This window comes from Bradyrhizobium sp. F1.13.3, from assembly GCF_040548265.1.
Lineage (GTDB): Bacteria > Pseudomonadota > Alphaproteobacteria > Rhizobiales > Xanthobacteraceae > Bradyrhizobium.
In genome coordinates, this window is the sequence record NZ_JBEPRI010000024.1 from 57,086 (window position 1) to 114,756 (window position 57,671).

Consider the following 57,671-nt stretch of genomic DNA (forward strand, 5'->3'; position numbering starts at 1 on the left):
GCCCGTTGTCGTACTTATCTCCAAGACCCTGCCGCCAGCGACTGCAGAGCGCAGCTCCTGTAGAGTCATCGATCTGACATTATCCACTTCCGCGCTCCTCGTTGGGAATAAGAATCTTGAGGGTGACCGTCGAGCTATATCCCTCAAGCCAGTTCGCTCATGCATCATTTCGTTCGTCGCCCATCAGCGCGACATGGCACCGTTGCAAGCGCGACCGCGAAAGATGAAGAAGGCGCCACGGCTCTCTCCGCCTAGTCCAGCAGGATCGGGCAGCTCCCGAGTGCGCTTGCATCGATGGGCTTGGCCTAGCGTCTCGTTTACTTCAACAAGCATCGCTCATGCCAGGCGATACTGTGCATAAGTCGAACACGTTCGCGATACATCTCGTCGTAATTGCGGCAACCGAGGCGCAGCTCTACGCGATCGATAGCGTACAATATGACCTTACGTACGATTCAAGCTCTTTCAGAACTGAGTTGAATTGCGGGTTTCTCTGAACATTCGGCGCCGTTGCCGCTGCCCCAAGCACCACGTCATCGTGATCGTGGTGGTCGGAATCCGCCGCGCGACGTTGGGATCGCGATTGCGAGTGCCCTCGGCCGCAGTCGACATCCGAAAATCTCCATCGTGCCTTCATGCGGCAAGTCGAGAATTTGAACGGTCGAGAACGCTAGTTTAATATAGGTGTGAGCTGGCGCTATTTGCGCGACTTGGGCTAAATAGCCGACTTGGATCCCGACTGTGCTCAAGCGAAAAGATGGTCGCTATGGCCCGTGAATTGCCGCATTCAGATTGCGCACTTGAAATCGATGGGCGACTCGAGACTGAATTAGCGACGAGAGACGGGGCCAAAACCGGCGCGCGAGCTGAAGAAGCGGTTTCCTATGCTTCGAGTCAGAATCCATGACGCGCAAACCAAGGCTCGAGAGGACGTCTAGCTAGGGCGAACGATCGCAGCCACCGACGTGCTGGCTTCTTACTGACAAATTGGTGTTTGAGATCTACATCGAGGCCACCACGGCGAACCAGGCCGGCGGCGGTATTGGTACAAGCTTGCTCACCCGAAAGAAGAACAACGCATTGGACGTATCTGCTCCGCATCTGTCGCGAGCCATCGGTCGATTTGCGATCGATTGGTTTGACGAGCCGGGAAGCGTTCTTGCATTCATCATCGACACTTGCCGGGTATGTGTGTGATCAACGCGGCGTGCGCAAGGCTTGGGCCAAATGGTGGGGCCGTTACCTTCGAACACACATCGGCATCGAAGACCGAAACCTCGTCTATCATAGTTTTCGGCATGGGTTTCAGGACGCGCTTCGCCGCGCTACACCCGATGAGGAATTGCGAGACGCCTTGGCAGGCCGCAGCGCCGCAGGGAAATCCGTCAGCCGGACCTACGGGGCCAGGCAGATGCTTCAGCGCTGGGGCATTCAGAGGCTGCAGGAGACGGTTTCCAATGTCAATTTTCCGGGTCTGGACTTGTCGGGTCCGCACGTCAGGACCTGTTAAGCGCACGCGCGGTGCCAAGGTAACCCGATGACCGGCAGGTAAGTCTACCTAGCACCTGAGTAATTAGCTGATGGACGAGAATCGCACGGGCTCGCCTTGTCAGGCTGTTCGGCGTTTGACCACACCTGAAGTGGCCGCTGCTGACTCTCTATGTTGCGGTCTGCTGAGCTTCATATCAGCTGGTCCCACTCTTTCAGCCTCCTCCTCACTCACTTGTTCGGCTTCTTCGAAGTTCTTTGATCTGGTCATTCCTTGTCGCATGGATCGGTCGACTTCCACTCTATATCTCGAGATTTCGTTATCGATCTCGTCAGCGCGTTTTAGAGCTGCCGTGTCTGCCTTGTTGCTTCGCAGTGCGACCTGCTCTTGGCGGAGTCCTTTAATTGTCTTACTTAACGTAGTGAGTGAATCGAAATTTTGATGGAGGACACTGCTGATTAGTTCGCCGGCCTCCTTGTCCCCCCGGGGCGCAGGCTGAATCCACGCATCGCCGTCCGTTCCACTAAACTCCAACCCCAAGGCACTGTTGAGCATTCCTCGCTTTTGCCACCCTACATACATCTGGCCGTCACACTCAAACAGTAAAGGGACTTCACTCGACTCTCGATCGAAACTCGTAATTGTGAAGGGTCGAATATCGTACAAGCAATTCCACGCATCGTGCTCAAATTGGTGCCGAAGTCGGTCAGGCGTCCGTAGCACAGCTGTGGAAATGATGTTTGAAAAAACGACATGAACTGGGACCAACAACTCTCTGATGCGACGAAGCTCTGTTATCTCCTCTGCTCGCGACTGGAATGCAACGTTGTGCGATAAGGGAGAATACAGGATACCGTCTCCCAGTTTCACCAGCTGCCGATGATTTCGCTCCAGCAAATCGACGATCCGATCAAGGGAGCGGCCAGTCGCAACGCCCGAAATGGCACTGTAGGTGGAGCCCACATTGCCCGCAGCCCCTAGCACCGCGAGTAGTGTCTCAATCATCGGATGATCCTCCCGTGTTCTAGCTTGATCGCTCGCTCCACCTCAATTTTTCGATGAGTCAACGAAGGAAATTGCGCCTGGAATTTACATCGACAGTCAGGATACGCCTTCCATCAACCGACACAAGCCTTTCACAGAGCATCAAAGGCTTCGCTGCGGTCACTCTTATTGTTGAAAGGGACGAGCGCGGGAATCGACTCGCATAGCTCAAACAAAATGACCGCACCTCAGGCTGCGAATGGAAAGCCTTGGTGCGGCCCTGTTGCTGTTACGCGACTTTCACCAGGAAGCCTTTGGTGGCTCGGTCTCGTCCTTCGACCTTGTAAAGAACGCCCAGCTCATGCAGCGCCGTCGCAACGTTGCTGGCGGCCTTCGCGAGGTCCTCCTTGAGTCTGGCGAATTGCCGTTGCGTCAGTGACAGTTGCGGGCGGACGTAGGAGAACGGCGTCTCTCCGGGCTCCCGTGTTCGCATCAGTTCAATCACAGCCTGAGCCACTGAGTTGTTGCGCGGCGCGTACACCTTGGGGCCATCCGGCTCGAAGTCCCACGCAGCCTCCTTGAGCCCCGGCATGTTGGTGTGAATGTCCTGCAGGATGGCATCACCGCGCAGTCCTTACGGAGCACAATGTGCACGTCAGCCTCCGCGCATCGCCTCTCAAGGTCGTTCACGCGCCTGATGCAAATGCGGTTGATGGCTTGGATCACCGATGCCGAAACGTCCTTCTGGGAGATGACCGCCAAGATGTTCTCGTATGTGCCGTGGCGCGGAGCCTTGAGCCACGAGAAATCCTTGGGGCCGTCGATGGCGAAAACGTTGTTGATCGGCCGGGTGGGATCTTGCCAGTAGAGCCCGAAGATCACGGCGACGTTGCAATCCTGCCAGTCGTTCTTGCCATCCACCGCGCCCCAATATTCCAGCATTGCCTCGACTAATGCATCTGCGACGGGGGACGGCATGCCTTCATAGCCAGATCAACGCTCTACGCTTCATGGCGGAACTGGTGTGAGAGGCGCGGCGTCGCGAAGGGCAGCTCTCAGCCTCTAGCAGGTGCACTTGCGGACGGCTTCACCAGCAGTGACCGTTCAGGGTAGTGGCAAATTTGCGAGGTCTTGGGCTGGTATGGCGGGGGCCGAAGAACGGGTACAATTCCCGTGACGGGCCGTTAGAAGGAGGAAAACATGGACAGCAAGTTATTGGCCGAGATCACAAAATATGCATTCGCATTTGACTTGCTCTTTCTTTTCGCGGCGCTGCTCTGGTGTTTCGTGATCCTTGCACTCATGGCGGCTTTGTACATGTTTGCCAGCGCAGGGGTGTTAATAACAAGCCGGCCGCACGATGTCGCGTTGGCGATATTCCTGGTGGCTATCGGAATCACAGCCACGGGACTTTGGGCAGGGTACTACTTCTGGCCTAACACCTCCATCGCATTGTTCCTGCTAAGCGCAGGCGGTGCCGTGGGCCTGTTAGCATACAGGATCAGAGCATGGTCTATAAAAGGAGGACTACCCGCTGGACATCGCTACACTTTCCGAAGCCCACTGCCCGCGTCACCCGAGGAAACGAAGCGCCAAGAAGACAGGGTGCTAAAGGTGACTCTCTTCATCTTCGGGCCATTCATCTGGCTGTTCGGAGTACAAGTTGCCATTCTCGGGCCGCTGTGGGTAGCTCATGCTCTGTGGGGCAACCCTTCGTGAGGCTCACTCACATATGCGGCTGGCTTCCTCCGCTGCGGCCATGCAACGCGGGTTCGGCGCTGAGAATGCGCTTGAGCCGCTCCAGCTAGTATATCCGCTGGGCCACTCCTGCATCTCTATGGCACGCCGGCTTCGGCAGGAAGCGAACGATAGCTTTGCCTGCGAGAGCCGTGACTCGCCAACGTCGCAGTTGGGTCAAAATCGGTCGTGAGGGACCCGCCTTCGAGTTCCGGTGTTGCGCTAGAAGCCGACGTGACCTCCCTAATCGGTGCGGGGTCGCGAGTAGCCGCGACCCTGCTTCTCGTCCACGCGGATGTTGCCCCGGTACTTCCAACCTAAGACGGCTTCCATGACCGTGCGAATCTTCTGCGCTTGCTCCTTCGTCCGCGCGGCCGTTGCGATGCTGAGCGCATCGAACAACTCGGTGGTATGCACGCGATCCGGCGGTAGCGGCTCGCTTTTGCAAGGAGATGAGTGAGGAGGACGTGTTGCGTGCGGCCCTAAACTTTGTCCTTGTCCCGAAATCGTTGGCAGAAAAAAAGGAGCTCTCAAAACGTTTCAATGTGATGAGACACCTTCTTGAGCACCTGAAAGTGGAAGTGGAGGACATTGCGACAGCGATCCGGAAACGTGGAGGGATCGAAAAGCTGGCCAGTATGGCTGCCAAACATCGCCAAGGCCAGAATGGTCAAACCAAGATGATGAAGGTGAACAAGATCGGGACGAGCCAGAGATCGCGGAAGAAAAGCGCAAGGCCGATGCCAAGTTTTGGCAGGCTCATTAGCGTCGGTCTTTCACCCAAACTGACCGAAAAGCTCGATCAATTTGCCGATCAAACTTGGATCAAAATGATCGGTTAATCATGAGCACAACAGCAGGCCAAGCCCCTACGGCTAGGCGCGGTTTGCCTTCTGCGGATTCGCGTTTTGGAATGTCTTCAGCGGCGTATAGCGGAACGACCTCCTTATTCGCGAGTCTGTTCCGGCACGCCCGGGAACTGTAGCGCGGTATCGACCTGCTCAAGCTGGCGTCGGATATCGCTTCGCTGATCGGCGTCTTCGGTAGCTCCAAGTAGTTCGAGGAGCTTTTCCTTTCGAGCAAGCAGGTTCCTGGTAACTGTCGTCACTCTCCGCCCTCCGCTGCTAAGATTGCCATCAAGCAGAAGCGCGCCGGCAAACCCATCACTGCGAACAGCGACCGCGTGGCGAGAAAGTCGTCGGTTTGATGGACGCGCTGCGCAAGAGCATTGGCAGCGAAAAACTCCAAGCCGGGCAAGAAGCCACGCAAGGTCGCGAGCGGTCAGAAGGAAATGCTCATGCCAACCGCCGGCAAGAAACCGGCCAAGGAAGCTGCCGCAAAGAAGCCGGCGGCCAAAGCAAGCGGAAGTCGGCCTGAGGCGAGGTCCTTGGACCCCTGGCCGATGCTCGACCGCTGCCATAACCATTTGAATGTAAAGTAATTGACTGCCTCGATTGCTGCCGATACCAACAGGAATACCAACAAAGATCACGCGCGGTATAGCTGACAAAAATAGAATAGCAGGCTCCCCAGCGTGTAGGCGCGCGCCATGCCGTTCCGATCCACCTCGCCTCGGCTGGAATCGAACCCTGCTCTGACTCGAGATCTCGGCCGAGATCGACCTAGCGTAATGTCGCGAGGTCAAGGGAGGGTCTTGTCATGCGAATCGGCGAACGATCCGAACCTCGTAAGGACGCCCGATTACTTGCTTCTTGAGCGTGCCGGCACATTCAACCTGGTGGCACATCTGAGCCCACGGCGTGGGTCCAACTCGCAATAGATCTGTCCCACTCAGTCGGCCGAGCAATAAGTCGGTGGATGCGGCGGGCGAACGATTTCGGGCGACGTCACATTCTCAACCGCGTCCTTGTCGCGATCGGAAGGTGCGCTTGCCAAAAAGGTGTTGGCCAGCGGTGTGCGGCTGCTTGGTAAATCGAAAAAAGCTGCCGCACAGAATGGTGCCATGTTTCAGCAGTTCGTACGGCGAAGGCCTCCATAGCGACGCAATCGCCGAGGAGTTGACGGCCGATTGCCTCTGCACCGTCCACCGCCGATGCTAAGGCGTTCGCAAGGCCTTGGGATGCGATCGGATCAAAGCTTGCGGCGGCGTCGCCGATTGCTAGCCAACCTTCACCGGTCGGATGATCGAGGAACGACGGCGAGGCGTCGACGCTCTGCACATGGCCGATACGAACCAGTTCCTTGGTCCAACGAGGAAGTGTGTTTGTGTTGTCGATCGCAGCGAGAAGGGCTGACCGCGCGGCGCCGCTTCGGGCGCGGGCGGGATCACCGGTGAACAGGGCGCACGTAAGCGTCTGCCCCGGGCCGCATACCGCGTACCACCATCCGACCGCAGTGGCTTCGACGGTCAGTGACGCCGGTTCGCTCTGCCTTTCTGTGTCGGGCGCGGACTGGATATGAACGGCGAGCAGGCGAAAGAGACACTTTCGTTTCGCGCCGAGCCGGCGAGCTAATGTCGACGTGGGCCCGCTTGCATCGACCACGAACGCCGCACGCAGGGAGGCCAGACCATTCCTCGAACGGCTCTGCACAGACCAATATCTATTGCAGCGGCTTAGACCGCGAACGTGATGGCCGGGAAAGACACGGACGCCGGCCCTCATGGCTCGGCTCACGAGCAACTGCTCGAGGGCGACGCGGTCGATCACCCAAGCGCGCCCACCCGGGTGACGGAGAAAATGCTCGCGGTCCGGCCGAGCCATCGACCATGCGCGATCGATGCATGCGAGGGGACATGCCAGATTGCCATTCGCTTCGATAACGTCGAGGAGACCGAGATGAGACAGAATAGGAATGGCGTTCGGCGTCAGTACCTCACCGGGCTTGCCCTTAGGCTGCAGGTCTTTCTCCAGGAGTGCGACGAGCAGACCCCGCTCCGCGAGAGCCGCGGCGGCGACCGCTCCCGCCGGGCCCGCGCCGACCACGAGAACGTCCCAGACGCGGTCGTCGTCCACGCCGTTCACACCTCGCCCTGACGGAACTGATGGCGCGGCGGCGTGGTCGCTTCGGGCGGCGCGTCGAGGCCCGCTTGGAACGGAGTCGGCTCCGGTGTCCGCTCCCGCAGCGCCTCGATCCGGGTAATCAAGGCAATTTTTTCGTCGGAGCCGGCATTCGCGCGATCGCGGCCAGTCTCCACGTGGACCGTTTCCGGGAAGCCAACCTCGCGCAGCGCCTGCGGCGTTTGGCGTGGTTCGACAATGCCGAGCGTTGCCCACAGCTGAACCATCTTGTCAATGCGCTCGTAATAGGTGCGGCCGCGCACGTCGCGCAGCCAGTCCTCCCGCAGCAACGCGTGCTTGAGACGCTGCAGCTTTGCCTCATCAAACGGATCGGTGAGGTTAGCGCTCGCTCGCTCGAAAGCGGCAGAGCTCAGCACTTGGTCGGGCACGCGCGCGCCCCAGAAGCTCGGGAACGACAAATATGTGCTAGGGGAGTAATCGGCGCTGGAGTTGCACGATGCTTCGTCGGTCTGCCAGGGCAGGCCGAGCCAGCGCGTGAGCGCACCGGGGCCCGCAGCTGTGATCGGGCCTGCGGGTCCGAGGCATGTGTCCCGCGTCAGTTGTGAACCGAAATCCTGGCGCACGGCCTCGCCCTCAGGGACAAGGTTCAATCTGTACAGCAGGCGATCGTCGTGTTGGGCCGCGTGATGCAGCGCCCACAGCTCAGGCCGCCGCATCGGCCATGTAAGCTCGATGCCTGGGTGGAACGGGCCGCCGAGGCACTCGGTCAGGCCCGCGCGCATCAGCTGAGATACTTGCGCATCGGCGGAGAGGGCCGCGAAGTCCGGTAGCGACGGTGGTCCCTGCCAATCGGACACAAACGTGCCCGCGGCCCACCGATCGAGGTGTACGAACATCGTAGGCGTGACCGACAGAAAGGTCAGATCGACGTCGCGGGCCTCACCAAAGAGGTCCCCGTATATGTAGGGTATCTGCCGTTGCGAGCCGGGGCCGGGAGATACCGGGCGGAACAAGGCACATACCTGTTGGCGCCATGACTTGTTCCCGGGACTGGCGTCGGCCAGGCGTGAGATCACCGAGACGGCCTGCGCATCGAGCGGCGACCCCACGCCGTGCGCGACAAGGAATCCGTGATTGATCCACTGCAGTGCGGTTAGACGGTCGAAGATCGGCCAAACGTCGTGCGAGAAACTTGTCGTCATCGGTCGGGCGAGCCAGCCGGCTGCCATGAACGCCTCCCGGACGGTGTCGTCCATCGTCACGAGACCGTTAAGGCCGGGCGCGAAATTGGGCGGCGTGACGACCACATAACCGGGATCAGCTTCGAATTCCGTGGTGCCCACGGTTACGCGCGCGCGCACCGGCCCGTCGCATGTGTCGTCATACCAACGATCGTTGTTGGCGAAGGTGACGGGGCGCATACTGGTGTAGAACGGCGCCGACTTGCCAAAACCGCCCAGGAAAATGAGCCGCCCGGCGTCGTCGGTTCGTAGCTCGCCAAGCGTGACGAAGAAATTGAGAATCTGCCCATCGTCGAAACGGAATTCGGGCCCGGACAGGTTCAGACCGCCGATCTGCCGCGCTGCCGGGCGAATGTCGAGCTCACGCCGCCGAGCATAGTCCACGTTGCGCCGCGCCGCTGGAACCACGAACTGCGCCGGCAGGTCCATGGCCTGGTTGAACTGGTACCAGCCGGCTTTGAGATTGGCGACTTCAACGCGCCAGGAGATCTTCACGTCCGGGCCCTGGACGAGTTCGATGGTCTCTCCTGACTTCAGCCGCGCATAGACGTGGAAGCGCACCCCTTGGCGTTTAATCTCGCCGGCCGCAGTCTGAAACCCGCCGCGCGCATCGGGCGTTCCGCCGATCACCTCGGGCGCCAGCGTGTAGTCGTCCTGCCCCTGCGCGTTGCCCAGGCGCGCAATGCCGATCGGCGGATAGACGCCTATCCAGGCAATCTCGGATGCACTCACGCCCGCCATGTCGTCCCCCCGGTATGCTGCCGCCTATTCCTTGAATCTAAGGTCCATCTCGTCTTCAGCGATGATGCTGTCGTCAAAGCCGGTCGAGCGCAGCACACGAACCGTGGCACGCTCCGCGGTAGGAAACTGGTTGCGGTCAAGCACGACCTTCGGGCTCTTCTGGCCAACGGCGATCGTTTGCCATGTTTTCTCGCCGTCAGGCCGCACCTGGATCGTGTAACTGACGCCCGGCTCATCGGGGGCGGCCATGGACATCGATCGCTTTTCGGGATGTCCAGGCGGCCCCGCGCCCATTTCCAATCCTTGAGACCGGGCTGCCACGGTGGGTTCCGAAGAACCTGCCTCGAACGTGTTTACAACCTTGCCATCGTGCAGCAGCACGAGACGGGCCATGCCCTGCGCATACGATACGTTCTGGTCGATCAGCCCGGCCTTCGATGCATGGTCGTCGCTGGGAAGGAGAATGGTTGGCCGCACGCGGCTCAGCTCCTTCCCATCCGCCGCTTCCACGACGAGTTCGAACCCGGTGCCTTGCGGCGCCTGGTTGGCGGGTGGAGCCGCGCCTGCCGTTGCTGATTGGCTTGCGGCCGCGGTGGCCGGATTGACATAAAGGAATTCGCCCGTACCTGATCCGATGTCGACGGATCCGACGACGTGAATAACTTTGTTCTCGTATGACATCATTCGCCTCCTGATCGTCCGCCGGTATCACGCGTTCGGCGGAGCGAGCGCCGTATCCTCATGGACCAGGCGATCGTGAATGGCCTCATAAGTATACGCCGAGAGCCACTGGCTGTCGGCATAGGTCATCACATCGTGATGGATGTTCCCCGGCAGCGCCCGCATCTGCAGCCCGAGGGCGGGGTCGCCGAGATCGAAGCCCACGAATTCCTGCGCTGGTGAGCTAATCAAGCCACCGGCATAGGGAAAGGTCGTTTCGAGGTTGTCTCGGGGCTGGCCCGTCCCCTGAACAGGATCAAAGGTCGGGAAGCCCGGGTGCCGGCGCTGGAACGTGTGGCCAAGTTCGTGCGCGCCGTACCAGTCCGCGAAACTCGCGTCGCTGTCGCCGGTCCAGCCGTTAGGCACGCCGCAGGGGCCGCATGCCACCGCCCCGAAGATGGTGGTCGCCTCATCGTAAAGGGCGCTGCCGCGCATGAAGCTTTTGCCCGCCTCATTGTCAACCAGGCCATAATAATGGGTCCGTGGATCCATTCCGGATGAAATCTCTCGCATGCGCAGGGCCGATAGTTGGGCGTTGACCAGGATCGACTGATTGCCCCCGAATGGCGGCCTAAGGCGGTCGCCATCGATGACAATCTGTGACCATTCGAGCGCGGCGACCGGGTAGGCCCGCGTCAGATAGGACCGAAGGTAATCGAAATGGATTGCGCCCGGTGTGATCGTCGCCGTCGGGGCGTTCGTGCTGCGATAGCGAAGCCCGATCGCCCGGATGCGCAACACCGGCGCTGCGACGAAATTGGCGCTCATCGCCGGTTGCGCCGCGAGTGGCAGCTTCTCTCCTCCCGGCACATTGAGGTGGTCGAGACGGAGTTCGATCGATCCGGCGCCGAGCGCGTCGGCCGGAAGAACAAAATTCAGGCTTTCGGCGACATCGAAGCGTTGTCCCATGAGATCGGGCGTGCTCGCCGGATCCAGCTTCACGCGGTTCATCGCCGCGAGATAGAAAGCGCCGCCGTTGGCGCGTCGCCACGTAATCTCGCCAGTCACCAGCGTCGAGGCAGCGACCGTGGCGGGGTCGAGGTAGACGCGCACGATTGTGGGTTTGCCGGCAATGAGCCGCACACGGTTGTCGAGCGCCTGGATGACCTGCACGATCTCGACGCCACGCACGCCGACATTGGCCGCCGAGCCCGTCCCCGCTGGAGCCAAGGCCGCTGCCGCCATTCGTGCCCGGCGCGGCCTCCTGATGGTTGGCTGTTCGTAGGGCGAGGACCCCACCGGATCATATTTCGGCGCCGCCCTGCCGCTGGAGCTCGGCGCATCCGCCGCTGACTTTCTTGGCCGTCGCGCACGTGGTTTTGTGGTCAAGGCGCCCTCCCTTCTCTTCTACACCAGTCACGCTTGGTGTTGCGCATGGCTACCGCGCGATGTTCCCTCAACTTTGGTCAGCGCGCTCGATGACGAAATGATCACGCGTTATACGTTGCGCTAAAGTGTCAATCGCTTCACAGGCTTGATGCCACTCGGCGAATATTTCGGCACTGAGCGGCAGCGGATGCTCGTCGGGCTGAAACGTCGTCCCGAGCGGATAAAGCTCGCCGGGCGTCCTTGTCATCTCAATATGATTTCCGAGCACGAGTGAAACCGGGTGCTCGGATGCGAACGCCGCAAGGCGCGCCGCGCTGCGTCGATAAGCCGCCCAGTCGGCAACAGTCAGCAGGCCAGGGTAGAGCGTGTCCCCGGTCAGCAGAGCCTGCATGCGAGGGTCATAGACGGCGATGTGATCGGAAACGTGGCCTGGAAGGGGCAACACGACCAGCGCACGGCTGCCGAGATCGAGCGTGGCTTGCCCTTCCGGCCAAGCGGGGAGATTGAACGCGTGCTGAACCGCGCCTACGCCGCGGCCGATAACCCTTGTCTGGGGCCGCCCGGCAAACTGCCTGTCCCAGAGGACATGATCGCCGTGGCCATGTGTGTGCGCTATAATAAGCTCGCTGATGGCGCGACCTTCTTCGGCACGCGGTGACAGCAGCATATCGACGGCCTCGCGGATCGGCAGGATTTTCCGTGGGTCGCCGTCGTCGGGACCGGCCCCCGTATCGAACAGCACGGCCTTCTCGCTGCCCATCAGCAGGTACATGAACGGTGCTTCGAAACTGAAGCACTTGCTCTGCCGGAGCACATGGGTGTCGTCATCGACCGACACCACTTGCAGCGGCGGATCGGTGCTCGCCGCGCAATCAGCGGAGCCGTGGATCCAACTGACCTCGTCAATACGGAGCGGCACGGCTTGCCCCTAGAGCCGTCCGCGCGTGTCGCCGGCCGAAAGCACCGCGCCCACCGAAAGCGGCCCGCCAGGACCGCCGGCGGCACCCGCGCCGTCGCCGACGCAGCCGCGAACCGGCTGCGCCGTACTCTGGCCGATGCGCGTTGCGAGCGCCCGGATCGTCATTTGAATCCGGTCTGCGATCTGGCCACCGAACTGGATCGCTCTTCCGTCGATTAGTACATCGCCCAGCACGTAATTGCGGTCGCTCGGCACTTCGATGACGGCTCGGACCGGACGTTCTGGACTTCCGCGCGTATACTTCCAGAAAGCGGCAGGATCGCTGCCGTCGGGGGTTTCCCATTCCTGCGTGTCCAGGCCGCCGAAATAGATGCCGACAGGGTTGGCGACAGTGACGTCTGCCTTGCTACGCGCATGAAAGTTCACGCGCGCGCCGATGAACGGGTCGCTGTGTCGCTGTTCGGCGCCGTATCGGCCACACCGGATCAATTCCAGGGTATCGACCATTGGCGAACCATCGGCGCGCAGCCGCGTAACCGTTGCCGCGCCCGCGATCTCGATCTCGGCGCCCAGTGTGTTGTTCCTCTGCACGAGGTGCATGGCCCCGTTGGAGGTTGAATTGTTGAAGCGGTTGCGCAGGATGTAGGCGCCCGATGGGGTGAAGAGGTCTGCCTGCGTTGCCGAGGCGTCGACATGTTGCTTGTAGAGTGCGAGCGTTTGGGTCGGGTCGGTTGCGGCGAGAAAGCGCCAGTACTCCGGCCCTTCGCAGGTAAACGTGACCCGCGTGATCTTGTTCGTGCCGGATTGCCGGGTCACGCTCCACTCACAGTACTCGTCCTGAACGTCGCGTGAGGCATCGGCGTTGCGCCAGCGTTCCATGTCGGAGCCGCTGCTAATCTGGACGATGCGGGGGAACGCCGTCCATTTAACGTCCTCGACTGCCGTGTCGGATCCCGGCTCGACCTTGGCGGCATTGAAGAACTGTGCCCGGGGCGAGTCGAACGGATCGCCGCTACCCTCTTGAGCGGAGTTCAGCGCGTCGGAAATGAACTGATGCCAGGCATCGCGTTGGGCCGGTCCGAAATCGTCCAGAAAACCCGGTGGGTCAAATCGTTGCAACGCCATGTTCACCTCCCTGATGACTGCGCGACAGGACCGGAAATCTCATCGTTCGACCACCTCGGCATCCCTGGTTACTGCCAGGGGCGGCGCGTTCTCGTCGATGTTGCTGAACGGTAGCGTCAGGCCGAATTCAGCTATCTTGCGCTTGCGGAAAGCGCGCCTGCGCCAATCGGCGACACGCATGAAATCGAGAACGCCTTGCGACGTCGCGAGACGCGCGCGCACTTTGACAACGAACGCGTCAAGCTCCGCGGCGGCCCGTGTGCGCATCGCTGCCTCGTCCAGCGTCAGGTAGTCGGCTGCGATGCGTTCCGGTGCCTCCGGAGGCAGGCCGGCCGCGGCGATGTTGATGTTCCTGCGCGTTTCGGCCTCGATCTGGCCTGCTGGCGTTGTCCCCGCCGGGACGTACTGCAGCAGACTTTCACGCGCGGCCGAGTCAGTCGGATTCCAGGCGTCCACCATCAGGAGCCCAAGCGCAAAGCCGGGAGAAAGGATGCCTCGTCGCGTGAGCTCGCCCACGACCACGCAGTCCTCGAATGCCCGCTCCGAAACCGGCCAGGCAAAGAAGGCATCGCCGGCCTGCTGGAAGCCCGCATCCGAGCGCTTCAGCACGAGCCCGAGTGCGGCGACGGCGCTTTCGTAGTCCGGTCGTCGCACCTGAAACGCCTGGCCGAGTCCGGTGATATCGAGCGCGAGCTGGTTGACGATGCTCTCGACGTCGAAGAAGAAAGTGGCCGGCAGTCCGAACTCAGGCTTGCTCCCGCGGCTTCGCTCCTCGCTTGAGACGATGTTGACGGATGTGGCCGCGAGCAGGTGGCGCAACAGCTCCCTGGGCGCCGCGACACCGCCTGGCGCGCCGAGCAGGCGATCAAGGCGCGCGCGGGTCCAGCGTTGAACGGCCGGTCGTACCACCCGCCGCTCCAAAATGTCCGCGCTCTCGCGGGCAGCGAAAAGCGGATCGGTCCTCACCGGGTGATCTGGCGGAAAGGACTCAAGCGGGATCTCCTGCGCTGTGCTGTTCCAGTGCAGCCAGGGCAAGCGCAGTTCTTTCATGACCAGCGTGCCATTCACGTGGCTATCGAATGGCCCTTTGCCCCGCGCTGCATCATCGAACGCGTGCCAGGAGGAGCCTTCCCACAACCATGCGTCTCCTGCGCGCTCGTAGAAATGAAACACCTTGTTGCGGCTGTCCCAGCCAGCGACCTGCAGAAAAGCGGTCGGATCGGTCGCGGGCGGTCGCGTGCTGACCAGAACTGTTGGTCCATTGGCGGAACGGCCGCGGGTGACCACGTAGCGGACACTCCTTGGCAGCCGCGAGTTCGCTTCGTTGAATGGAATCTGGCCGGCTTCCGCGACGACGAAGACCATTTGCTCAGGCAGGCCCTCGGGGGCGTCATTCGACTCGTTCAGGACGGCGAGGAGTTCGGCAGTCGTCCCTGGGAAGCGCCCGCGCGCCAGTACGAGCTCGAAAAAGGGGTCGCCCAGGGACGCGCGCTCGCCGTCTGTCATGGGTCGGCCTCCATTGGGATCTATACCGACCACTCTGGCGCGAAGGCTGGATGGAGATGAACCCGCGGAGTCGGAGGGACGATCGAGTCCCGCCGCGGCATACGATAGAGGATGGGAGCGTGTAGGATTAAGCGGATCTTGGCCGAGACTCATGGTGAGCCTCCCTTCCGACGCCTTTGGTGCTTGCCCTTCCAACCATCAGCGTCCCCCAATTTCATGAAGTATTCTTGTCACAATCTAATATGGTATTGACTATCTACTGATGCCTCGGGTTGCGCAACAATTTATTGCTGATTGCCACGCGCGGAATGTCGCAGAACCGCTTACGATGCTGCAGCGCGAACAATTGCGGATCTCGCTTTTGCCACATTGCGATTCGTTGCGGGGCCAAGAGATCGAAATCGCTGCCGATGCACGGTGGCTGCCTTTCGTAAGGTCAGCCGCTAGACCGAGCCCGCATCCCAGCGCGAAAGCCGAACGAAATCGTGGCAGTCGCAATTAGAAGCGGGACACACTACGCTTGGATGCACTGCGCCGTCGGCGTCGAAAAGCGAATTATTTTCGACGGCGGATAGGGGGTAGCTAACCAAATGCCGCCGAAAATCGCCCTTACGAGATTGCTATTTTTCAGAAGTCTACGTTTCGACACGCCCAAGCGCGTCGAGAAACGTCGCATGGTCATCTCGCTGGGTGACCATGCCATCTGGCCCTAAACATGGGGGGCTTGAATTGGACCTTCGGGTCCTGCTACGGCATTCGAATATTGAAATTGAATGGGCACCGTTCGAGTGCCATTGGTGAGATTCACCTCCTTCATCACGCGGCTCAGATTCGCACCAGCCTCGGTTATTGGGAAGTCGCCGCACTCTTCACCCTGCGCGGACGTCCATCCGAGAAACTTGACCGCATTGGGGCTGCTGCCGGCCCGAATGGCATCCTCCACGTCGGGGTCGGTCCGCGCCTCGTTCAGTTCGTGATAAAACGTCGCAACGATGTTTTTCCAGGGCTGATCGAACGCGACGATCCCGTTATCGGGTCCGCTCGGCCGCGTTTCGGAGAAGACGCCGATAGCGTAGTAGATCGTGACCTTGCTGGTCGGATGGATTGAGCCATGATAGCCGCCCAACCCTCGCAGGGAGCTGGCTTCATCCTCGACGGGAATAACAGCGGCGGCGGTATTGCCGACCGGGCTGATTGCAGTCGTCGGATCCTCGTCGGTCGTCAAGATCGTTCCGCTCGGCAGCAGGAAATTGAAGACGGTCGAGCCGAAATCGAAACCCTGCAGCGCGCCCTGCTGGAAAAGGCTGTTGACCAGCTGTTCGACGTCGCCTTGCGAGAACTGGGATGGCCTTGCGCCAGGCAGAATGTGCGAGGGCTGGAACGTTGTGGTGATCGGCTTGTTCTTGAAATACTGCATCATGACGTTGTTCAAGTTGGTGTCCGCCATCGCGGCTGCCAAAGCGTCGTCGATATTCTTGATGTCGTTTGCCGCCCATGACGATGCGCCACCGATATAGAAATTGGTATAGACGAGGTCCTGGATGATATTTCCACCGTGATTGATCAGATTGTGCGTGGGAGTTGGCGCGAATGTCGACGCGGTCGCCGCTACAACGGCGGCCATCGGCGCGGCCATGCCCCGGTAATACTTTTCAGCCGGCGAACCCGAAGTGGTAACAACGTTCATCGGACGAAATTTGACCGCCCTCTTGATTGATCTCTTGGTGGTTGATTTCTTGGACTTGCCCGATTTCGCTTTCGTAACTGACTTCTTCTTTGTAACCGAGTTCTTCGTCTTTGCCTTGGCCATGAGACTTTCCACTCCTTAAGTAACTCGACATCCGGGCCATCGATATCGTCGCGCGCGTTCGCCGCGACGCACGAAATGCGAGAACGTCGATGGCAGCTCAATTAGTGAGCCCATCGGGCAGATCGCAGCCGCGATGGGACTTTCCATCGATCCTCCAATCAATCTCCCGTCGCTCCGCACGAGCATGCGAAGTGCTTCGGCGCGAGCGACAAGGGGCGCGCGCGAGCGCTGCCGATCTCACGGCGCGAGCTTGAGCTCTCCCGGCATGAGGCCCTTGTGGACCACACAAAAGAAGTCGACCGGGTCCTTGAACTTGTCCGTGACTTCCAGTCGGAGGCTTCCAGTGAAGCCGACGCCGAACTTGCTGGTGGTCCCGTTGCAATCGAGTTCGCGGAGCGCGGCGTTGGGTTTGGCCGTCGTGTCGTCGCAGGCAAGCACGGGACTCTTGTCCTCGGCCGGAGGCCCGCCATCGGTTCGCTTGAGGGTGACAAATCCGTGATGGACGGGCCCGCTGGGGATCTGAACCTCGACGATGTCACCGACCTTCAGATCATCGACGGGGAGAGGTGTGGAAGCCGTCGATTTCTTGTCCTTGTAGGTCCAGGCGAGCCCCTGGACGCCGATCACATGGGTGTCCGCCGCAGATGCTGCACCCGCAAATGCCAGAGTTGCACCGAGAATGATGCTCGCGATCGGAAGCGGCATTGACAACGTCCTCATTGGTCTCCTCCTCACTTGGCGTTTTGACGCTATTGCGCTGCTAGCCCGGGACCCCAGACCTCGATAGGAGCCATCAACCCTTTGTCCTCGTGCTTGAGGATATGGCAATGGAAAACGAAGCGTCCGAGCTGCTGGCTTGTATCGAAGCTCATCACCACGAACACCGACTGCCCCGGAGGCAGCGGAATTGTATCGTGCCAGCGTCGCGTCGCGCCGGGATCAAGGTCGCTATTTTTTTGATCGTCATAGAGATCATAGTTTGGCACGTCCGCCGGGCATGCGCCCTGGCCGCAGGTGCGCGCCGAATCGGGAGGCTTTATGAAATAGCTGTTGAGTTCATCGGCTGTCGCCAAGCGAAATTTCATCTGGTGAATGTGGAAATTATGCAGAGTGCTTGTTTGATTGGACAGAACCCAAAGCTGTTTGTGGCTACCCTCGTGAGCTTTCTTGTCGATGAAGACACACACATGCTTCTTGTTCGTCCAATCGACCAGCCCATCGCTCCCGACATATTCCTCGAACGGGATGCCCCCTCCGTTAAGCCCGACCGTCGTCTTGTCGGGATCTTCGTCCGCTGGTGGGTTGTGCATCGATTCGTCCTGCGGGTCCGGTCCGGTGGGGCGTATGATCTGGGTGAAAACGCTCCAATCTGTCATTTTCCCGTCGGTAGTCTTGACGCCATCCAGAAACCAGACGCGGCGGTACTCACGAAACGCCGGGTCCAGATCGCGAATGCATCCCGGGGGTAATTCCGCCGTCTCAACCGCCAGGGCGGGACTCGGGATTTGGGGTGGACCAAGGGTGGCGACGGCAGCATTCAATGCGATCGGCACGTTGCTGGTCGTAGCGTTTGGCTCCAGCACGATACGGGCCAGCTGGATCTCCGGCCATTCGTCCGTCCCCGTGCCGACCGTGTGCTGCTTGGTCTTGAGAATATAGACCCGCTGCTTCTCGTGCTTGTCGTCGTTGCGCACGTAGATCTCCGCACGCGTGGCCGGCATCATCAGCACATCGTCATAGTCGACGGCCTGCACTGGTTTCTGTGCCTGCCCGGGTGCAATGGGGATTGCCGGGACTACTCCATCGAGGCTGAGGATCGTCATTCGCAGAGGCTTGGTGTCCGCCGCGTCCTCGTTCCGCAGCTCCAGCCAGTACGGGATGTTGGCGCTGAGATTGCCCAGCCGGAGGAGGAGATTCTTGCCGCCCTCCACAGTGATCGTCGGATATCGCTGCCCGTTCACCGTAAAAAGCAGTGCCTTCGTCTGCTCGCGCTGACAGAAGCCGGTTCGCAGCTTCGGATCGAGGTCCGGTCCGGAACCGTCCGGCTTCCACACCCCGCACGACTTGCCCGGAGTAAAATCCCGCGCGGCCGGATCTGGATCCCACGTCGCAGCATCGCCGTTCGCCTCGCCGGGGAGCTTGGCGATGTTCATTACCGGCATGTCCCGGAGCAGCGCATAGCGCACCATGGTGATGCGTTTCAGGTCGCTTGTGTCCTTCGCGACGTCGTTGGAGCATTTCTCCTTGTCGTTCGGATCCGGCAGACAGCCCGCCTTCACGTTGGCCGTTGCTTCGCCGACCGAAAGCAGACCCGACATTCCACCCATCACCTGATCGGACGAGATCCCGTGCAGATGCGAGTGATACCAATTCAGCCCAAGAGGGTGCGGGATGAGTCCCGTGCTTTCGAGAACGCGTGCGTCGATCATGTCATTGCCGGGGATCGGCGTCTTTCCCGGAATCGGCACCTTGTAATCGAAACTCAGGCCGGGCTTGAGATGGACATAGACGTTGTCGCCCGTGCCAAGCTCCGCGGGCGCGGGTCGCGCGTTGTTCGGCGATACGAGCCCGCCATGAAAAAAATGAAGGTTCGTCGAACCGTCATTGTGGTCGTGCATGCTGCCGTTGGTGCTGGAGGTCAGCGCGTTGATCAGGTGCGCCGAAACGGTATCGCCCGGCATCGCTTCAACGATTGGCGTCAGATAGTTGTAATTGTAGTTTCCGGAGGTGACCTTGTAGCCGCCCATGGCGATCTCGGCGCTGGCTGCCTTCAGAGTGATCTCCACCTCGTTTTGACCATTGGCGAGCGGCGTAATGGAGCAGATGCCGGCGAGATCAGGCTGTCCTGCCGTTGCTTCAGAGCAGATTGGTGGCTGAACGAGCTCTGCCCCGATTGCCGGCTGAAGCAGGAAACCCAGGGCTACCCCGGTCAGCCATGCAGCCTGGCCAAACCGGATCGGAAGCCGCGCTTCCCACGGATTTAAGCGTTGCATCGCGTGACTACCCAAACAACGGTGCGCACATGACGCCGCGCACGAAAGCGCGGACCAAATTCAATCGATTCAAAAAGTCGTTCGAACTCATAAAAAGACGTGAGCGACCTCACGTTGCCATTGATACTACATGCGCCTTTCTGATGTAGTCAATCCATTCCACGCAGCCAGCGACGAAGACCCCAGATGCGACCATTGATTGAATGGCTGGTCAGAGGACGTTTCCGGCTCCGCGAGGACGGCCGGTAACATAGGGACGATCAAACAGCCGTTCGGAGGCAGCTGCGCCGGCTGATCCGCAGACTGTTTCAGCTCCTTCTGCGGGCGGTCGCCGGACCTTCCAGTCCGGCCGTGATGATGCCCTTCCGCCAAAGCCAACCCAGAACGGCCAGGGCCTTCTCTAGCAAAAATGCGGTTCGCCAGATTGCGGTCAGTTCGGCCGCGGTGGACAATGTCGACATCGATGCGAGGACCGCATGAAGCGGTACGCCGTCCACGAAGGCGACGGCTTCCTGCAAATCCGGATGGGCACAGGAAGGTGGTGCGGACAACCTGGGAGCCGATCAGGCCGGGTGTCTGCGCGAGCTCGGCTGCTGCACTCAGGGCCAGTATTTGGTTCCGCGGCGGCAATGGTGTTGCTGGCACGGCGTTTTCGACACGCGGCGGTATGGGCGTCGCCCGAACACGCCAAAACTCAGTCGCGTTGACATGGTACGCCTCGGCGTATCGGTCGCATGACCAGCTGCGACGTGTCGCGGCTTGCGGGGATCTCCGTCCGCATTCTCCGCCCAGAACGAGATCGCCTCATACCCTTCATCGCCCATTCGACGGAGCAACTCGTGAAACCCTTTGCCCTCCAGCGAGAAGTTGTCATCGTTGATAGTGACCAGGGTCTGCGTACCTGCCAGCATAGCTGCCGTCTTTCCATAGCGCCGCGATCGCATTCGAGGAGTAGATGGCAGTCGGACGCCAGTATCGGCGCGAGCCGCCGAAGCTCTTGAAGACAATTTGCCTGCAGTGGCGCGAAGGCGGCGACCTCCTCGGCCGAGGAGGAGACCAGCGTGTCGGGAATGGCGAACCCCAGCTCGGTTGCGACGCGCAGCTGCAACAGATTGCGGTCGGCCGCATGGTCGGCGCGCCAGTCGTTGTACCAGACCGTGTGCGGCGGTAAGAGCGCCAGGAAGCCCGTCCAGAAGAATTCGCATTGGAATGTCGAGATTCCGTCGACGCTCGTGGTCTTCCGTCTCGCGGTGCGCAAATGCCAGCGGGTTGCACCAGACTGTCCTAACCTGATCCAAAGCGTCGATGTTCGGATCATCAAGCGCCAAGCGCACATTGCTCGAAGGCTTAAGTCTAACGCTCGCCGCGCATCTTATCAGATAGGCAGAGTAGTCGATGACAACCGGTCGCGACGCGGCCACAAGCCGCTCGCACACCGCCCCAACGTGGGGTCGGCCATGCTCCCGACAATGGCAACGGTCGGATGCAACAGCGACCCAACTATGCGGCATCGGCCGAGACGCTCGTGTCGCCCTCAAGTGCTGCCACCTCCGAACGCAGCTCAAGCCGCCGCCTGCGCGCCGTATCGGATGACCCGTGCGTCTCGCCCTCGGGCAAGTCCTTGGCGAGCATCTCCGCCGAAACGATGGCGTCGTTGGCGAGAAAGAAGCGCACCGTGGCGCCAGCGCCCGGCTCGATTGAATGTTGCGATGTAATCGACGCGTTTGGAATGGAAGGTCTGCGACCCGCCATCGTGATGATGTGGGTCTGCTCTTTGGTCTTTCGATCCCGATCGACGTATCCGATCAGCGCGACCAACGTTGGTTCTGCCATGGACTTTCCCCCGGCGTCTTTCTCGCATCGATTGCAATCGTGAGGGTGTGCCAGTATTTGCTAACTTCGCCGGCGCACCCGAGCCGGGGATTACGGCGGGCCACTGACGCGCTTCAGCGCGCCGGTCCTTCACATAATTTGTCGAGCTCGAATGTGTATTGGGCAATCAGATGCTTCGCGACCAGCATAGCGTCCAGCCGCAGATAGGATGGCGCGCTTGAAAAGACAGGATCGTGCAGCAGCCCCTCGCTCGCCCGGATCGTCAACGCTTCCAACACAGCGCTGCGTACCAACGCATTGTTCTCTTACGATGCGAGCAGACGATCCACCGTGAATGCATCCTGGGCCGCCAATGCGACCGCGAGCGCGCGAAACAGCAGCTGCAGCCCTTCGTACGACCAATGGTTTGCCGCAAAGCGCGCAAGCACAACCGTCAATCTGGTCTTCTCATCCGCGCGGCCCAAAATCGACGCCGCTAGCGCATGCGCGGCCGCGATATCCGTGACCTCGATCACGCTCACTCCGGTCAGCGGATCGGTCGCGCGCGCCGGCATAATGCGCAGCTGGTAGTCAAGACTGCTCTCCAACGCCTTGAGCCAGCGGTCCGGCAGCTTACTCCAGCATCCAACGTCCCTGATCTGCGAGCCGTAGAGCGCGATGCGGTCCTGCTGCATGCGCTCATCGAGCCGTTTCAGCAGCATCGATTGCTCCGACGGCTCCAGAAAGCCTCCCTGCGCGCTCAGGATATTGGCGGCCATGTCCGCATCCAGGTCTGAGCAGGCAACGTGGCTACCAGCAATGTGAAACGCGCAGCGTTCGAGCCCACCCTTCCAGGATGATCGAAACTTGAGCACGCGGGCAAAGCGTGGCAGCCAGATCGGATCGATCCAGATCGGCTCCCCTATAGCGATGAATCGGAAAAAGCGGATGATCCAATCGAACTCGGCCTGGCCGAGATCGCCGTGGCGCGCGAGCAACAACAGGGCCGGGAGCGCCCAGCTGCGCGCACCGTCGCCCTCGGCATCACGTCGATCGGTTACGCGCGCGATCAGCCACGTCAGCATTCCGGGGCCGTTGCCGACGCCCGCGGCCCCGGCGGCAAAAAAGGCCGCGAGCTTTTCGGCAAGCTCACACCAACTCCGCGCGCAGGCGTTGAGCCGCGGAAACGTCGCGTTATCTGCCGCGACGTCGAGGCGCGGGCTCTTCGCCACGTCCTCGAGGAAGCGCATATACGCGAGCCAGTCCGCCTCGCGCACCACACCTTTCTCCGCGCGGATCGAGACCAAAAGTATAGCCGCCTCTAGCGCACGTCGTCGCAGATCCGCGTCAGTGAGCTCGCGATAAGCGAACGCGAGGCCGACGAGATATATACGGATTGCCTGATCGGAGAGCTCGCTCAAACCAAAGTCGAGATGGGTGGCCGGATTCGTCACCGTATAGAGCGCCTCGACCTCTGGCCCCTGCTCAAGGAAGAAGACGGGCGCGCAGGCGCGCTTGCGATCGATGAGTGCGGCCTCGACCGCGAACTGATAGTCCCGTGCACGGTCGCGACGCGGTTCGTTCGCGGCGCATACCGACCCCAGCCCGTCGCGCGCAAGCGCGAAATCTACTCTGCGCTGCGCTTCCCGCGACAGCTCCGGCCACAGCTTGAACTCCCAGTTCTCTCTTCCCTCGATCGTGTGCGTCGCAAGTCCACCGATCTGACCGGCGAGCAACTCGGCGCGTTGCGCGATGCGCCGTTCGTCCCAGCGGGGGGAGGGGGTGGCGAGATCCGTCACCGCGAGCGGGAATTGCACGCCCACGTTGATCCCTTGCGGCACGAGCGAGGCCATCCAGGGCGGCCGCCATCCTCAAGCCGGGCCGATCTCAGGCAGAGGCCTTGAGCGAAAGAGGCATACTAACCGGGCATGTGGCGCACGAGGTATGAGTCTTATCTGTGGCAGCGCGTGACGAGATGAGTGGTCCTTAGCCACGGACCATCTGCAAGGCAACCATCGCGGCTACAATCAGTGGCGGAGTAACCAAAAGGGTCCACGAAACTGAAGTCAGCTTGTATTTGTAAAATGGCCTAAAAAGAGCAGCAACCAGAAGAGCAAAAACCAGTATCTGCTTTAGGTGCATTGAAAGATTGGGTTGAGTATCCATCGCGGCGCTTTCCCAACCCTCAAGAAACCAGACTACCCCAAGGACGGGAGCACCGTCGTCTCCCGATAGCGGCGCGATAAACCGTCGTTATTCGCTTTTGCCGGTTGAGTCTCAAAACATCTGTTCCGAGGCGGAACCTGGACGGTTGTTGCGCGAGCGCAACTTCTTGCCATGACGCGGAAGGGGCCGCCGGCCTCTTTTCCTTGTGATCAGCTTCTGGCAAGCTGGGACGTTTTCATTTTTTAGGAGAGACGTGCGTGACCATAGGTACAGTAAAGTGGTTTAACCCGACGAAAGGTTACGGCTTCATCCAGCCTGACAATGGAGGCAAGGATGTTTTCGTTCACATCTCGGCCGTCGAAAAGGCGGGACTGAGCACGCTCAATGAGGGTGCGAGGGTGAGCTACGACGAAATGAGCAACAAGGGCAAAACGTCCGCTGAAAATCTGAGGGTCGGCTAGCCCATATAGGGCGCTTCAAAAGTTAAGGCAGTGCGCTAGTGAGCCCCGCTTATTAGTCTCAAAAATCAAGGCCCGCTGGTTCGCGCTGGGCCGGCGACTCTGCTAACCCAATCCAGTGATCGGTGCCCGCCGATCGTCAACAATCTCAATCAGACTCCGCCGGCTCCCAAGCCGGCGGGATTTTGCGTGACAATTTACTCAGGCGGCGCGCTCCGATTCCGGCGGCAAGATGCTCTCCAATTGCTTTTGCAGGATTTGACATTGCAGAGCAAATGGAGTGCCAGTCCGCACGCGAGGCGATGGTGCTTCAACCGCCCGCCACAGCGCTGAGCTTTAAACTTACTTTGTTGCGTCCCCTCGAGGCACGTGCATCATGACCCCGCTGTCGGCCGTGGTGCCGATACGCTCTGCCCCCGTGCTGCGGATTAAGGTGCGGACCTCCAAGCAGCACGGGGGCCGATTTGGCACTGCAAACGCTGCCCATCGATTTGCCTTGGTCACCTCTATGCATCGCAGCGGCTCCTTTTGACGGCGATAAGCGCACTCGGCACTCCGAACGACGCAGCAGGGCTCGTATTCCGGGGGGACCTTCAACTCAGACTTCAGAGGCCTGATTTCGCGATTGAGGCATTCAGAGGAGCGGTCTCAATTGTCTCAGCGGACGATCTGGAAAACGGTGCATACGCGCGCAAAACGCTCGCGAGGCTCCTGCTTGGCACTGTGACGCGCAGGCGTGAAAACTCCTCAACGAGGCCTCGCAGCGTTAGGAAACGCTAGGCGATCGCGATTCACTCGCCGAGATCATCCGCTTGCTGAAGTGAACGTGCGGCCAACTTAAGTCGACTTTCGACAGGCTACTTTCGACGCTTCTTGGTCTGTGGAGGCCGCAAGATCGCGACGTCCTCAATTCGACGCACCTCACGGCGGCCGGAAGCGCTTCTGCCGCCGGCGCCAAAGGTGTCGGCCTTCATTACGGTGGCGCCGAACGCAAGGCCGGTGACTTTCTGGAGTTCCGCAACACTGAAGTGATATTTCTTGATCTTGTCGTACGGCAACGGCTTCGAAACTGCCTCACCACGAAGCAGAGCCTCGGGAACGTAGTCTATCAGGGGTGACTGGTCCGCAACCAAAGCGGTGGCTTGAAGTTCATTGTTCTCGACCCTCAGCAACAGTTTCCAGAATTGCCGAGGCGCCTTGAAGCCGCGCATCTCCTGCCGGCCGCGGTCCCATGGGATGTCATTCTCGTCGTCGAACACCGCCCCGGTAAAGACGCTGACCCGTTCGCGCTCGGCGCGGGCATTCGTCAGCACGAATTCTTCGAGTGCTCGCCAATAGAGATTTCCACCCGGATGGACAGCTTGCTTCTCCGAGGCGGCTCGCATTTCCGCATTCGTGCCCTGCTTGAATATTCCCATGTTGAAGAAACCTACCTGCGGAGAGCAGTTCGTCACATGGAAGGTATCGGCGTTGGCAAATTTGATGATACTTTCGTCGTCACCCCACAACGGATCCTGCCTTCGCGTCAAATGGCCTTTCTGGAACATCCGGTTACGATGTCCGCTCGTTCGCTTGTCGAGTATCTGGTTTCCCTGAGCATCAAAGGTCGTCTGCCCCTCGTAGAAGTCCCTCGGCGTTTGCTCGTCGTCGCGGATGCGGTGCTCGGGAAACCATAGCTCGGATGCTTCGGACGCGCCGTCTCCGTCGATGCCCATCATTGGGTCGGTGATCTTACCCGTCGAGCGGTCGTAGTCCTTCGATGTCGCTCCGTCGATGTTGACCGCGGAGACGAAGGCAAGCTTTCGGGCTCCGTTCATGATGACGCTGTAGTGATGGTACTTCAGTTCGTAAGGATCCTCGTTGCGGCCGGCCCTCAGGTTCTTGGCGGCAAGCTTGGCGAGATCGCGCGACAGCTTGGGAAGTGGAACTTCGGCACCAGGAAGGAATTCGGAATCGTAGCCATCCCTGTCAGAATAATCCGGATCGAGTTCGACGCGCGCCTCCGCCGCGCCGGTCCCCGGCGCGGACGCGGCCACTGAAACCACTTGCGCTGATGGCGCATCGCCAATCCAGATCGAGACGGACAGTGGAATCTTCCAGGTCGCGACACCCTCTTGGACATGGGCGACCATCGGCGTCGATTGCACCCGCGCCGATGCCTCGCCAGCCGTTTGCGCGCTCGCGGCGGGCGCATCACTGGACAATCCGAGTTGCAATGCCTCGTCGATCAGTGACCTTGGCCCCGACTGAAGCGAAGTCCGCAAAGTGGTAAGGTCGGAGGAGATGGAACTGGCTCGGATTCCTTCATTGACCGTCTTGGGAATCGTCTTGCCGTTCTCGTCTGTCAGTTCGCGGTGTGGCGTGCCCCAATGATGCAGGGCTACAAGCGCGAACTGAACGTTGAGTACGGGCGACCCCGAGGAGCCGGGCTCGGTGTCTGCAACATAATCAAGCGTCGTGCCGCTCCTGGCCACCAGTTGGTTCTCGCGAATGACCGCTTCCTTGGGTCGGCCGTCGGGATGCTGGATGATATTGACGAAGTCTCCGAGCTGATGCTTGTTGCGGGCAGCGCTCACGGGAAGGTATCCCAGCGCCGCAAGCTCAGTGGCTCCGGAAATTCGCCGGCCGAGCGCAACCACCGTGTAGTCCAGATCGTCTTGACTGTTGGTGACGAAGCAGGTGGTCGGTTCGAACTCGTAGGTCGTCGGGGCGAGCATTCTGCCGCCTACGTCGCGCTCGTATTCGAACTCTGCGACTAGGGCTGCGGCCTCGGCTTCCGATCCGATGACATGGTTGTTCGTCATCATCAGGCGGGGCGAAATCAGAAAGCCTGTTCCGAGCGGAGCACCGTCCTTGGTGACGATGCGTGCGACTGCCCTCGCGGCTCGGCGGCCGCGCTCAAAGAAGGCGACATCGACGAAATCGACCGTCTTTCCCCAGATGCGCTCGGCTCCCTCGTCGGGTCTCGCGACGACGCGGGCAGCCTCGTCAAGGGATACGCCGGTTCGGGCCTGCAGCACCTGCACTTTTCGTGAGGTCTCGTATTCTGCGTCGCCAGGCCTTCCCGCTTCGATTGCGCTCACCGAATGGCGTATCTGTGCGATGGCGTCGGTGATCCGCTTCCTCGCAGCGTCTGCTATTCTCGGTGGGGCTTTCATCGTGACCTACCTTCAAAATGTAACGCAATCCTCGGACGTCTAAGACAGAACTTCCGCGGGCCCGGAACGAGCGGCTTGGGGTCGAGCCAAATCACTTTGCGACGATCATGCTTCTGAATTTCTTCTCGCTGCATTTTTCGCCATCCGTTTTTCCGTCATCGCTCAATATCTGCAGTTCCGAACGGTTCGGAACGAGAAACAGCGCTTCCGGGTTGAAGCCGGAGAAGTCGATTCCAGCGACCGGGCTCGGGTCATCGGCCGTTCCACCTGACCATCTATAGAGTTTCGAAACACCACTGCCGTCGATCGGGCCTGCAACGATCAGATAGCTGTCGCCGTCCCTTTCGAGACTCCTTATTCCCTGACCCTTGAGATCGATCTCGATGGGAGCGCCGAGAGATGCGCGCGAACCCTGAACCACAGACCCGGGATTTTGGAGCGGTACGATCAACGCCTTTCCGCCCGGCACTGGATTGCGGAATCCGATGAGAAGCCCCCCGTCGGCTGTCGAGGCTAGACCTTCGATGCTCAGTCCGCCCGGAGATTTCGGCGGAAGCTTCGCAGCGTCCGCCAACCTGTATTTAGCAAGGCTGGGGAGTTTCGCGAGATCGTCGACCAACAGATCGTAGGGCTTTCCGACCGGCGTCACCGTCGGAACCCGCCCGCCCACGATTTCCGTGGCGAAGAACCGTCGGCGGCGCTCCTGAACCTTGCCGTTCTTGTTGGTCCCGTGCGACGAAATCCAGTAGATCCGCGATCCGACGACCGCTGATCCCTCCAGATCGGACTCCTTGTCTTCGTCGGTGCCGAGAAACTGCCACACGGGGACCGTCGAGACCGGATCGGGCAGGTCGCGTCGATATATCTGCAGCGTGTTATGCTCGTCGTCCGCGACGATGAAATGATCCTGATCCAGAGGCACGGCCGCGGACGCATTGCAGATTCCTCGGTAGTTGATTGCGTTCTGCGCACTCGTCGGTGAGGTGATGAGCAGGAAGGCGATCGCCGCGAGGATCAAAATTTGCGCGCTATCGGGGACTGAAGTCCGCTTCATCGCAATGCCGCTCCCGGGACGTCGGCCATGGAAGGCAAGCGGCGACGCAGGGCCTCCCGCACTGGCGGACTGCCCGTCATACTCTGTTCATCCGGAAACTGGGGACCTTGCTCGGCTGAGCTTGCAACGCAAAGCCCATATTCTCCTTCGCGGTATCGGCATTCAAGGCCAGCACTGCCCTGATCTCATTCACATCGTCACTGAACAAGACCTTGTCCGTGAACTGCTTGAGTCCGGCATCGTCCAAGTTCAGGCGCTGACGTATCCCGAATTTCAGGATTGAAGGAATGATGACGTCCAGTTTGATTCCCGGCGTCTTCAGCGCCGTGCCTTCGTACGCAGCCTCGGTCTTCCAATATCCGCTTTTGTCAAAGAAAATCATCGGCGTAAATTCCTTTGCCGAGCCCGCGTAATAGTTTCTCTCCACATCCTGGAATACCTCTCGCATCGTTCCGCCGCCTCCCTGGCCATAGACGATGCCTGCCCGCGAATTGTTCACCAGCGCCTCTTCCCGAAGGCTATTCTGGAAATATTTGGCGTAGTGGCTCGCAAACGGCATTGTTGGCTCCGCGCCGTAAAGCCATGTCGGGATCGCCACGCTCAACGGCATGATCGGCGGCGCGTAGGAGCGCACCTCGAGCGCGGATTGCAGCCAGTCCCTCGCCTTCTCGACGTCAGCGATCTTTTCCCTCTTCACGGTCCCGTCGTGATCGAACAGACCGTCGAGATTTCCATAGCTGGGATATTTTCCGAGTTTCGCGAGCGCCTTTTCGAGATCCGAAGCGTCGTTCTTTGAAAAAGCCACACCCAGGTGAGCCGCTTCCATGATGCCGGGACCTCCCCCCGTCACGATGAGATAGCCCTCCTCGGAAAGAGTTCTCGCCAAGTGCGCGATGTCAGCAAAGGCTTGCCCGCCCCTTTTTGCAGCGTGCCCTCCCATGATGCCCAAGAGCGGCCGCCTGACCTCCCCAAGAAACCGCTTCAGAGCGTCTGCAAGGTCAGTATCATGATCCGCCTGCGCTTTGCGTATCTCGAGCGATGCTGGTACCGGGCCGCCGTCCTTTGAGAATTGGCGAAACACCGCGAAATCGCGGGTCAATGTAAAGCCGAGCCGATCGAATGGATTGAAGCCCTCGAGAAGCTGTGCCGATGTGTAGAGCCCTTCCGCACTCTTGAGCTGCATCGTCAACCTTTCCCTGTCGTGAAATCCAAGAAGCCCAATGAATTAAGTCGACCACCTGTCGTCCTGAATTCCGAGGTGACGCGCGGTTCGAAGATCAGGGCCAGATAGCGTTGAGCAGTTCAGCCAGCCTGGCACCTGCCTTTGCCAGTTGTCGCCGTTTGATAGAGTCTTGGGCCGCCAGATACGCGTCTCGGTCGTCGAACGAGACGGTCCAGTGTTGGGGCGACACGAACTTGAAATTGGCACCCGCGAAAGCGGAGTGAGCGACGGCGACGGTGTCCGAAGCCCATAGAGCCGGCCAATCCTCGACAACTCCTCCGCTTGGCGGGGTCGATCTGGCAGCGGAAAGGAGTGCGGGAGTTGCGGCCTCCCCGAGGTCACCGGGGATAGCGTCCCATTCCGTGTGGAATGGGGTGTGCTGGTCGCGGATATTGTTTCCACCCACGGTGTCGGTTGATGGGTCGATGCGATGGACGGCGTCGGGATCCACCAGATGTCCGTGGGTGTCGAGGTACACGGCGGCAACATGCAAGGGCTGGTGCAGATCTCCCAGAAAATGGGAGAGCATGAAAAGCGCCTCCTTCTTGTCCGCTATCGAAAAAGGGGCCGTCGCCGGCCGGTCTTTCAAAACCGATATGGCGGCAGAGATTGCGGCAACGAGGTCGTGCTCGTTGGTGCCGAGAAACCCTCGATCGAACCGGTCGCGCTCGATGGCGATGTCGTCGAAATGATACGTGTTGTGGCACCCCCGTTCCTGGCCCGTCGGCGGATAAACGCATTGAGTCCAGTTCCGCCCGACATAATCCTCCATCCGTTTCTGCTCGCCAGAGGTCCGAAACGAAGTGCATGGGATTTCGTACTCCGGATGATCGGGGTTTTCCTTGTATTCGAAGGTGCCGTCGTCGTTTCGCACGACGCTCTTCACGCAGTCGGCCCATGGGCCGGCGATCCGGAGTTCGAAGCCAAGTATCTTCGCGACCTGTAGCTTCGCGCGTGGGTTCAACAATTGATCCGCAATGGATCCCACGATGCGGTGCCCCTGAAATCCCCAGGCGGAGGAGGCGGTCGGACAGAATACCCAAAGCAAGAAATTGAGCGAGAAAATGATTCTGAGCATATGAGCCTTGCTCGTCATCTAACAACAAATTGTATCGTGCCCGCTGAGGTTGTCGTTGTCAACCAATTCGCGAAGCCGCTGAGCCTATCGAGCCGAAATGCTTGGGGCGCTTTGGCCCTTGGATCCAGCGACATGTCCGCAAGCATGGCGCCGATCGCGCTGGCGAACTTCGCCCGGTGACCGGAGCAAGGCGACGCGACGATGATGCGTGGATCATCGGGAAGTCGGGCGATGATGAATTCGTTGCCGTCGTCCGGACGCAAGTCCGCCCTCAGCGTGTTGGTATACCCGGACCAGCTCAAGTCTTTCCTCAGGCGTAAGCTCATGGGCAGCGCCATATTGATTTCCCGGGCGAGCTGCGCATCCCGGCGCACCTCGATGGCTTCCACGTGATTCCACAGCGTCTCACGGTCTGCCAGCCACTCGGCGCATCCCTCGGGTACAACGATTTCCTCATGGGCGACACCGCGTCGCCTGCTGTAGTCGGCCACTGTGCCGCGTCGATGGTCCTTCAGTGCTTGGCCTGCGCGATAGGCGGCCATCGCGACCACCGAGCGCCCTTCGGAGCGCTTCACCGGCTGAGCGGATAAATGGTAGGATGCCATACAGTCCTTTCTTGTTCTTGTTTGTCGCGCAGCGACTCTTCCGGCCGCCGTGGCGGCCGCGCACCGATGTCGCGAAGTGATGTGTAAGTGCGCCATTCACCTGGCGAAGCCTCTTCGTCCTTTGGGTAAGCTGCAAGAAAACATCATGCCATGACGCGAATTCACGCATATCTCGCCGAGCGGCCCGATGTCGTTGGTCAGACAAATCGGCCGGGGGCAAATCCCCCGGCCCCCCTTTGATTCGAGGGCGACAAATACGAATGGTTTTTTTATACTAGAGACGCAAAAGTATCTTCTGAAATAGAGGGTGCCGGCTTGAACCCGGCACCACTCGTCTCACTTGTTCTTTTACATTATCGATTTAATTCCACATCGATACCTCCCATTGTTGGATGAAGACCCGGGCGCTCAACCTTTGAAGTCTTCATCTGGCGGCCCGCTGCCTTTCGGCAGCGGGCTTTTCTTTACCCATCCGAGCCGGTCACGCTGAATCAGCTCGCGCGGCGATCTCGACGGGCATTTTGTTTAGTGGCTGACCTTGTAACCGTTTGATGACAGCAATCGCGTTCGCATACTCATCCCGGCTTGCGATGTTGTGGCCAGTGGCACCACCGAGGCTCTCGGGAGGAGCGCTATTCACCAATTCGTCGTAACAGTTGTACCAACGCTCGAGAAAGCTGAGAGCTTGGATAATCCGCGCTTGCTCGTCCATGTTGCGTCTCTCAGCTTAAGCTAAACATCAGATCGCTAGGATCCCCTGAACGGCTGGCGAGAACTGGACACTAGTTGCCACACCTGAGTTGGCGCGTTTCCGTGAAAGCGAAGTCGCTGGCGTTGAGTAGAGCGGTAGTGACCGCTTTACATGAGAAAGCACGCCACCATTGGCGTGCTCCCTTTGACTTTGTTTTAGTACGCTGAATTCAACCTTAGCTCAGTGAGAATGAAATCCACACACGCGGTGCCCATGCGGCTTGACCTTGACGCAATCACCGGCAAGCACGGTGTTGCAGATGTCCTGGACGGGTAGGGCGCTCATGAGCGCACCTCCCTTACGAGGGGCCTTGCGTCCCAGCCGAAGTCGCTGCGGACCAGCTCGAAGCCGTCCATGGTGCCGAGACAGCCGGTGAGATAGATGGCCTCGGCCTTGCGGATCGCGTCCTCGCGGCTGGCAGCCTCGACGACGATCGCCCATTCTTCGTAGTCAAAGCATTTGACTAGGAAGCGGAGAGGGAAACGGGGCTCATCGCCCCGTCTCCTTGTCGGCCTTCGGTTCGCGGACGACCAGGCGGCCATCCAGAGGCAGGCAGCTGAGCTGGAGGTTGAAGCCCTTGCCGTCCTCGTGCGGCCATGCGGCGCCGATCTTGGTCCAGAAGGCGTTGTCGCCCTGTCCTTCGACCACATAAACTCCATGTGGGCGCTGGTTCTTTTCGTTGCGTTTCATTTGACGATCTCCCGTTTGGTTTTTGCCGGCTGCGCCAATAGCGGCCGGACGGGAAATCTTTGGAAAACGAGGATTTAGCGGCGGCGGAACGGAGGGTCCGGCCGAGGGACCCGCTTGCGGGATACGGTTGGATGCCTTGCGCCGACACGCCTCGGCGCCAGTTTCCCCGTCCTGCTGGCCGATGCATTGGGGTTAGACGCACCATGGGAGGGGCTTGAGACGCAATAGGACCGCGCCTGCGGGGTTTCTGGCTGTCGGTGAGAGAAAGGCTGAACATGCGGACTAAGGGAGGGGCTCTCCGAATCTTCCGGGCGTCGGGCTAAGCACGTCTTGCCGCGCTACAATTGCTGTGAGCCACGGCAGATCAGCCTTGACTAGTGCGGGGCGGGACGTTCAACTAACGGGTATTGCAACCGTTTGTTGTGGGCGATTTCCGCGCTTTCGGCGCAAACGCTGATCTCATTTTTGATTGAGGGAAGACCATGCCAAGACGGATCGTGCTCCTCTCCGATGGCACTGGCAATTCATCGGCAAAGGTTTGGCGGACCAATGTTTGGCGCATGTTCAGTGCGCTCGATCTCACCAAGGACGACCAGGTTGCCTGTTACGACGATGGCGTGGGGACGTCGTCGTTCAAGCCATTGGCGATGCTTGGCGGAGCCTTCGGCATAGGCCTTCGCCGCAACGTCATCACGCTCTACAAGTTTGCCTGCCGCAACTACCGAGCTGCGGGAGATGAGATATACGCATTCGGATTCAGCCGCGGCGCATTCACCATTCGCGTGACCATAGGTTTGATCCTGGATCAGGGTCTGATTCCTGCGAAGGACATTTCGGATAGCGAACTCGACCGGCAGGCCAAGGCGGCTTATCGCGCCTACCATAAAAGACATTTCCATACGAACTGGTACCTGATGATTCAGGGGCTCAAGAAGCTGCTGGGACGGGAGATGTCTGCGCCCTCTGCGGGAGCCACCGCAGGAAGGCACTCGCCAATCATTCGCTTTCTGGGGCTTTGGGACACCGTCGCCGCGTACGGACTTCCGGTTGACGAGATGACCCAGGGAGTGAGCCAATGGATATGGCCGCTTGAACTCCCGGGCCACACGCTTCATCCCGACGTGAAACGTGCTTGCCACGCTTTGTCTTTGGATGATGAGCGAACGACCTTCCACCCGGTTCTCTGGAATGAGCGTCGCGAGCCGCCGCAGCCGACGGGAGCCACCCGGTACACATCCAATGAAAGGCTTACGCAGGTCTGGTTTGCCGGCGTCCATGCCAATGTCGGGGGCGGCTACCCGGACGATTCACTGGCGCACATTCCGCTTTACTGGATTATGGAAGAGGCGCGGGCCTGCGGCCTCTCCTTCAAAACGTCCGATCCTGCGGCCGTGGCCGAAACCAAACAAGCGCAGGACAAGGATGGTCGACTGTACGACTCTCGCGCTGGCTCGGGCAGCTACTACCGATACGGCCCCAGGCGGATCTCCCGACTGACCCGCCAAAGCTTCTCATGGACCACAGGAGATGAGGTCTACGTCGCGAGGCCCAAGATTCACGAGACGGTTTTGCGGCGCATTAAGAACAACGCACACGTCTATGCGCCCATCGGAATCCCACACAACTATGATGTCGTGTCGCCTGAGATCGCTCCAGACGGCTGCGTCCGCTTCCGAATTGACAGCCTTCCGGAGAGGGCATCGGGGCCGACAATCAGCACCCCTGAAACCTCCGATCAGGCCCAAGGCCGCGTCGTCGCGGAGCGGCAGTTCATCTGGCCATTGGTCTACCTGCGCGCGGGGCTGTATTTCCTCACGCTGGCGGCGACCATCGTCTTCGTGCTGTTTCCCTTCACGGGGCGCAGCGATCCTCTGGGCGAGCGGGTCAATGCGCTCAAGTGGGTGTCAGACATCATCCAAACCCTGTCCGGCTTCCTGCCGTCCTGGGTCTCGCAGTGGTTGGTGTCCTACGCCCAATATCCGGTGACGTTCCTGATCCTGGGGGGTGTCATCGTCGCTTTGCTCTTCGGCGGCAAACGGGTCGCATCTGCGATCGATGACCGGATGACCGCACTTTGGCGAGATGCGTTCGCAGGCGAGCTTATCGCGCCATCAGCGGCTCCCAGCGCCAGCCCTCATGGGCGCGAGCTATTTCTTGTCGGTGTGCGCACGGCATGGCGCTACTATCTCGCTCCGGTACTTTCCGCGGTTGTCATCGTCTATCTGGTAGTCACGGTCGGTAATCGACTTGCGTTGACCGCGGTTGATCAAGCGGGGCTGGTTTGCAAGCCAACGGACAGGCTTGAATTTGTCCCCGACGCCGGCGCGCTGGTCTCGTTCGATGCGTCCGACCTTTGCTTTTCGACCGGTTATAAAGTGGGGCGCCTAGAGCGATACCTCGTCTGGACCAACCCGGACCCGATTGCCCTGGCCAGGCAGTACAAGGACTACACTACCAGCCGCGCAACATGTCAGGTGGGGGCGGGAGACTTGCACAATGGCAGCGTCGTCACGGATGCACGTGGCTATTCGACCTTCCATAATCCGGATGACGGAACACAGCTGTCCTGGACCGGGACCGTTGTCCATATGCTCGCATCACCTTTGCGGCGTTACTACTTCCAGCCCTGGTTCCAACCGGTGGCGCGCTATGGCGCGCTAGGTAGTGAAGTGGACTTCCTCGAACCTGACCCCGACCGACGGGTGAAGAAAATATCTGAATATGTGACGCCGAAGGTGGCGGGCGAGTTGTTCTTTTACTTGAACGATGCCGTTCTTGTTCTCCCACGTAAATACCAGTGGCTTTATGGCGATAACGGGGGGTGCGTTTCGTTCTTCATCAAGCCGTCCAAATAACGATGGCGTGGGCCGACGTGAGCGTATGGGGATCTGATGGATTTCAATGGGGTCTGTATTGCCGGGCTGGTCGTGTCTGGCGTAGCGACAATCGTCTTCTTCGGCGCGAACCATCGGTTCAGGGAGGCGGTCGATCAGGCAATCGCCCCGATGAAAGTGCCCGAACGCCGATGGCGCGGGTATAGCGCGCAAGATCTCGCCGATTTCAAGAGAGTCGGGCTCGAACGGCCGACAACGTTCGGGAAGTCTGCGCTCGATGTGTACCGTGATCGCGTGTTGGTGCTTGACCTCGGTTTCGCCGTGGCCTTGCTTTTTCAGCTTGCTGTCCTGGGTTGTGGCCGTACAGCAAATCGGTTCGCCGCTGGTATCGTCGTTCGCCATGTTCGGCGGCATGGTAGGGTTCATCTACGGCTGCTCCGACGTGGGCGAGGATTTCATGCTTCGGATGCTTCTCCGGCCGGAGCGAATCGTCCGCGATGACGATGCCCGGAGAGCGACTGCTCTTACATGGCTCAAATTCGCGATGATTGGCATCTCAATTGTCGGAGCCGCCGTGTTCGGAATGTTGACACTCGTTTTCGGGGCGATGCCGTCCGACGCCAAGTCATAGAGTTTGGAAGACCGGCCGATTGGTTGCGGACGACTTGCAGCTCATCGAGCGCAAGGTGTGCCTAGAGGCCATAGGCTGACGCCGCGCGCTGGTCGCGCGCGGCGAAAATTTGGGACGCCAAAGCCGGAGCCGCGCATGCGGCTCCGGCTCGTTTGGTGGTCGTGACGTCTACGCAGCCATCGGCGCTGCGGTGCTAACGGCCTGCGGCAATCGCAGTACGGTGAGCAACCAGCCCTTGTCGCCAGCAAACGCTCAGCGGCCTCGGCCATCGCGGGCTTCTTCAAGTCCGCCAGTTGCGCGGCGGCTTCCTCCGACACCCCTTGGCGGACCGCCTCAACAATAACCGCCTTGGTGACCTGACCAAGGTAGTTGACGGCGGTGGGCTGCCAGTGCGCCGCCATGTCCAGCGAGACCGCCTGGGACAATGATTCGGCGTGTTTCAGGGGCGGGGATGAGCCTGCGCCCGGACGGACGACCGCATCGACCGCAAGGGCCGCGCAATGTGCGAGCAGGCGCATCAACTGCTTCTGCGTGAACCCCAGCAAGGCGTCCCACAGGTCTTGCACGTCGGCGGGTAGCGCCTTGGCAAGCTCGGCTTGCCGGTCGCTGCACGTGCGCCCCTGCGCGCTCTCATCTATCCCGGCCGCGTGTCCCGACAGATAGCCGTGCGGCGGCCATGTACGCGATCGCGGCCAGCATGGCCGTGGCCGACAATTGCGGCGGGCAGCGGGGCGTACCAGATCGGATTTTGGCCCGTAGGATGTCTATATCTATCAAGGGGTTGCGGAACGATTTGCGGGTTGTTAGCGGTAGTTCTGTATGATATGAAATGCAGGATATAAATAGGATATATCCGACAAATCGGATCATAAGCCATGGCCAAGCCATCCTCGACCCAACAAGACCGTGTCATCGAACTCCTCAAGGAGCGCGGCATCGCGCGCCCTTCCGAGCTTGCCACAGTAGGCATCACGGCCGCGACTATCGCCCGCATGAAGGAAAAAGGCCTCGTTGTCCAACTCGGGCGCGGTCTCTACCAACTGCCCGACGCGCCCATCGATACGCACCATTCCCTCGCCGAAGCCGCCAAACGCGTACCCAAAGGGGTCGTCGCGCTGACCTCAGCGCTCGCTTTCCATGACCTGACCGATACCATCCCCTCCATGGTTTGGCTTGCCATCGGTCCCAAAGACCGTCAGTCCCTTCCAACCAATCCGCCAATGCAGTTCGTTCGCTTCAACCCGGAGCGGCTTCAGGAGGGCGTGGAGATTCATACGATCGAAGGTTGCCCGGTCAAGATCTTCAGCCCCGCCAAGACCGTCGTCGATCTTTTTCGCTACCGGCGGAGCGCCGGGACACGCTACCGTCACAGCACCGGCCTCAACCTCGCGCTCGAAGGCCTGCGCGAGGCCCTGCGAACCCGCAAGGCCAAGCCTTCGGAGATCGCGGATTTCGCGCGCAAAGCCGGGGTTTGGAAGGCCATGCAACCTTATATCGAAGCGATGACCGCCAATGGCTAACCCGCCCAAGAATGTCGCTGCCTCGGTTCGCGCGCGACTGCTCACGCTCTCCAGAGAGCGCAATCAACCCTTCGACCTTCTCCTCACCCGCTACGTGCTGGAACGGCTCCTCTATCGCCTCGGCTCGACGGATTATCGTAACCGCTTCGTTCTCAAGGGCGCGATGCTGCTCGCGACCTGGATCGACAACCAGTTCCGGCCGACGCGCGACCTTGACCTTCTCGGCTCGGGCGATCCCGACCCCGACGCGCTCTTGGCGATCTTCAAGGAGATCGCCGCCGTCGACGCCGCCGACGGCGTCATCTTCGACCCGGCCAGCTTCACCGTCGACCGCATCCGCGACGAAAACGAATACGGCGGCGTCCGGATCAAGGGCAATGCCACGGTCGATAATGCCCGCGTTCGCGTCCTAATCGATATCGCATTCGGCGACGCCATCGAGCCCGGCGTGCAGGAAACTGACCTCCCGGTGCTGTTGGATTTTCCGGCTCCCAAGCTACGCTCCTATCCGCGCGAGACCGTCATCGCCGAGAAATTCCAGGCGATGGTCGCGCTTGGCCTCGCCAACACACGCCTGAAAGACTTCTACGACGTCTGGGTGCTGATCCGCTCCTACAAGTTCGAGGGCGACACGCTGGCTCGCGCCATCAAGGCGACATTCGCGCGCCGCAAGACCGACATTCCCACCGCACTGCCGGATGCATTCACCTCGGCCTTTACCGAGGATGCCGGCAAGAAGGATCAGTGGGCGGCGTTCACCAGACAGGTCGCGGTCGACCCGGGCCCGCTGACGGATGTGGCCAAGACGCTCGCGGAGTTCTTGATGCCGCGCGCAAAGGAAGCTCGCGCCCTGAAGGACGGGGAGAAGGCGCCTTAGCCGGGGCGATCATGATGATCATCATGATGACCAGCAGCAGCACCATCAGCGTCAGGATGATCATCGCCGTGCCCATGATCACCATGATCGCCAGCACCAGCACCTGCTAGCTGATCATCAACATGCCGATCATCGGTTTCATCGCAATTTTCGCTAGGCGAAGAGGGACGAGCACCTATATATTAGGGGGTATCCCCACACCAATCGAGCCTGCCGCGTGCCACAACGCCTATCTTCCACTGCTGTCATCGTCACCGCCCTCGAGGTCGAGACGCGCGCCGTCTTGCGGCAACTCGGGAAGCACGCTGTCGAGACAGTCAACGGTAGCGGCTTCTTCAAAGGGCAGTTCGACGGCTGGGATATTGCGGTGGTCGAGGCCGGCCCCGGCAATGCGGGCGCCGCCGCAATCGCGGTCCGAGCCCTTGAGCATTACAAGCCCCATGTTGCGCTGTTTGTCGGCGTCGCCGGCGGGGTGAAGGATGTGGCCATCGGCGACGTGGTGGTCGCAACCAGGGTCTACGGCTATGAGTCCGGCAAGGACACCGCCAAAGGTTTCCAGACGCGTCCTGATGTGCAGAATACGGCGCATGCGCTGGAACAGCGCGCCCGCGTTATCCGCCAAGGAAACGACTGGAAATCGCGGCTCGATCCTGCGGTCAAGCAGGGAGACCCCGCGTTCTTCGTCGCGCCGATCGCGGCAGGCGAGAAAGTCGTGGCCTCAAAGAAGGCCGCCACCGCGACGCTGATCAAGGATCACTATGGTGATGCCATCGCCGTCGAGATGGAAGGCAGCGGCTTCCTGAAGGGGGTGCATATCAGTCACCCCACGCAGGGCGCCGTCATTCGCGGCATCTCGGATCTGTTGTCCGGCAAGGCGACCGCCGACAAGGAAGGATCGCAACAGCGCGCAGCCGACGCAGCCAGCGCCGCCGCCTTCGAGATCCTTTCAGGGCTGGATGGCGGTCAGGATCGCGCGCGGAAGGCAAAGCCTGCCTTCCTGCAAACGTCGTCCACCTTCAGCAAGGGCAGCTATTTCGCGCAGGGCGAGGCGCTTGCCGAGGTCGGCGTACCCGACGTCGATCGGGTCCGGTTTGCGTTCGCAGGCGCCCCCGATGGCTACATGCGAATTATTCCCATGGAACGCCGGGAAAAGCCGCTGACGGTGTCGAGCCTGAACGCCAACGTCAATCAATCCGAAATGATACGCGCGACCGGCCACGGCGGCCTTGCCACGGTGAACGCGTACGGCGCGATCTACTACGATCCCGCTGGCGCTTATACGATGGGACCAGCACCGCTGCGCTGGGCGACCCAAGTCTTTCAGAACGGCGAGCTCTGGAGCCTGACGGATACGTTGATCACGCGCGAGCGCGCATGGCGTCCGGCGCACATTCCGTTGCCGATCATTCCCGTAGTTACCTTGGAGAAGGGCTTTTATCGCGCGCTCCATACGAACGTGCCGTTCGCTGTCCAGCATCTCGGACTGACGTTCCCGTGCGAGATCGAACTCGGCCTGCTGAACATGCGGGGGGCGCATCTCGGCGTCGATCAGGATGACATTCGCGGTCCGATTCAATTCGACGAAGCCATTGTGCGAGCCGAGCTTGATTCCGCCGATGCCGCGGCGATCGACACGGTCCTGTTGGCCTTCTTTGAGGAGGTATTTGACAAGACCGGTTATGCGCGGCCTGAAGGATTGAACAGGTTTCCGCCCGGACCGCCTCGGTCATAAGTTGCCAAGAGGTCGCGGGTCATGCTGCAGATCATTACCAAAAAATTTTTCCCGCCAGGCGAGCGATACGAAACGCTCCATCGCGCAATTTTTTACACCAATTACCGCGTTATGCGAGGTGAGAAGATCATCACGCCCGTAGGGTCCCTTCTTCCCTCGACCGGCCTTCACTCGCTTGCGACGCTCACATGCGAGATGCTGGAGAAACAGGAGAAGTATCCCGACGGACCCAGGCCGGGTGTTTTTATTGCGACAACTGGAGATGACCTCCTGAATGACTTTGCCGCCGTCATCTCCTTCTTCCTGAATGTCACCTGCACTCCCGATCCCGCCGCATGTTCGACAAGGACGTCCACGCCAAGGATGGCGAAGCCGCGGCGCTAGCTGCCTTCATCACGCAACTAATCGGGCTCGAGCGTGAGACTTTTGTCGGCGCCATGCGCGCCATAAGGCAGTTCGTGATCGGTTCACATCGCTTAGCGGACGACCTTAATCTGGCTTACAAGCTGTTCGTTACGTCGATAGAATCTCTCGCGCAGGGTTTTGATGGTCATGTAGCCGAGTGGAGCGACTACGAGCCGCGCAAGCGAAACAAGATTGACCAAGCCCTGAAGGATGCATCAGACGAAGTCGCCGCTGGTGTCCGAGACGCGGTTCTCTCTAACGAGCATGTTGCGCTGGCGCGCCGTTTCCGCGATTTCGCCATGGCCGATGTCGCACCGTCATTCTTTCGGGAAGAGGCCGCTGGCGCCCAGGGACCGATAGGCCGACCTGATCTTCCCATTGCGCTTCAACAGGCTTACTCGATCCGATCGAGCTACGTGCATCTTTTGCGGGATGTTCCCCGTCAGCTAACCATAAGTGGTTTTCCCGAGGCTACCGAGGTCGACGACAGGGAAACGTTGTCGTTTGCAGGCCTGTCTCGGCTGGCGCGTCACATCATCATGCAGTTTATCGCGCGCGGGCGCACGGTTGAACGCGAGGCTTTCGATTATCGCCGAGAGCTGCCGGGCATTGTTACGGTCAAGCTTTCCCCCGAATATTGGGTCGCCTCGACAGTAGGCTTTGACCATAAAAGCGCGCCGGTGCGGCTTACAGCGTTTTGGAGCAAATTACTGCCGCCGTGCTCCTGCATCAAAAGGACGCCAAACTAACCGACCTACGGCCGATCCTGATCATGGTAGAGGACCAAGTGCCCGGGTTACGAAAGCCGAACCAGCGGCTCCCGATGTTGACGCTATATTACCTGTTCCATCAGTTTGCAGGCCCGGAGTTCGAGTGCAAACAATGGCCGGCCCTCTTTGAGAAGTACAAAGCCGATTTCGATACTCCCACCGTCGAGAGCTTCGTTGCCCATCTGATCGCGGGCTATCGGGTTGATTGGACGTTGGCGCAGTTAGAGGAACTGCACAAAACCTACTTCAAGACACGGCATACAGCGAGCGTGACCAAGATTGGGCTCCTGCTTGAAGCTGCCTTGTCGCTCTATGTGGCCGAGGTTAACCGCGCTGCCGGCAATGACCCGCGGGCCCGTGCATTGATAGCGTTCGTCACCCAGGCCATGCGGCCCTGCGGGCCTACGAAGCCGTTCTGCCAGCCGAACTCTCCAAAATCGATTGGGAAAGCATTCTTCTTCCCCCGAAGCCGGACAACGAAGGCCCTGCCACAGATCCTCCCACCGCCTAGCGCGACTTCTCCGCCCGAGGAAACCTCATCTAATGACGACTGAGCCCACCGAGAACGAAGAGATTGATCGCTCGCCGCCCATTGCGGTCTTTCTGACCGGCGAATCCTACTTTCAATCCGCCAAATATTTGAGAAGCGGTGTCGAGACGGCGGATCTGCGCCTGCGCTTCAATATGCCGATCTACTACCTCTATAGTCATGCTTTGGAACTGACCCTTAAAGCGTATTTGCTCAGCAAAGGAGTGACCAGCAATCGGCTCAGATCGCGCGATTACGGTCACAAACTAAAGGTGCTTTGGGACGCTTGTCTGACTGAAGGCTTTCCGCACCATCCGATTAATGATGCTTTCGTAGCAAATGATAGAAATTCTTGATCCATTCGCTGTGGATTTTGAGTTCCGGTACATACAGGTTGGATTTAAGGACCTCCCCACGTTGGCAGCATCCGAAGCTGCGGTCGGCGATCTGATCGCGACAGTACGACCCTTCTGCGAAGCAACGGTTGGCGGTCCCGTTCCGGAGTAAGGATCAGCGACTTCCCTGCAACCGTTGCGACGAATGGAGGTGCGATATGCTCAGCGAGCGCGCGAGTCGGCGCTGGCGCAATTCAGGGCAGAGCACAGCTGGACATCCGCGCCTGACCCAGCGAGAGGGCCGTGGCGACGATAGTAGAGACCGTATGTCAGTTGTGAATCGGCGTAGGGTCCGGACGCCGATCGGCGCTGTAAGCCACTGATTCTTCTTGTGCCAGAGGGGTCAACAACTGGCGCCGATCCACATTATGCCGTGTTGCGCGCGATCCGAAGCCGCTCTTTGATGTAGAGCTTGTTTATCAATTCGGCGCACTTCCGCATCATCATCAGAGTGAACTCCGGCGACAGATGCACATTTCCGTGCAACAGCCGATCCCGGAGATTTGGTAGCTCTTTCAAAAACGACATAGGGCGCGAACCATGACCTCCCGGGAGCTCCAGATCTTCTTCGCGAAGCCAAGGGCCAAACACCCGCGAGCGAATCTGAGGACGTAAATTCCAGACCGATAAGTCCGAACGCATCGCCAGGTCCTTCGAAGCACACACTCGTCGGCACTAGGTCGGGGCATACTTCCGAAATGGGGCGCAGCGTTATGAGCTGCGAGTCGCCGTGCGCCTTCTCGACAAGGACTTCGTCGTCCCGGATCGGGAAGTGGCTGTGCAGGAGCGTGGCGCCAAATCGTTCGTTGGCGTGTTCTTTCACAAGGCAGCGCCCGACTTCGTCGAGGCATGCATGATCGTCTCCGGCGAGACGGCCCGCGCTGGTTAGGTCAATGTCCGGTAGGGCCGCATAGTCCCGAGAATTATGGCGTCGCAATTGGATCATGGTGCATCCTCCAGGTCAAAGGTGAAGATGGTCAAACAATCCGCGGGAATGCCTCACTCATTGATAGCAATTCGATAATTCGCTCACTCAGGTTGAGGACCGAAGGAGGCTTTTTGAAGCGCTTTTTTGAAGCGCATGGCCACTGAGTTGTGAACTGGTCATAATTTGGTGGGATTCTGCCGGCTGCCGGTAGATACCTGCCTATTCACATCCTCAGAAAGGGTGCGCAAATGCTGAAGACTCTGCTCACCATTTGCGAGCCAAATGAGCGGTTTCAACACCTCTCATTCCACGATCAAGCCGCCGGGCATAACCGTCCCCTTTGCGCGGGCGATCTATATAGCGCCGTGAGTCCTATCGAGCTTAGCTCGGCTGTTCCCGCTGAAGTTCGCTCTCAATTCGATGTAGCGCGAAGCGCCTATCTATACTCGTGGTTTGTCTACGATCTTGCGATGCTCGCGGAACAGCACAGCTACATCGTGCTTGAAATGGCCCTGAGACACCGCGCGAAGTCGGAAGGTCTCAGCAGCAACAAAACGTTGAAGCCGTACCTACAGCTGGCGATCAAACGCGGTTGGGCGAGCAAGATCGTGACGTGCTCACCCGTCTTTGCGAGATCCTCCTCCGGCACAAAAAACTCGCGCGGTTCGGAATTCGCTTGCTGCATGATCCCCTTGGATGGGCGAGCGCGTTCTACTCGAAACGTGCGGTCTCGCTAGTCGGGTTCTGACCTGCCGAACCACGACTGAAGACGACCAAGACTTTACCGACGCCATTCCGACCCTGTTCCAGTGGGAGGCAGGATGGTCTTACGACAACCTCACGACTATCCAGGGATGCATGCAGTTCTGCAAGAGCGTCCGGAAATGCGCTATCTCGCGCAACGGCCACCAATCCAGCTCTAGCGATTCTGGCCACGACGACAGGTTTTGATGACCCTTCCGCTGTTCGGATCGAGGGATGCCCCTGCCGGCCCAGACCGGCAGGGGTTTTCTCGTGTTTCACGGCGAGAAGTCGCGCCGGGCCAGCACGGTCCTGTTGTTACGCGGGTTGATGACAGCGGCGTCTCGCTTGGCCGAGCCTTCCGGCAAATGGCAATTACCCGACGAAAAATATTATTCGCGAAAAATGGCATCACGTATGGACAGCAACATGCAGTTACGACACGATACACGCTTGGATATACAATAATTGCTTTAAAATTCAGGGTTGCCGATTGCAAACAAGCGCAGACTAGTGGTGACTTAATTATGCAAAATCGTTTGTCGATTCAGATACTACTTTCTTTGTGTAGCATAGTTTTGGCGGGCTGTGGTGATAAGAAACTATTTCAGGCTCCTCCGCATGGAGGAGATACCCTGCCGCCTCCCACTGTTTCCGATAGCAAACTCACACTTGTGGCAACAATACCCTACAGCGCGCTTGTGCACGCCGCCGAGGCAAAGATTCCTGCCTCCGTCCCAATTGGAGGTGACGGTCATGTGGCCTGCTTGGATTTGCCCTACGTGAACCCAGGCCACGTCGGGTCTCACCGCGCGTGCACGCAAGTGCCTTACGTAGACTTCCGCGGCGCAGGAATGCAGGAGCAATGCATAAATGTACCGGACATCACGGGACCGAGTATCGGCATGAAAAACCAGTGTGCTGATTATCACTGGAATGCAGACATCAACAAAGATGGACCAGTTCGGATCGCGAACTCAGGAACGGATCTCCACGTCGAACAGAATATTCATGTGACAGGTAAGGCAGGCCTCGGGGGTGATTTGGCCGGTGCATTGTCCCTCTCGGGAAAGAACTTTGACTCGAAAGTCAAAGCCTCGATGAACCTGAGTGTTGATCTCGACAATCGATGGTGCCCGCAAATCAAGGTCACCCCTATCGGTCGATGGGTCGATAGCGCGTCCGTCGAGGTGGCGGGGAAGAACTGCGTCGGCTTCGATCTAGGTGCGCTTGGCCATCCGGAGGTCTGTGCGGGCCCCGTGAATCTGGGCCTTGCCGACGCGCTGAACAACGAATTCGATAGGCATCGTGACGATATTCAGCGTTCAGCTCAGAGTATTTTACCTTGTGACACCTTGCGGGCGAAGGTTGAAGAGCACTGGCATCCGTTCTCCATCAAGATCGACCGCAGCGGAGCCGCTCCTCTGTTCCTCAACATCGAGCCGAAATCCGCTGGGTTTTCCGGACTGATCGCCGAACAGAATTCACTCAGGATGGTTGTGCGGGTGGATGCGAAAACAGTTGTCGGAGCCTCTGAGATCGCGCAGGCCGCTTCGGTTCTCCCACAACTGGAGAAAGTGGCAGCGAAGGAAGGAACATTCGACATAAACCTTCAAGCAGTAGCGCCATACGAATTTCTCAAAAACGAACTGGCGACACAGCTCAAAGGGAAAACGTTCGAGCAAGAAATTTCCTCGTCTCGCATCGAAGTGAGAATTGATGATCTTGACCTCTATCCCAGCAACGGTTCGCTTGCCGTTGGACTGAAGGTGAACGCCAAGCTGCCCGGACGGTGGCTGGATACGGCTGGCTGGGTGTATATCTCCGGAAAGCCGACACCAACCGAGGATGGCAAAGCAATCACTGTCGAAGGCATCAACTTCGCCACCGTCGTCGACAATGAGTTCTGGAGCGTCGCGCAAACGCTGTTCGAAACGCAGATTTTGTCGTCATTGAAGGAACACTCAAAGATCGATCTCAGCAAACAGATAGATGCCGCGGCATCCGAAGTTACGGGAGCCGTCGCCAAAGCAAATGTTCCCGGATTGAAAATCTCTGCTACACCGCCACTCATAAAACTTTCTAGCGTTGCTATGGCGACGGACAGCCTGATAGCCACAGCTCGGCTGAGTATGAATGCCGACGTTGAACTCACAGATGCCCTGTTGAAATAGTGCCCTCGAATAGTTCCTATTCTACTTCCTGCGAAGCCATCGTCTTGAGTGATTTTCGCCGACTAAATAGTGAGATAACGCCTAGCGAGGCGACGCTGATCGCTGCGAGCGGTAGCAGATAAAAAGCTAGCGGTGTCCACGACCGGGGGAAGAGTTCAACGCCCCCCTTGCAGGGCTCCTGACCCGAGTCAGCCCGCCTCAGGCGCATTTGCTTCTCCTGTTTTGAAACCGGGGCCCAAAGGAGAGTCGTTTCCTTCCCGAGATAAACGTTCGTCGTATCCTGTTCGCAGATGTCGCCAGATTCAGCGGCGATCATGCAGAGGGCAGTCCCGGCTAGGGGGACCCCAATAAATAGCAGAACTACGCAAGCTTGATAAATCTTCGCTTCCCACGCGGTTGTATTCAATCCTTCGAGCAGGAGCACCGGAATACGCGAGTGCCATTGATCGCCGTGACGCCTCGTGTGCAGCAGGAAGATGCTCGACGATAATAAGAACAACGCGCCTCCGATAATCGCCCCAAAGTACCCCGCGGCGGGCTTATTGTCGCCAGCGCTCAACTTGTCGCCGAACAGACGCCCCAGGAATTCCGAGCCTCCTTGAAGTGAGATCACACTGGTTACGAGGAAGAGAACTCAAACGATGGATAGCAATTGCCACAGTTGAGTAAGATGCGTTTTGCTCATGGTCGTTCCGATTCCAGACTAACGTGCGATTTGCGGGGATCGAGACTTAGTAAGTCGGATGCCGTCGACGAAAATAGACGATGTCGTCACAAGAACAATTTATAAAGCTAGCGTGGGCTGCCTAAAGCCAAGAACCTCATGTAGGTGGGTGGAGCAGTGGCGCGCCCGGCTCCGCCGGACCAGGCTCTACTCCAAGATCATACCTCCGACTAAGAAAGCCATGCGGGCTTTGCTCGCTGTTGACGACGAGAATTTTTAATGTGAAGCTTGCCCTCGCCAGCGCGACCGGTGTCCGTGCAGGTGGATTGCACGCGCTGCGCTGGCATCATTTGGCTTTGCGAATGCGGAAATGAAAGTCGAGACACACGGGTTGATGGCGCAGCCTCTCATTCTTATGCTCAAGGCTGGAAGCTACGAACGAAGCGTAAGGCCGGAGGTGACCTTGTGTTTCCAAACAAGCGCGGTGGTACGCGGGCCACGACAATATGGTGAAGCGCAAGTTCCTGCCCCTCTTCGATGAGGTCGCAAAACGCCGCAAAAAAAATCCGGCCGAATACACGGAAATGGCGGAGCACTTCAATTGGCACGCGCTGAGGCATTTCGCTGTGTCATGTTGATCGAGGCCGATCTAAAGCCCAAGACGGTGCATACCTTCGCCGGCCACAGCAGCCTCCAGGTCACGATGGACCATACGGGCACTTGTTTAAGTCGGGCAACCATAAGAAGGCGATGGACGGAATCGCCGCTGATATGTTCGGCCGATCATGAGACCGCGATGTGAGAACAGGAGCGGAACGGTTGCCAATAAGCTGCTCATATTGATGGCCAATCTGCAACCGGTGATTGACGCGTCATGCATTTTGATTCTAAAACCCAAAGGACGCGATTCGACGTGCAAATCGACCAGTTCTTGTCTACGTTGCATCTATCCGAGATTTTCAATTTCGAAATTTCGCATACCCCCCCCCCAATTTCTGTCGTTAATGGAGCTGTAACCTGACCACGCGCGAACGCCCCACACCACCAACCAAGGTGCCAGAGCTCTCGCCAAAACGTGAGTTTAACCCGAGCGACGCAGGATTTTCGCTCCTCGCGGATGAGCAGACTTTGTTCGAAATCGAAAGCATTCACGACGAGACGGTCAAGACCGCGCACGAAACGATTAAGTTTGCTTGGCGATAATTAGAAGACACGCATTCATTTTCGCCAGTAATTGCGCACCAACATTTTTCACTGGACAACAATGAATGTTTCTTTCGAGATCAGGCAGCTAAAAAACGCAGCGGATTGGAAACAACTTAGCGTTGTTTTGGGCGGCGCTTCCGATGTTGTGAGCAGCGTGATCCATCACCTCATGCTCTCAAACGTGACATCATACCTCATTGAAGACCCGTACATCGACCGTGACTATTCTTCCGACTATCGCTTTTTCTACGCCCAGACATTCAGGACGCATGAACGTCATTGTAAGCGCGTCCACTTTTTTGCTGAAGATGTCGATAAGATTCTTGCCCTCCCTAACTGGACAGATCGGGTAAAGGCGCTCGAAACAACGTCTTTACGAAGCTATTGCGGCTTCTGTGTTGTTCGACCGTTGCCCAACGCGTCCATTGGGCGAACGGCGTTGAAAGTAAGAGGGCCAGAGGGCAAGGATCTGGAGGCTGTTATTACCTCTAAGGCGATTATTCGAGCGAACCTGCTTGGGGCTGAACTCGACGTGCTAAGTACGTCCTTTATGCAGCAGGAGTCACGCGTCGGCGCGTGTGCGCAGATTGCGATCTGGATGGGCGCGAGGCACATGCACCTGCGCTACCGATACAACTGGCTATCAGTAGCGGACATCACCAAGCTTGCCGCACCGACGACGCCGGACGAAGCTACGTCGCTACCTGCTGGGTCGGATTTCTTGACATCGGAACGCATGATCCGCGCGGTCAGCGAAATGGGTTTCCAACCACTGTGTTTTAAGGGAGCAAACATCGGGGAGCAGATTTTACCCTATGTTGAGTCCGGTCTTCCCGTAATCCTCGGCCTGAAAATCCCAGGCGCAAGCATCGGCCATGCGGTCACCGTTATTGGCCGGGTGTTATCGAAAATCAAAGCACCGACGTCGCGTCCAATCGACTTTATTGCGGGCTTCATTGTCCACGACGATCAGGCGGGTCCTTACAAGGTTATTCCCACCACGCCAACTTCGGCGAATGATGTTGGGTTCGCGAAGGAAGACTTGGTCGAAATCAAAAGACGTTCGGGAGTTCTGCAATTTAATCTTGAAGATCACGGTGTCTTCGCCATGGCTCTCATGCCGGTTCGGGCATTCTCGACGGCCCGTGCCGCCGAGGTGACGGCGCTGGGCCGCATACAGAGCGCATTTGCACAAATTGATCAAATCAAGGCTGCAGTGGCCAAGCAGAACGGTTCTGCCAATCCTCTGCTGGATGATCTGTTTGCCGCTTACAACAGCGGAAGAATGATATTGAAAACATATCTGACCTCAGCCGAGAGCTATCGCAGACATATCGGAACCGGCACAGCTTCCGACGCGCTCAAAGACGTTCTCCTGGAGGTCCATCTTCCCCATTTCACCTGGGTGACAGAAATATCGACGGTGGATTCATATAATAATTCTTCGGCCGGCCTTCGCAGGATATTCGGGCATAGCCTCATCGATGCAACTTCATCCGGTCGCGAAGTTGTGGGCCTCCTGATGCTTCATCTACCGGGGGTCGTTTTCCTGCGTGACGTTAATGAGCCCGATGCCGCCAAATCACAGAAAGCAGTCGTCATCGAAAATGATAATCTCTATGACGGCCGCGACAAGCGCTAATCACTTGGAGCGGGTCGGAAGTGGAAAGAAATCGCCTCTTCCCAACCGACTCTCGTCGATGTTGGAACACTCAAGGCATGCGAGGTCTCGCCGAGGTCGGTCATAGCCTGCGGTTCCTTTTCGCGAATTCCAGCGAAACCACTGGTCTTGCGCATCTGGATTTTTGAGGCCTGTGACGTGAAAGAGAAATTCGTCGGCGGCATGAGCGCAAGCAATTGCGTTGAGCGTAATCACGCTCGGTGCTGCAACTTGAGGGTCGGCAACATAGGCAAACCCGCGCCGCGTTTCGTCCGACGTAGCCTCATCTTGCAAACGTGAAGGATTTATCAAGCCGTTGCACCATAAACAGCCATGTCCTGTTGTAACCTGGCGCGCAACGCAGAACACGTCTCCCACCTCTCCAGTTGAGGAGACAGGAACTTTCGCACCGACCTGTACGCCCGGTATCCCATGCTGGTGGACGATGGCGTTGAAGAGTAATCGCGCGCCCATCGTGTCTGCCGCCAGGAAGAGATAGTCGCAGTCAACGAAGTGTTTGGCGACATCGGGATCGAGAAAGTTCGCATTCAGTGTGGTAATTGTGGCTGACGAATTTGCACGCCGAATGTTTCGTGCAGCCATGTCGACTTTGAAACGAGCAAACCGTCGCTGAAGACCGCTAGGCAGCCACTCAATGATTGCGTCCGTTGTGCGTGCGCCAATGAGACGAGGAAGGTTTGTCACCTCCGCACGATCGGGATCGGCGAGAACAAACTCGCCAACTCCAAGCCGACCAAGCAGCTCTGCCAAAATGGATCCCGCGCCGCCGAGTCCAATAATGCCGATGCGGAGCGACCGCAGAATGTCTTGGCCTCGATCGCCGAACATTCTGGATTGCCGATCATATTCGGGCCTCTTGATATGCGCCTGCTTGGATGGGGCCGGATAGAGTAGTTCGCGGCGCTGCCCGAGGACGATGGCTTCTTTGAGTGGTGCTCTTTGCCCTCCCTCAAACCATAAGTCGCCTGCAACGGCTGACCGGGCAAAGACAAGGGCGCCAACCGGCATGCCACGGGAGATGTCGACTAGCGAGGGGTAGCCGCGCTCATGCGACGCAAAATCATCTGACGAAAATCCAACCGAAGTCGTGCCGCCATGGTTATGGATAGCGAGATAGGCAAGCTTTAGATCCCGCGCGCGAAGAATGCGGCTCTGAATGAACTCGCTCTTCAGCATTCGGTAGCCGCGCCGTCCCGGTACATAATCCTTGCCGTCGATGGCCAGGTGGAGTTCTCGCGCGACCAGCTTTAGCCCGCGGTTGGTCTGGCAGACCCCAGCTAGAATGATTGCGCCGTGCTCATCGTTATCGCCGGGAAATAAGTGGCCAAAAAGTTCGGCCTTCATTGCTTCCGTGAGCACCAACCGCCACGGAGTTACTGCGATCGAAGCCATTGCATCACCTTGAGAAGCTTGAGAACGGCCGTGTCCGTCGCGGGATTGAGTTTGTTCGATTTGCGGGAAATTTGGACGGCCGGCTGATTGCGAAACTGCGCCTGGCCAAAACCGAGCCCAAGCGGTTGCCGATCCAGACGAGAAAGATCGTGTCGAACGAAGTGCGGATATACGTCCGCGTATGGATACTGAAACGTGATCTGAAAACTGATCCACGTATCCGCTTGCGCCCAAGGCGGCCCAAGCGGAAGGTTTCTGAGCGTCACAAATGCGCCGCCGCTTCCATCCGGAGAAATTTCAAGTGGGCAGTCCGGGAATGAAACCCTAATCTGCTCGATTGCCTTCTGAACGATGGGCGTGATCTCGCTCACGAGTTGTCATCGTCCGGTATCGCCAGAAACCGGTCGCCTTCCTTCACCTTGATCTTGTCATCGTTGCCGATGACCTCGGTTTTGCCGCCGCCAAGTTCGATGCTGAGAATGAAGTCAAGCTGGATCGGAACTTTTTGCTCTATAGCGGCCTGCTTAAGACTGAGGCCCGTCTGTTTCTTGCCGTAGACTTTAACGGGGTATTTCTCGTTAAAGATCACGTCGATTTCTTTCTTGTCCAGCTCTTCAGCTTCTTCTTCGAGTTTCTTGGCCTCTGCTTCCAGCTCCTCGGCCGTTTTCTCGATTTCCTCGGCCTTCTTCTCAAGCTCTTCGGCTTCGAGCTTCTTGGCCTCGGCCTCAAGCCTTTTGGCCGAGTCTTCGTCATCCTTCTCCGGATTATGGTGTGACATCGCCGGTTCTCCAGTTGCAATTCTGACTAGCAATTGCTAGAGTGAAACGTATATTGCATCTTAGACGGAGAATTGCAAGAGTGAAATCGAAGAAAAATGGGCCCCCCCAATTTGACGTTTCCGCGCTCCACGCCGCTCTGGACTCGGAGCGGGTATCGCGCCGTCTAACCTGGAAGGATGTGTCGGCCGCGTCGGGCGTTAGTGCGTCAACCTTGACCCGCCTGTCACAAGGCAAGCGGCCTGACGTTGACAGCCTCGCTGCACTTACGGGTTGGCTTGGAATGTCGGCCGACCGATTTATGGGGCAAAAGGCGGTGGCATTCGGCAGTGCCAGCCCGCTCACTCAAATCTCGTCCATTTTGAGGGACGATCCCGATTTGAACGAGGATGCCGCCGCCGCGCTCGACGAAATGATCAAAGCTACATATGCGCGATTGCGCGAGACCAAAAAAGCAAAGTCATAGTTTCATAATCAAGGAATGACATCGATTTATAGGATCACTTAAGCTCGACGCATGCCCTCAAAACCTCTCAACATCGGAGATTTGAGTTTCGCGCGGAAGGGCGATCCGGCCGAGCATTTTCGCCAAATCCTCTATCGGCGCGAGACAGGCGTCGCTCTTGCCGAGCCTGATGCGACCCATGTCTACTGGCTGCTAGAGCGGCCCCCGGAAGCGGCGGCCAAAATCGGTGTGGGCGTCAAGGAATTCGGCACCCGTAAGTCGATGTACAATACGCGGTGCTTTGAGATCAGGCGCATCGACGGCAGCACGACGGATTTTTCCGTCAAGCCCTGCCTCGACGATAAGGCGCCATCAGCCTTTGCCGAAACCTTACGCACCGAAGTGGTCGAAGATATCAAGCAGATGAAATGGGAGTTCTTTCGGGCCTCCACCCACTTCGACGGCAAACCTGAGCCTTGACCGGCCGGCTGTTGTCGCTAGAGGAAGCGATGATCGATCATGCACCCACTAGATGGCCTCAGCTAGCCTGCGCCAGTCCAGTTGAAGACGCGTTGAATGTGCGGCCTGCCGTCCGTTCTCAGTTCATAATCATGATGGTGCGCATTTGGGAGAAAGTCGCCGATCTCTGATGATGTGGCGAGACTGTAACCCGCAGCGTCGAGCCATATTGTCTTCTGCTCCGATCGCACGGGAATCACTCCATAGCGACCACGAGCGCCATCAGTTCCAGTCAAGGTTGCGGCGATCACGCTCGCCGATGACTCCGGTCTCGCCGCTACTGGCTGCAGTCGCTGCCATGCGAGAAACTGCTGCGGATCGATGAAGTCATCGGCAATCGGATTCGGCAATATGGCAGTCAGAAATGCGTCAAACGCTGGTCTGAGCGTGCTGGCTATTTCGCGGGTTTGTGCCAACCCCTGGGCGAGGCAGAAGGCTATGAAGGGATCTAGGGTTCCCCTCTCGTGCCCAGAAACCAAACCAAGGAAGGCGCGCAGTGGCACGCCATGTGTTGAGTGCAGGCGTGAGCGCCACGCCCGCGCCTTCCGACCAAGCTTCAGCAACGACAGCCCCTACACCGACCCCAAGGCGGAACTCAAGATTGTCACTCACGAAGCGTTGCCACGCCCGTAGTATTCGAGGATTTGGAGCTTCGGCTCCAGGAACTTGCATCCACCAACGTAGCACGCCGACCCAATTCGCTAGAATTGCTTGATCGCCGACGGTACCCCGAACTCGAAAACCAAACCCGGGCTGATCGCGAATGAGTGTGCCGAGTCGCTCGAACAGAGCTATTCGCTCAGCCGGGGTTCTTGCACCGTAGCTCTCGGCACCAACGAGTTCAGCTCGGATCGCTGGTGCCACAAGTTCAAAGCGCCGACCGATAACAGGTGCGAACCCATATTGATAAAGGCGGCGTCTTTGTGCGGCGTTGGGATAAAGCCGCTCGACAATACCGCGACCGCGTCGAATGAAGGTCTCCTCAAGCCAAGCCTCCTGCGCAGCGGCCACTTGAGTGAAGGTTCTCGCCCAAAGAGTTCTCAGGAAGGCCTCCGTCGTTGGGCCATCTGGAACGACGTTCATGAACCGGCTTAGTTCCTCGATCGCGCCAAGTAGGACGCCATCCAGCTCATCAAGGCTACCGGCCAGTTGCGCTGGCGCTGATCGAGCGCCCGTACCCACCGCATCACTTACAACTTCGGGGAGAGTCGCCTCAAGCCAGCCATAGAATTGATCGCTCGTTCGGAAATTGAAGATATTGCGGACGTGAGCAGCGATTAGCTGGAGCAACACCGCCAACGGACTTGCGACAGTAGCCTCCGGTGCCGTGTCGGCAGCCAGTCGATTGAGCAGGCCGTCGTAGTCTGCGGCCATCGCCGCGACCTGGTTTCTTTGGGTCGGAATTTCACCCGCGGCGGTGCTAGCTGGCCTTAAAACCAAACCAACGAGGGTCATCCCTTCGACCCCTTCAGCGGCGCCTGGACGTCCGGCTCGACCAGCAAGGTTACGAAATTCAGATGTCTGTCGGCGTGCACAGTGCAAAGGAAGATGTCTCCACTAGCCGATCGAGGCCGTGCATTTGTGTCCAAAGCACCCCTCGGCCGCGAGCATACTGTTCGCGAGCAAACAGGCGCAGTCGGGACGCGAAATGGGGAGCTTTGGCCGCGAGGCGGTCAACGCGGGAATAAATACTTGCAGCAGTAAAGCGCTCGGCCGTTGAACGCATTAGCGCAAGCAACAGCCAAACTTCCTCGGCGGTTGAGCGAACCGCGAGCGACTCAAGGCCCGCAAGTTTCCGACGAGCGGCGGCGAGGCGCGCTTCTTCGCCGCGTCGTATCGCGTCGGCGATGAGCCCGAGCGCGCGGACCAGTTCGACAACGAGGAACCAACTGATCCGATCTTCAGAGTCTTCGCCAAGAATAGCTGCGGATCCGTTGCGCCCGATGAGCTCGGGGTGGCGCGACCAAAAATCGCCGCAGAGCCGCAACACTCCATCGAAATCGGCCTTAAGGAAGGCAGCATAGAGTTTCCCGTAGCCTGCTTCAGGCAGATCGACGCGGGCATCCGGGCTCGTGCTAGATGACGTACCCACGCGCGGTCCCGATTCGTCGCTGCTCGTACCCTCCTCATCGAATCCGCCGTCGTCAATATCGAGGGCCTCGATCTGATCGCTGGCGACGGCCTGTCGTAGAAGACTTGTAGCCATGGCGGGGAGCTCACCGAGTTGATAAGCGCCTGCAGCATAGAGCGCGAGCGGGACCATCGTCTTGATGCTGTCGTCGGCTCGAGAGAGCCATTCGAGCAGCTCAGCTGCGCGTCGGTAGCATTCGATTGCACCCAGCGATTCATGTCCATCGATTTCGCGAAAAATATCGGCCCCGTGCAAGGGCCGGCGTGCGTCGGCGAGTTGCTCCTGGAACTCCCGGTCCGACCAGCGGTTAGGCGGTACTTGCCAAGAATACAGCAGGCACCGAACGAACAGACGCGCTTGAGCTGCCGTCAGCGCGTTTTCCTGCCCTAGTGCCGTTCGCATCGTCTCCGCGACGGCGCGCCGTTCGTCCTCAAGCGCCATCTAGATGGTGCTCCACAGAGAGTCGTAGAGCGCATCGATGAGGTTTTGACCTTCAGTGAGGATGACCTCCACAACCTGCAGCGGTCGTCCAGCTGTATACTCTGCCGGCGCTGACCTGCCCCCGCCAAATTAGGCCAGTTTGAACTGGAATTTTCCACTTATGATCCCCTGAGGGGGAGAGGAGAATTCCATGAAGGCATCGAAGTTTTCAGAGGCGCAGATTGCATTCGTGCTGAAGCAGGCTGAAGACGGCTCGGCGGTGGCCGAGGTCTGCCGCAAGGCCGGGATCAGCGAGGCAACCTTCTACAACTGGCGGAAGAAGTATGCAGGCTTGATGCCCTCGGAGATGAAGCGGCTGCGTCAGCTTGAGGAAGAGAACGGAAGCTGAAGCGGATTGTCGCCGACCTGTCGTTGGACAAGGCCATGCTTCAGGATGTGCTCTCAAAAAAGCTCTGAGGCCTGGCCGCAAGCGCGAGCTTGCCGACAAGGTGCGAAGTGACTGGAAGGTGTCAGTCAGGCGGGCCTGCTCCACGCTTCGGGTTGATCGCGCTCTTTACGTCTACAAGTCGAAGCGCGGCGACCAGGCCGCTCTCAAACACCGGATCAAGGACATCTGCGCGACGCGGGTGAGATACGGCTATCGGCGCATTCATGTGCTGCTGCAACGGGAGGGCTGGGCCGTTAACGTCAAACGGGTCTATCGCCTGTACCGGGAATTGAGCCTGCAATTACGCAACAAAACGCCCAAGCGCCGCGTCAAGGCCAAGCTGCGAGAAGATCGAACCGATGCCAAACAGATCAACGAGACCTGGGCCATGGACTTCGTTCACGACCAGCTGGCCACCGGCCGCAAACTCCGCGTGCTGACGATTGTCGACATCTTCAGCCGCTTCTCGCCGGCGGTCGATCCGCGGTTCAGCTATCGAGGCGAGGACGTTGTGTTGACTCTGGAGCGCATCTGCAAAACCGTCGGTTATACCAACTCCTGGAATTCATCGATCGCGCGGCCGTCGCGCGCGTATTGCGCCAGCTCACTGGCGTAATCTCACCGCGTGCCGAAGCGTGCGGCTCGAGCTTAGGATCGAGAAGCCACCAAGCGTCATCAGCAGCACACCTAACCAAGTTGCCGTCCAGCTGTGTGCCTCGTCGTGCGCCTCTGAAATGCGCGCGCCCATCGGCATAGCTGGAGGTGAGCCGGCGAGCGCGGGCGCGAGGAGCTGCTCAACGTCGACTTGGCCCGGCACGGAATGCTCAGGCGTAAGCCGGCCGCTGTGAAGAATGGTGGGGGCCGCTGAAGTCACTATAATTCCCATGTCGAGTACGGAAGCGGCATCAGAAACCTTGATTTGGGGTACAGGAGGCTCGGCCGGTGCGGAGCGCAGCAACTCCGCGCGCGCATCAGCCACCGCGCTCTGCCTGGGCCGCGCAGTCCCGTTCTCGTCCAAATTCGTGGTGCGATCTTATCGAAAGCCGTCGAATGGCGATGCGCTGCCGTCAGTCGCGTTTGCTCATGCCGACGCGGACGGAATCCGCGACGCGGTGCTGGAGATTTTCAAGCACTTGCCGGCAGGCGATGTCGAGATCGAGGTCATGAAGGACACCGACGCGAGCTTGATCGCGGTCAAGGACCATCTAGCCTACAAGATCCACGCTCTCGACGACGATGCGCTGTTCATTTTTTATTATGCGGGCCACGGCTTTTACGGCGCGGGCGGCAATCGATTGAGCACCTATGACAGCAATCGGGTCACCGACAGCAAGGCTTGCAATCAAGCCATTCAACTGCACGACTGCAGGACGATCCTCCCGTACGCCTTTGATATATCCTTCCTTTAGGAGCGAACGATAGGCTATCGCATCGGTTCTGTAGAGCCCGGCTGCTCGGACTTGCTCCATATGTAGGCGCCTCGACTGAACAAGCTCGATCCGCCGGGTTGCAGGTAATGCACGCGCCGATCCGAGGACAGCCAAGCCCTTCAACAGTTCTCGACGCCGATCCCGCTTGGGCTCGCCGCATGCACCGCGGCCGGCGTCACACCGTCCGACCGGGTTTTGAAGCCCTCCGCAGGGACCGGCTTGCTCGCCATCTTTGCCGAGCTCCCGGCGAAATGCGTTCTCGATAGTTCGGCAGCAAAGAACCTGACGGTGTTTTCCAACCGTACGGAAAAACTCGTTCATGCTGCTGCATCAGACTTGCAAGCGAAGTCCCCTGCTGGGGCGAGAAAGGCGCAGCGCTTGCGGATTGTTCTGAAAGGTCCACCCCTGTCCTTATGCTTCATCAACGCTCTGGGTCGATCGAATGTAGTCGGAC

The 57,671-nt window shown here is 59.0% G+C and carries 49 protein-coding genes and 3 pseudogenes (1 of these 52 cut by a window edge); 22 read left to right on the forward strand and 30 right to left on the reverse strand.

The window, feature by feature from the left end; genetic code table 11:
- The first annotated feature begins 990 nt into the window (after positions 1–990).
- Entirely contained in the window at positions 991–1,197 is a 207-nt protein-coding gene (locus tag ABIB66_RS38935) for a hypothetical protein (protein WP_354258676.1), read from the forward strand.
- Between the two features lie 412 nt (positions 1,198–1,609).
- Here ABIB66_RS38935 and ABIB66_RS38940 read toward each other — a convergent pair whose 3' ends face one another.
- Positions 1,610–2,494, reverse strand: a complete 885-nt coding sequence (locus ABIB66_RS38940) for a hypothetical protein (RefSeq protein ID WP_354258679.1) — start codon at positions 2,492–2,494, stop codon at positions 1,610–1,612.
- Between the two features lie 268 nt (positions 2,495–2,762).
- Complete coding sequence (locus ABIB66_RS38945; RefSeq protein WP_354258682.1) at positions 2,763–3,065, reverse strand: hypothetical protein; 303 nt, start codon at positions 3,063–3,065, stop codon at positions 2,763–2,765.
- 608 nt (positions 3,066–3,673) lie between these two features.
- Between ABIB66_RS38945 and ABIB66_RS38950 the strand changes: the two genes are divergently transcribed.
- Complete coding sequence (locus ABIB66_RS38950; RefSeq protein ID WP_354258685.1) at positions 3,674–4,192, forward strand: hypothetical protein; 519 nt, start codon at positions 3,674–3,676, stop codon at positions 4,190–4,192.
- 261 nt (positions 4,193–4,453) lie between these two features.
- Here the strand turns inward: ABIB66_RS38950 and ABIB66_RS38955 are convergent, their stop codons facing one another.
- Positions 4,454–4,627: a hypothetical protein gene (locus ABIB66_RS38955; RefSeq protein ID WP_354258688.1), complete on the reverse strand. Its 174-nt coding sequence runs from the start codon at positions 4,625–4,627 to the stop codon at positions 4,454–4,456.
- Positions 4,628–4,662: 35 nt separating this feature from the next.
- Between ABIB66_RS38955 and ABIB66_RS38960 the strand changes: the two genes are divergently transcribed.
- Both ABIB66_RS38960 and ABIB66_RS38965 read left to right on the forward strand, forming a co-directional pair.
- Positions 4,663–5,052, forward strand: a complete 390-nt coding sequence (locus ABIB66_RS38960; RefSeq protein ID WP_354258691.1) for a hypothetical protein — start codon at positions 4,663–4,665, stop codon at positions 5,050–5,052.
- Positions 5,053–5,345: 293 nt separating this feature from the next.
- A pseudogene (locus tag ABIB66_RS38965) lies at positions 5,346–5,570 on the forward strand (non-homologous end joining protein Ku); the annotation flags it as partial.
- Positions 5,571–6,057: 487 nt separating this feature from the next.
- Here ABIB66_RS38965 and ABIB66_RS38970 read toward each other — a convergent pair.
- The 13 genes from ABIB66_RS38970 to ABIB66_RS39030 form a co-directional block, all read right to left on the reverse strand.
- Positions 6,058–7,185, reverse strand: coding sequence for an NAD(P)/FAD-dependent oxidoreductase (locus tag ABIB66_RS38970; protein WP_354258694.1), 1,128 nt, complete (start codon positions 7,183–7,185; stop codon positions 6,058–6,060).
- A gap of 5 nt (positions 7,186–7,190) precedes the next feature.
- Positions 7,191–9,173 carry a LodA/GoxA family CTQ-dependent oxidase gene (locus ABIB66_RS38975; protein WP_275173112.1) on the reverse strand — a complete coding sequence of 661 codons (1,983 nt, stop codon included), beginning with the start codon at positions 9,171–9,173 and terminating at the stop codon, positions 7,191–7,193.
- A 24-nt stretch (positions 9,174–9,197) separates the two neighbouring features.
- Entirely contained in the window at positions 9,198–9,854 is a 657-nt protein-coding gene (locus ABIB66_RS38980) for a hypothetical protein (RefSeq protein WP_354258698.1), read from the reverse strand.
- A gap of 27 nt (positions 9,855–9,881) precedes the next feature.
- Complete coding sequence (locus ABIB66_RS38985; RefSeq protein ID WP_354258701.1) at positions 9,882–11,078, reverse strand: hypothetical protein; 1,197 nt, start codon at positions 11,076–11,078, stop codon at positions 9,882–9,884.
- 211 nt (positions 11,079–11,289) lie between these two features.
- The gene (locus ABIB66_RS38990; protein ID WP_354258704.1) at positions 11,290–12,141 is read right to left on the reverse strand and encodes an MBL fold metallo-hydrolase; all 852 of its coding nucleotides are present in this window, start codon (positions 12,139–12,141) and stop codon (positions 11,290–11,292) included.
- Between the two features lie 9 nt (positions 12,142–12,150).
- A complete protein-coding gene (locus tag ABIB66_RS38995) occupies positions 12,151–13,266 on the reverse strand; it encodes a DUF8225 domain-containing protein (protein WP_354258707.1) in 1,116 nt (371 codons plus the stop codon).
- Between the two features lie 39 nt (positions 13,267–13,305).
- Positions 13,306–14,772 (reverse strand): hypothetical protein, encoded by a 1,467-nt coding sequence (locus tag ABIB66_RS39000; RefSeq protein WP_354258710.1) that lies wholly within the window; start codon positions 14,770–14,772, stop codon positions 13,306–13,308.
- 709 nt (positions 14,773–15,481) lie between these two features.
- Entirely contained in the window at positions 15,482–16,582 is a 1,101-nt protein-coding gene (locus ABIB66_RS39005) for a hypothetical protein (protein ID WP_354258713.1), read from the reverse strand.
- Positions 16,583–16,819: 237 nt separating this feature from the next.
- Positions 16,820–17,302 (reverse strand): hypothetical protein, encoded by a 483-nt coding sequence (locus ABIB66_RS39010; protein ID WP_354258716.1) that lies wholly within the window; start codon positions 17,300–17,302, stop codon positions 16,820–16,822.
- A gap of 29 nt (positions 17,303–17,331) precedes the next feature.
- Positions 17,332–19,575 (reverse strand): multicopper oxidase family protein, encoded by a 2,244-nt coding sequence (locus ABIB66_RS39015; RefSeq protein WP_354258719.1) that lies wholly within the window; start codon positions 19,573–19,575, stop codon positions 17,332–17,334.
- A gap of 1,500 nt (positions 19,576–21,075) precedes the next feature.
- Entirely contained in the window at positions 21,076–21,393 is a 318-nt protein-coding gene (locus tag ABIB66_RS39020) for a hypothetical protein (RefSeq protein WP_275173093.1), read from the reverse strand.
- A 128-nt stretch (positions 21,394–21,521) separates the two neighbouring features.
- A complete protein-coding gene (locus ABIB66_RS39025) occupies positions 21,522–21,683 on the reverse strand; it encodes a hypothetical protein (RefSeq protein ID WP_354258723.1) in 162 nt (53 codons plus the stop codon).
- 30 nt (positions 21,684–21,713) lie between these two features.
- Entirely contained in the window at positions 21,714–23,240 is a 1,527-nt protein-coding gene (locus tag ABIB66_RS39030; RefSeq protein ID WP_354258726.1) for a hypothetical protein, read from the reverse strand.
- A gap of 570 nt (positions 23,241–23,810) precedes the next feature.
- Here ABIB66_RS39030 and ABIB66_RS39035 point away from each other — a divergent pair.
- Positions 23,811–24,014: a cold-shock protein gene (locus ABIB66_RS39035; protein ID WP_085360348.1), complete on the forward strand. Its 204-nt coding sequence runs from the start codon at positions 23,811–23,813 to the stop codon at positions 24,012–24,014.
- Positions 24,015–24,868: 854 nt separating this feature from the next.
- On the opposite strand, the gene ABIB66_RS39040 is transcribed toward ABIB66_RS39035, so the two are convergent.
- The 7 genes from ABIB66_RS39040 to ABIB66_RS39070 all read right to left on the reverse strand — a co-directional run bounded on the left by ABIB66_RS39040 (position 24,869) and on the right by ABIB66_RS39070 (position 32,569).
- Positions 24,869–27,094, reverse strand: a complete 2,226-nt coding sequence (locus tag ABIB66_RS39040) for a DNA/RNA non-specific endonuclease (RefSeq protein ID WP_354237409.1) — start codon at positions 27,092–27,094, stop codon at positions 24,869–24,871.
- A gap of 166 nt (positions 27,095–27,260) precedes the next feature.
- A complete protein-coding gene (locus tag ABIB66_RS39045) occupies positions 27,261–28,187 on the reverse strand; it encodes a DUF3616 domain-containing protein (RefSeq protein ID WP_354258729.1) in 927 nt (308 codons plus the stop codon).
- Between the two features lie 112 nt (positions 28,188–28,299).
- Positions 28,300–29,406 (reverse strand): hypothetical protein, encoded by a 1,107-nt coding sequence (locus tag ABIB66_RS39050; protein ID WP_275173086.1) that lies wholly within the window; start codon positions 29,404–29,406, stop codon positions 28,300–28,302.
- A 94-nt stretch (positions 29,407–29,500) separates the two neighbouring features.
- The gene (locus tag ABIB66_RS39055; RefSeq protein WP_354258734.1) at positions 29,501–30,523 is read right to left on the reverse strand and encodes a S1/P1 nuclease; all 1,023 of its coding nucleotides are present in this window, start codon (positions 30,521–30,523) and stop codon (positions 29,501–29,503) included.
- Between the two features lie 14 nt (positions 30,524–30,537).
- Positions 30,538–31,128: a MobA/MobL family protein gene (locus ABIB66_RS39060; RefSeq protein ID WP_275173082.1), complete on the reverse strand. Its 591-nt coding sequence runs from the start codon at positions 31,126–31,128 to the stop codon at positions 30,538–30,540.
- Between the two features lie 481 nt (positions 31,129–31,609).
- Positions 31,610–31,840 carry a hypothetical protein gene (locus ABIB66_RS39065; RefSeq protein WP_275173080.1) on the reverse strand — a complete coding sequence of 77 codons (231 nt, stop codon included), beginning with the start codon at positions 31,838–31,840 and terminating at the stop codon, positions 31,610–31,612.
- A gap of 528 nt (positions 31,841–32,368) precedes the next feature.
- Entirely contained in the window at positions 32,369–32,569 is a 201-nt protein-coding gene (locus tag ABIB66_RS39070; RefSeq protein WP_085394447.1) for a hypothetical protein, read from the reverse strand.
- A 482-nt stretch (positions 32,570–33,051) separates the two neighbouring features.
- Here ABIB66_RS39070 and ABIB66_RS39075 point away from each other — a divergent pair, with 482 nt between their 5' ends.
- The 11 genes from ABIB66_RS39075 to ABIB66_RS39125 all read left to right on the forward strand — a co-directional run bounded on the left by ABIB66_RS39075 (position 33,052) and on the right by ABIB66_RS39125 (position 46,105).
- Positions 33,052–35,424: a T6SS phospholipase effector Tle1-like catalytic domain-containing protein gene (locus ABIB66_RS39075; protein ID WP_354258738.1), complete on the forward strand. Its 2,373-nt coding sequence runs from the start codon at positions 33,052–33,054 to the stop codon at positions 35,422–35,424.
- A gap of 256 nt (positions 35,425–35,680) precedes the next feature.
- Positions 35,681–36,034, forward strand: coding sequence for a hypothetical protein (locus ABIB66_RS39080; RefSeq protein WP_354258741.1), 354 nt, complete (start codon positions 35,681–35,683; stop codon positions 36,032–36,034).
- 875 nt (positions 36,035–36,909) lie between these two features.
- A complete protein-coding gene (locus ABIB66_RS39085; protein ID WP_354258744.1) occupies positions 36,910–37,554 on the forward strand; it encodes a type IV toxin-antitoxin system AbiEi family antitoxin domain-containing protein in 645 nt (214 codons plus the stop codon).
- A complete protein-coding gene (locus ABIB66_RS39090; RefSeq protein ID WP_354258747.1) occupies positions 37,547–38,431 on the forward strand; it encodes a nucleotidyl transferase AbiEii/AbiGii toxin family protein in 885 nt (294 codons plus the stop codon). The genes ABIB66_RS39085 and ABIB66_RS39090 overlap by 8 nt, the downstream gene beginning before the upstream one ends.
- A gap of 217 nt (positions 38,432–38,648) precedes the next feature.
- A complete protein-coding gene (locus ABIB66_RS39095) occupies positions 38,649–40,163 on the forward strand; it encodes a 5'-methylthioadenosine/S-adenosylhomocysteine nucleosidase family protein (protein WP_354258749.1) in 1,515 nt (504 codons plus the stop codon).
- Positions 40,164–40,184: 21 nt separating this feature from the next.
- Complete coding sequence (locus ABIB66_RS39100) at positions 40,185–40,547, forward strand: hypothetical protein (protein WP_354258752.1); 363 nt, start codon at positions 40,185–40,187, stop codon at positions 40,545–40,547.
- A complete protein-coding gene (locus ABIB66_RS39105; RefSeq protein WP_354258755.1) occupies positions 40,499–41,317 on the forward strand; it encodes a hypothetical protein in 819 nt (272 codons plus the stop codon). The genes ABIB66_RS39100 and ABIB66_RS39105 overlap by 49 nt, the downstream gene beginning before the upstream one ends.
- Positions 41,318–41,391: 74 nt before the next feature.
- Positions 41,392–41,892, forward strand: a complete 501-nt coding sequence (locus ABIB66_RS39110) for a hypothetical protein (RefSeq protein ID WP_354258758.1) — start codon at positions 41,392–41,394, stop codon at positions 41,890–41,892.
- Complete coding sequence (locus ABIB66_RS39115; protein ID WP_354258761.1) at positions 41,882–42,223, forward strand: hypothetical protein; 342 nt, start codon at positions 41,882–41,884, stop codon at positions 42,221–42,223. Before ABIB66_RS39110 ends, ABIB66_RS39115 begins: the two co-directional genes overlap by 11 nt.
- Before the next feature lie 769 nt (positions 42,224–42,992).
- Complete coding sequence (locus tag ABIB66_RS39120) at positions 42,993–43,151, forward strand: hypothetical protein (protein WP_354258764.1); 159 nt, start codon at positions 42,993–42,995, stop codon at positions 43,149–43,151.
- A gap of 989 nt (positions 43,152–44,140) precedes the next feature.
- Positions 44,141–46,105 (forward strand): DUF4403 family protein, encoded by a 1,965-nt coding sequence (locus ABIB66_RS39125; protein WP_354258768.1) that lies wholly within the window; start codon positions 44,141–44,143, stop codon positions 46,103–46,105.
- A gap of 16 nt (positions 46,106–46,121) precedes the next feature.
- Here ABIB66_RS39125 and ABIB66_RS39130 read toward each other — a convergent pair whose 3' ends face one another.
- Positions 46,122–46,718, reverse strand: coding sequence for a hypothetical protein (locus ABIB66_RS39130; protein ID WP_354258771.1), 597 nt, complete (start codon positions 46,716–46,718; stop codon positions 46,122–46,124).
- A gap of 1,315 nt (positions 46,719–48,033) precedes the next feature.
- On the opposite strand from ABIB66_RS39130, the gene ABIB66_RS39135 reads away from it, so the two are divergent.
- Entirely contained in the window at positions 48,034–49,617 is a 1,584-nt protein-coding gene (locus ABIB66_RS39135) for a hypothetical protein (protein ID WP_354258774.1), read from the forward strand.
- On the opposite strand, the gene ABIB66_RS39140 is transcribed toward ABIB66_RS39135, so the two are convergent.
- From ABIB66_RS39140 to ABIB66_RS39150, 3 genes are read right to left on the reverse strand one after another with little or no spacing between them, the layout of a single operon-like run.
- Entirely contained in the window at positions 49,618–51,048 is a 1,431-nt protein-coding gene (locus ABIB66_RS39140) for a ThiF family adenylyltransferase (RefSeq protein ID WP_354258777.1), read from the reverse strand.
- Positions 51,030–51,419 (reverse strand): hypothetical protein, encoded by a 390-nt coding sequence (locus tag ABIB66_RS39145; protein WP_354258780.1) that lies wholly within the window; start codon positions 51,417–51,419, stop codon positions 51,030–51,032. The genes ABIB66_RS39140 and ABIB66_RS39145 overlap by 19 nt, the downstream gene beginning before the upstream one ends.
- Entirely contained in the window at positions 51,416–51,826 is a 411-nt protein-coding gene (locus ABIB66_RS39150; protein WP_354258783.1) for a hypothetical protein, read from the reverse strand. The genes ABIB66_RS39145 and ABIB66_RS39150 overlap by 4 nt, the downstream gene beginning before the upstream one ends.
- An 80-nt stretch (positions 51,827–51,906) precedes the next feature.
- On the opposite strand from ABIB66_RS39150, the gene ABIB66_RS39155 reads away from it, so the two are divergent.
- Together ABIB66_RS39155 and ABIB66_RS39160 are read left to right on the forward strand one after the other, a co-directional pair.
- Positions 51,907–52,290 carry a helix-turn-helix domain-containing protein gene (locus tag ABIB66_RS39155; protein WP_354258786.1) on the forward strand — a complete coding sequence of 128 codons (384 nt, stop codon included), beginning with the start codon at positions 51,907–51,909 and terminating at the stop codon, positions 52,288–52,290.
- 81 nt (positions 52,291–52,371) lie between these two features.
- Complete coding sequence (locus tag ABIB66_RS39160; RefSeq protein WP_354258788.1) at positions 52,372–52,749, forward strand: DCL family protein; 378 nt, start codon at positions 52,372–52,374, stop codon at positions 52,747–52,749.
- Between the two features lie 408 nt (positions 52,750–53,157).
- Here the strand turns inward: ABIB66_RS39160 and ABIB66_RS39165 are convergent, their stop codons facing one another.
- Entirely contained in the window at positions 53,158–54,243 is a 1,086-nt protein-coding gene (locus ABIB66_RS39165) for a hypothetical protein (protein WP_354258791.1), read from the reverse strand.
- A 58-nt stretch (positions 54,244–54,301) separates the two neighbouring features.
- Complete coding sequence (locus tag ABIB66_RS39170; RefSeq protein WP_354258794.1) at positions 54,302–55,360, reverse strand: hypothetical protein; 1,059 nt, start codon at positions 55,358–55,360, stop codon at positions 54,302–54,304.
- Between the two features lie 190 nt (positions 55,361–55,550).
- Between ABIB66_RS39170 and ABIB66_RS39175 the strand changes: the two are divergent.
- From ABIB66_RS39175 to ABIB66_RS43740, 3 genes and pseudogenes are all read left to right on the forward strand, one after another.
- Positions 55,551–56,337, forward strand: a pseudogene (locus tag ABIB66_RS39175) (IS3 family transposase); the annotation flags it as partial.
- Between the two features lie 334 nt (positions 56,338–56,671).
- Positions 56,672–57,196 (forward strand): caspase family protein, encoded by a 525-nt coding sequence (locus ABIB66_RS39180; protein WP_275173056.1) that lies wholly within the window; start codon positions 56,672–56,674, stop codon positions 57,194–57,196.
- 111 nt (positions 57,197–57,307) lie between these two features.
- Positions 57,308–57,460 (forward strand): annotated as a pseudogene (locus tag ABIB66_RS43740) (SAM-dependent methyltransferase); the annotation flags it as partial.
- A gap of 168 nt (positions 57,461–57,628) precedes the next feature.
- Here the strand turns inward: ABIB66_RS43740 and ABIB66_RS39185 are convergent.
- Positions 57,629–57,671, reverse strand: the 3' portion of a protein-coding gene (locus ABIB66_RS39185; protein ID WP_354258797.1) for a peptidase domain-containing ABC transporter. 1,703 nt of this gene lie beyond the right edge of the window; 43 of the gene's 1,746 nt are visible here — the last part of the coding sequence; the start codon falls outside the window, past its right edge — the gene reads right to left on this strand; it ends in the stop codon at positions 57,629–57,631.

Coding starts and splice junctions, on each gene's coding strand:
- ABIB66_RS38960 (WP_354258691.1), top strand. CDS start 4,663: ATGAGTGAGGAGGACGTGTTGCGTGCGGCCCTAAACTTTGTCCTTGTC.
- ABIB66_RS38945 (WP_354258682.1), bottom strand. CDS start 3,065: ATGCCGGGGCTCAAGGAGGCTGCGTGGGACTTCGAGCCGGATGGCCCC.
- ABIB66_RS39110 (WP_354258758.1), top strand. CDS start 41,392: ATGTTGACGCTATATTACCTGTTCCATCAGTTTGCAGGCCCGGAGTTC.
- ABIB66_RS38940 (WP_354258679.1), bottom strand. CDS start 2,494: ATGATTGAGACACTACTCGCGGTGCTAGGGGCTGCGGGCAATGTGGGC.
- ABIB66_RS39090 (WP_354258747.1), top strand. CDS start 37,547: ATGGCTAACCCGCCCAAGAATGTCGCTGCCTCGGTTCGCGCGCGACTG.
- ABIB66_RS39150 (WP_354258783.1), bottom strand. CDS start 51,826: ATGTCACACCATAATCCGGAGAAGGATGACGAAGACTCGGCCAAAAGG.
- ABIB66_RS38995 (WP_354258707.1), bottom strand. CDS start 13,266: ATGGCGTTGCAACGATTTGACCCACCGGGTTTTCTGGACGATTTCGGA.
- ABIB66_RS39135 (WP_354258774.1), top strand. CDS start 48,034: ATGAATGTTTCTTTCGAGATCAGGCAGCTAAAAAACGCAGCGGATTGG.
- ABIB66_RS39125 (WP_354258768.1), top strand. CDS start 44,141: ATGACCCTTCCGCTGTTCGGATCGAGGGATGCCCCTGCCGGCCCAGAC.
- ABIB66_RS39050 (WP_275173086.1), bottom strand. CDS start 29,406: ATGCAGCTCAAGAGTGCGGAAGGGCTCTACACATCGGCACAGCTTCTC.
- ABIB66_RS39000 (WP_354258710.1), bottom strand. CDS start 14,772: ATGACAGACGGCGAGCGCGCGTCCCTGGGCGACCCCTTTTTCGAGCTC.
- ABIB66_RS39075 (WP_354258738.1), top strand. CDS start 33,052: ATGCCAAGACGGATCGTGCTCCTCTCCGATGGCACTGGCAATTCATCG.
- ABIB66_RS39140 (WP_354258777.1), bottom strand. CDS start 51,048: ATGGCTTCGATCGCAGTAACTCCGTGGCGGTTGGTGCTCACGGAAGCA.
- ABIB66_RS39170 (WP_354258794.1), bottom strand. CDS start 55,360: ATGGCGCTTGAGGACGAACGGCGCGCCGTCGCGGAGACGATGCGAACG.
- ABIB66_RS39065 (WP_275173080.1), bottom strand. CDS start 31,840: ATGGACGAGCAAGCGCGGATTATCCAAGCTCTCAGCTTTCTCGAGCGT.
- ABIB66_RS39005 (WP_354258713.1), bottom strand. CDS start 16,582: ATGGCCAAGGCAAAGACGAAGAACTCGGTTACAAAGAAGAAGTCAGTT.
- ABIB66_RS38985 (WP_354258701.1), bottom strand. CDS start 11,078: ATGGCGGCAGCGGCCTTGGCTCCAGCGGGGACGGGCTCGGCGGCCAAT.
- ABIB66_RS39180 (WP_275173056.1), top strand. CDS start 56,672: ATGTCGAGTACGGAAGCGGCATCAGAAACCTTGATTTGGGGTACAGGA.
- ABIB66_RS38975 (WP_275173112.1), bottom strand. CDS start 9,173: ATGGCGGGCGTGAGTGCATCCGAGATTGCCTGGATAGGCGTCTATCCG.
- ABIB66_RS39165 (WP_354258791.1), bottom strand. CDS start 54,243: ATGACCCTCGTTGGTTTGGTTTTAAGGCCAGCTAGCACCGCCGCGGGT.
- ABIB66_RS39105 (WP_354258755.1), top strand. CDS start 40,499: ATGTTCGACAAGGACGTCCACGCCAAGGATGGCGAAGCCGCGGCGCTA.
- ABIB66_RS39100 (WP_354258752.1), top strand. CDS start 40,185: ATGCTGCAGATCATTACCAAAAAATTTTTCCCGCCAGGCGAGCGATAC.
- ABIB66_RS39115 (WP_354258761.1), top strand. CDS start 41,882: ATGACGACTGAGCCCACCGAGAACGAAGAGATTGATCGCTCGCCGCCC.
- ABIB66_RS39060 (WP_275173082.1), bottom strand. CDS start 31,128: ATGGCATCCTACCATTTATCCGCTCAGCCGGTGAAGCGCTCCGAAGGG.
- ABIB66_RS39055 (WP_354258734.1), bottom strand. CDS start 30,523: ATGCTCAGAATCATTTTCTCGCTCAATTTCTTGCTTTGGGTATTCTGT.
- ABIB66_RS39010 (WP_354258716.1), bottom strand. CDS start 17,302: ATGAGGACGTTGTCAATGCCGCTTCCGATCGCGAGCATCATTCTCGGT.
- ABIB66_RS39015 (WP_354258719.1), bottom strand. CDS start 19,575: ATGCAACGCTTAAATCCGTGGGAAGCGCGGCTTCCGATCCGGTTTGGC.
- ABIB66_RS39085 (WP_354258744.1), top strand. CDS start 36,910: ATGGCCAAGCCATCCTCGACCCAACAAGACCGTGTCATCGAACTCCTC.
- ABIB66_RS39030 (WP_354258726.1), bottom strand. CDS start 23,240: ATGGCCTCGCTCGTGCCGCAAGGGATCAACGTGGGCGTGCAATTCCCG.
- ABIB66_RS38950 (WP_354258685.1), top strand. CDS start 3,674: ATGGACAGCAAGTTATTGGCCGAGATCACAAAATATGCATTCGCATTT.
- ABIB66_RS38980 (WP_354258698.1), bottom strand. CDS start 9,854: ATGTCATACGAGAACAAAGTTATTCACGTCGTCGGATCCGTCGACATC.
- ABIB66_RS39070 (WP_085394447.1), bottom strand. CDS start 32,569: ATGAAACGCAACGAAAAGAACCAGCGCCCACATGGAGTTTATGTGGTC.
- ABIB66_RS39080 (WP_354258741.1), top strand. CDS start 35,681: ATGTGTACCGTGATCGCGTGTTGGTGCTTGACCTCGGTTTCGCCGTGG.